The organism is Clostridium sp., from assembly GCF_047718555.1.
GTDB lineage: Bacteria > Bacillota > Clostridia > Clostridiales > Clostridiaceae > Clostridium_I.
The window spans coordinates 1-57,666 of sequence record NZ_JBDNRK010000025.1 but is presented as its reverse complement, the minus strand read 5'-3'; the positions used below and the strand labels follow the sequence as shown (position 1 = coordinate 57,666).

The window sequence follows — 57,666 nt, the reverse complement described above, 5'->3', positions numbered from 1 at the left end:
CATGCATTTGCAGTTCTAAAATTCAGATGGGGTAAAAGAATCCCCACCTGAATTTTAGAACTTGCTTCAATATGTCTATCTTAAGAGGAGCATATCAAAATGAAATTTACGTTGTTTTTACTTCACATTTCAAAAAATATATTGTGAAGGAAAGTATAAAAAGAACTGAGATAATGCTTTTAAATACGTCTGATCTAACCTATGTTTCGTAAAACTATCCTACGTAAAATCTAACAACTATCATATTGAGGTATTTTTAAAATTTAAAAAACTATACAAAAAATCTCAATAATAGTATATAATATGTATACGAACATACATTCTTGCTAAATTGAGGTGGAAAATATGAAAAAGACTTTGGAGGAGTTAAGAGAAGAATTACAAATAATGCTGGATTCTAATGAATGTAACTATGAAGAGATATTACGCATCAGCCAAGAATTAGACAAGCTTATCATTGATTATTATAATTCAAAATTATCACACTAGATACATTTAAATGTACCTAGTGTTTTATTATATGGGTGATAATTAAAATTTATAATAGATTTAATTCAAAATTATTTAATTAAAATAATGGAGCTTAAGTATTAACAGGCTATCCATATAATATATAATGAAGGAATATACTATACATATATAATATATTCCTTCTCTTATTTTTCAATAATATAACTAACTTTTTAGCTAAAAGTAACTACTTGTTTTTAGCAGGAGAACCATTATGAAAGGTTGTTTTTGTGACATTCATATCCATAGTCTTTTCAGTGATGTTATTTATGGCTTTATTTTGTTTCACATTTTTAGTCTTTTTATTTCTATTCATTTTTTTATTCCTCCTATTCATAAAAATATAGCAACTTAACAACTATATTTTTAACAAATATAATAAAAAATATTTGCAAAATCAAAAGAAGAATATAAACTAAAAATAGGAGATAATTGTATTGAAAAAAGTTTTTTAAGTAAAAATATTTTAAATATCAAAAGTATAGATATCTTCTCATTGTTGGCATATATAAAAGCAATTAGCAGATGCGTTGAATTTTATAATTATTTAGTATATAATTAAGAAGTTATATGGTGTTTTTTGACAACATATTACATAAATCAACGGTATTATATATACATATAATAATATTATTATTCAAATTTCTATAAGGAGTGGGAAAAATTGGGAAAGATAGTAACGTTTGGAGAGATAATGCTTAGACTTTCACCAGCAGGTTATGATAGATTTGCTCAGGCTAAGCAGTTCAATGCATTTTATGGAGGAAGTGAGGCAAATGCAGCAGTTTCACTTGCTAATTTTGGTAAAGAGGTAAGTTATGTAACTAAGCTGCCAAAAAATGATATAGCACAATGTGCAGTAAATGAATTGAGAAAATATGGAGTCGATACAAAGGATATAGTAAGAGGCGGAGAAAGAATGGGCCTCTATTTTTGTGAAAATGGAGAATCTCAAAGACCTGCAAAGCTTGTTTATGACAGAAAAAATTCTGCAATAGCAAAAGCTAAAAGAGAAGATTTTGATTGGGATAAAATATTTGAAGGAGCAGATTGGTTCCATTTTTCAGGAATAACTCCAGCACTTTCAGAAGAATGTGCAGAAATCACATTGGAAGCAGTAAAAGCAGCTAAGAAAAAGGGAATGACAGTAAGCGTAGATTTAAATTACAGAGAAAATCTATGGGATGCAGATAAATTCAGTAAGGCAATAAGAGAACTTTTACAATACTGTGATGTAACTCTTGGAAGTATGGAAGAAGCAGAAATGGCAATAGGCGAAGGTGAAGGCGAAGACTGCAATGAGATACTTAAAAAACTTGTAGAAAAATTTGACCTTAAGTATGCTACAATAATATTGAGAAACAGATTTACAGCAGAAGATGTAGATTGGACAGCAGTACTTTATGATGGAAAAGAGTTTTATAATTCAAAGAAATATGATATACATGTTGCAGACAATATAGGTGGAGGAGACGCTTTTGCAGCATCACTTATATATGCAATATCATCAAATCTTTCAAATCAAGAAATTATAGAATATGCTGCAGCAGGATCATGCTTAAAATACAGCATGAATGGTGATGCTAACCTTTCATCAGTATCTGAAGTTGAGACACTTATGAATGGCGATGGTTCAGGAAAAGTAAGCAGATAAGCAAGTTGTCAAGTACACCATAAAACAGGATGTTCGCTTATAAAACTGCAAATGTTAATATTGTGTAAGCAATAAAAAACTTAATAATAAGACCTGCATTTGCAGGTCTTATTATTCTTTAAAAATATGACTCAACAGAAGCTTCATCACGGAAAAACTTTTCTACACATTCTTCAAGGGTATCAGCTACTGGATTTCTAAACATAGAACTGAAATATTGAGCTTCTATTGTGCTTATTTTATCTAATAACTCTAAATTTTGAGTGAATATTCCTTGGCAGAGGTTTAAATTTTTGTCCTTAGTTTTTCGTCTAAGAGCCTTAGAGTATTTGCATAAAAAACTTATATATTTGTCCAACTTTGTTTTATAACATCTGTTTATAAAATACTTAAGAAAAGAATGAGGAAGTAGATTTAAAATTGCTAATTGGTTATCTAAAAGTTCAGATATTAAAATTAGTATGTTTTTATCTACAAAAGTTATATCCCTGTAGTAATTAATATGTTTTGTATATATATTTTTTTTCCATATGTAATTTACTGTATAATAAATTATGCTGCTGATTAAAATAAAAATTGAAGGTATAATTATAAAAGATAATTTAAAGTTTAAAAGAATAATATGAAAATTCCATGTAATAATGGAAGTGACAATTAATATAGCTTGGATAAATAGAAAGTATAGATACGTGGGTCTTGTTATGCCATAAACATTAAGTTTAGATTCATTTAAGATTTTTTTTATATTTCTTTCAATATATACATTTTCTTCAAGTATTTTTTCTATGCTTCGGAATTTTTCTTGTGTTTCTTTTCTTGCCTTTGTTTTACTTTCGTATTGTAAATTTTCTTTTTCCATTTCATCTTCTTCGGTTTCTAAAAAAATTTTTTCAATAAGATTATCGGAACTTAGCATATTATTATCCATAGAATATATCAACTCCTTTATATGTAAAATAATACTTTAATTTACATAAAATGTAAAGTATGATTTTATACAATTTATTTTAAAATAGGATTGAGATACATTTATGTTTTGAATTGAGAAAGGATAATTATTTATCTATAATTTTACTAAAGAAGGGAGATACTACTCCTAGAAAAAAATATATATTAAGAGGAGAGATTTAAGTGGAAAATTTAATGTTTTGTTATCAGTGTGAACAAACATTTGGAGGAAAAGGTTGTACAAAGAGTGGAGTTTGTGGAAAAGTACCAGAAATTGCAAATCTGCAAGATTTGTTAATATATCAGTTGAAGGGAATTTCTTGTTATGCAAAGCCTCTAATTGAACAGGGAAAAATTATTGATAAAGAAATAGTAAAATTTGTAGAAAATAGTCTATTCACAACATTGACAAATGTAAACTTTGATGCAGAGGTTCATGTAAGAAGATTAAAGGAATCACAAAAGATAAAGGAAAGCTTAAGAAATGAAGCGCCTGAAGGAGAATATCCAGATGCTGCTACATATAATCTAAGTGATACTAAAGAAGCTATGTTAAAGGATTCAGTAAAAGCAGGAATTATGTATGACCAAGATCTTGATGCTGATATTCGATCCTTAAGATCAACTATATTATATGGATTAAAAGGTATAAGTGCTTACGGACATCAGGCAAGGTTTATTGGTTATAATAGTGATCAAGTAGACCAATTTTATTTTTTAGGACTGGAATCTACCACAAATGACAACTTAGCTCTTGAAGATATGATACGTATGGCTATGAGAACTGGAGAGATGAGCGTAGAAGTAATGAAAACTCTAGATGCAGCAAATACCACTAGATACAAAAATCCTTCACCTCATAAGGTAAATGTTAATATTAAAAAAGGTCCATTTATTATAGTATCCGGACATGATTTAAGAGATTTAGAAATGCTGCTTGAGCAAACCGAAGGTAAGGGGATTAACATTTATACTCATGGTGAAATGCTTCCGTCACATGGATATCCAGAATTAAAAAAATATAAACATTTAGTAGGTAATTTTGGTTCTGCTTGGCAAAATCAGCAGAAAGAATTTGATGGAATATCAGGCTGTATTTTAATGACAACTAATTGTTTGATGAGACCAAGAGAAACATATAAAGATAGAATATTTACTACTAGTGTTGTAGGTTGGGATGGAGTAAAATATATCGGAGTTTCTGAAGATGGAACTAAGGATTTTAGTGAAATAATAAATAAAGCATTAGAACTAGGTGGATTTAAAGAAGATGAAGAAGAAAAGGAAATACTAGTAGGCTTTGGACATAATGCAACATTATCACATGCTGAAGCTATAGTTAATGCAGTTAAAGAGGGGAAAATAAGACATTTCTTCTTAATAGGTGGTTGTGATGGAGCAAGACCAGGAAGAAGCTATTATACTGAGTTTGCAAAAATGGTTCCAGAAGATTGTGTAATTCTTACTTTGGCCTGTGGTAAATACAGATTTAATAAATTAGACTTTGGAACAGTAGCAGGACTACCCAGATTATTAGATGTAGGTCAATGTAATGATGCCTATTCAGCAGTTAGAATAGCCACAGCGCTGGCAGATGCCTTTGAAACAGATGTAAATTCGCTGCCGCTGACCATTGTACTTTCTTGGTATGAACAAAAGGCCGTAGCTGATTTATTAGCATTATTATCACTGGGTATAAAAGGAATGTTCTTAGGACCAAGTTTACCAGCTTTCCTATCACCTAATGTATTACAATATCTAGTGGATACCTTTAATATAAAACCAATAAGTTCACCAGAGGATGATTTAAATACTGCACTATTGCAAGTAAAATGTTAGTTATGTAGAATAAGTAAGGTTAAAAACCAGCTCTTAAAATAGAAAAATGATTAAATAACTTGAAAAATGCTATTATCGGCCATCAAATAATTGAATGCAAAAATTGATTGATTTATCGTTCTAAGGAAAGAGCAGTAATTAAATACTGATTCTTTCCTTCTTTTTTTTGTTGAAAGGTTTTTTTGAATTAACTAGATAGATACTTACGAGAATAAAACACAGACCTACTAAAAGATTGACAGTAGTAGACTCATGTAAAAATAGGATACTGATAATATTTGCAATAAGCGGAATGAGAAATGTATAAGATCCTACTTTACTCACTTCTCCTGAACCAATAAGTATAAAAAAAGCCAGCCATCCTAAAGCAATCACAAATATCGAAATAAATAGCAAATTTGAAACAAAAGGTATATTCCAGACGATATTAGACCAACTTTCAATGACAGAACCTGATCCTAGTAAGAAAAGACCACCAATTGTAAGTTGAAGTGACACCATCCATATTGAATCTACCAGTTGGCTTGTTTTCTTCATATATACCGTACCGAAACACCAACTCAATGCAGTACATAAAGCAATCAATATTCCAAGGGTGGAAGTATGATTAGTTAAACTAACAGAACTTATAATTGCGATACCAGAAAAACCAAGAATCAAACCAATAATTTTTAATTTGAACATGGACTCTCCAAGCCATAACCAGGAACAAATACCAAGAAGTACAGGTTGAAGAAAAACAATAGCTGAAAATATTCCGGCAGGGATGTAAAGTAGACCAAAAGTCATAAGGGCATAATATAATATAATATTTAATACTGAAGAAATTAGATAAATATGCCAAGTTCTCTTTATATTTAACTTTTTGTAGCGTGGAAGAGCAAATATAAGCAATATAAGACCACCTATGAAGGTTCTTATACCTGCAAATAGTAATGGTGGAGCATATAATAGGCCAAGTTTGGTTAGTGGCCAGTTCAACCCCCACATAAATACCAGATATGCAAGGAAAATGAAAGTTTGCAGTTTGGAAAGTTGTCTCATTTTGGTCACTCCTTATTTTAAATTTATTATTATGTTATAATATTTTTACATATAAATAAAATGAATATTTTTTATAAGGAGCATAACAAAAAGGATATGACAATTACACAACTTACGGTATTTTTAAAAATTGCTGAAACGGGAAGTTTCACAAAAGCAGGTGAAGAACTTTATATGAGCCAACCGGCTGTTAGTCGGGCAATATTAAGTCTTGAATCAGAATTAGATATTACTTTAATTATTCGAGACCGAAAAAATGGAATTATTTTTACAGATGTAGGTAAACGCATGCTCATACATATTCGAGAGATTTTGAAAGGATTAGAACAGATGAAACAAGAAGCTGCGGCTGAAAAAGGCCTTGAAGTAGGAACAATTCGCATTGGAACATTCCCTACTGCATCTGCTTATTTTTTACCCAAAATTATTAGTACTATTCAGCATAAATATCCTAATTTAGAATTCAATCTTTATGAGGGGACTATTAACGAAGTAAAAGAATGGTTAGTATCGAGAACTATAGATGTAGGAATTATTTCCTCACCAAATGAAGATCTAGAAATAATTTCTTTATATAAAGATAAGATGGTTGCCATAATGCGAGATGATCATCCATTACAAGGGAAAGAATACATTCGTATAAATGATTTGGATAACGAACCTATTATAATGTGTAAAGGCGGAAATGAATTACCAATTATTGATATATTTAATAAGACGGCAACGAATCTTCAAGTTAAATTTGTGGTCCATAGCACAAGCGCATTGCTGAATATGGTAAAAGAAGGATTAGGTTTAGCTATTTTGTCAGAATTGTCATTGACCACTTTGCCACCTAATATTGAAATTCGTGAGTTGGATCCACCGATTTTAAGAGATATTAATTTGGCTGTTCATTCATTAAAACAAGGTTCACTTGCGGTGCAATTATTTATCCAGACTGCACGAGAATTGTTTAATTGATTTTTTATATCAAATCTTGAAAAATATTTAAGCTAGACAGGAAGCTAGTATGAATAATGATATTATTAAATTTAGACCATAACGAAATAAAAATTTATAATAAAAAATTAAATGTTGATTTAAAAGTTTTTATTGCCACAAAAGAGTTGAGTAGTTTTATAAAATAATTTAGACAAGTTCATCATAAAACATGTCTAAATAGAAAAATTAAAAATATATTTATTAATATAAAAATAGTATAATAAAGTCCTTATTTAATAGATGAGGACTTATTTGACACTTGACTATAAATAAATGTAATATAAAATTAATTAGATTTAGTAAAAGAATAACATCTGTATAGTAATTTCTATACAAGATATCAAAATAGCAAAAGAATAATTTAAGAAATATAATAAATAAAGGGAGTGGGTACATTGAAGGCGAGAATAACTAAAATAAAAGGAATTTATCAGAAAGGAAAATCTTTCAATAATATAGGCACTTATTTTATGACATATAAGGGCAAGAAATATTATAGTGGAGATGTAATAACTATATATGATAAATATGAAATTCCTTATGATACTATAATTGTTGAAGAAAATGGCAAATGCTACATATATGGATTTTTTTATGCTAGTATTGGTGGACGTATAGATAAAAATGAAATATCTGATTTAATTTTATATAGAAGTTACAAAGATTTAAAAGATGGCGAAATTATTTTTGATTTTAGGATAGAAATTAAAGATATAGATAATATAGATATATGTAAAATAGAGCAAAAAGAAATCAATGGGAGATTAAGTGCAGAAGTTAAATTAAGATTGATAGAAATGGATTTGTATCCTTTATTAGACAGAATAAAAGATACAAATTTAACAAAGGAACAAAGAGAAGCCATTGATAAAAAGCTACATGAGTTAGGAAAAGAATTCATAATTCTATATGACATAGTAAAAGAACACAAGTATATAGAGAAGAATGGTTTAAATAGCTATTGATTTCATATAGTAGTGTGAACTACTACAACTTATAGAATTCAGAGCTTAATGCTTCAAGAAGTTTGCAATTTATATTAATGTGCTATAATCTTTCGAATATAAAGAGGATTATAGCACATTGCTTTAAAAAATTGAATTTGTGGCAGTTGCAAGTAACTATAATAGACAAAATATATACTAAATTTAATAATAAGTAATAGAATATGAATAATTAATTTCTCCAAATATGCCACATAGCATTATTTGTGCCTCTTGCAAATACGTCAGTTCTGTTACGTCCCCAGGATACTGCTGCAGGGTCAGAGGTTATATTGCCGCCAAGACTTCTCCAGCTGCTCCAGCGAGAACCATCCCAGGACATGGTTATTAATTGATTATTTATTCCTCTGGCAAATACTTCAAGTCTATTGGAGGCTCTAGAGGAAACAGCAGGGGCTGAAGTTATATTGCCACCCAGATCCTGCCAGCTGCTCCAGCGAGAACCGTTCCACCATAAATGAAATAGACGGTTGTTTCGTCCTCTTGCAAATACATCAATTCTATTATTACCCCAAGAAACAGCAGCAGGAGCCGAGGTCAGGTTTCCGCCAAGACTTTCCCAGTCACTCCATCTGGAGCCATTCCACCATTTATGCCAAAGAGCATTGTCAGTGCCCCGTACAAAAGTATCTATTCTGTTAGGTGCCCAGGAAGAAGCAGCAGGAGCTGAGGATAATATTCCACCAAGACTTTCCCAATCACTCCATCTGGAACCGTTCCACCATTTATGCCACATAGCATTATCTGTGCCTCTTACAAATACATCAATTCTGTTATTTCCCCAGGAGACAGCCCCGGGAGCTGAAGTTAATATTCCGCCAAGACTCTCCCAGTCACTCCATCTGGAACCATTCCACCATTTATGCCACATAGCATTGTCGGTTCCCTGTACAAAAGTATCCAATCTATTAGGTGCCCAGGAAGAAACTGCAGGCCCAGAGTATAATACTCCACCAAGATCTTCCCACTGGCTCCATCTGTCAAGGACAGAAGGAGGAACAAATCTGTTTCCAAGACAAGCTTTTATTACATCTTCAAAAGTATTATCTACTATATTTTCAGGTACACCTGCTGATAAAACTGAAAATACAATAGGATAGTTTTGTCTTTTGAAATCTATATATAGCATGTGACTTTTTTGCTCTATATCTCCGCTATATTTTGATGAATTATCTAAAGCATAGGGGATAGCTTCTCTGAAAAAATTGTTAACCATTTTGGTACTTATTCTAAATCTTCTAAAGTTTGAAAACAGATTAGGTTCATTATCGTAAATTAATTTCAATATTATATCTGTCTCTGTGTCAGAAGATCTGCTGTCCTTGGAAAAATCATCTTCTTCAAATTCGTCAAAATCTTCAAATTCATCATAATGCTGAAATCTATTAAAGTTTTCTATTTTTTCATTTAAGAATGGGTAAGTATTCTGAGGCATGTGATAGGGATGATAAAAAAAATTATTATTATACATTGGAAACCCCCTTGTATTTTTTACGGTTTCAAAAATATGATCAATTACATTCTATGATTAAATTTAAATTATGTTACAAAAACAAATGGAAATAAATATTAAGATTAATTTAAGAAATACCTTATTCTAATAGAAGAATATTTGACATATTTTTCTAAAGGTTTTTATATTATTTTGTAGAATTATATTTTTAGAAAGGTGGTGCGCATTATGAAATTGAATAATGATTGTATAAGAGATATACTTTTATATGTTGAAAAAAATACAACTTATGAATATCCTTTTGCATCTGCTGAAGATTTGATATCACGCTTAACGCAATATGATAAGGATACAATAAATTATCACATTAGAAAAGCTCATCAAGGTGGTTTGATTGATGCAATAAATTATAGAGATGGAGTACCTTTAGATATATCTTTTTTGTCATGGAAAGGTCATGAATACATAGATACAATTCGCGATGATAAAGTATGGGAAAAACTAAAGGATTCAACTAAGAATATAGCTTCTGTATCCTTACCACTGTTAGTTAAGCTAGCAGAAGATGTAATTAAATCTTTTTTAGCTGAGTAATGATAAATTTTAAAGCTTTTTAAATTTAGTGAAAGTTTATACTTCTACTAAGTTTATTATAGGAATTAAAACTTGTAGCATAATTTCTGGTTAGCTCATAAAATATATACAAAGCTTGTGATTTAAAGGAGCTGTTATGTATAATAATTACTATTACAGGGAGAGCATGCTACATCCCAAAATTATTGCCTATGTACGAGGAGATATAAATGGTGATAGAATACCAGATGGTGTGTATTTAACAGGTGTAAAGACCGCAGATAGTCCATTTATTCAAAATATTACTCTTGTAATACAGGATGGAAAAACAGGTGAATTTACTAATATACAACTTATACAAAATTCAGGATATAATCCTACCTTGTTTTTGGGCGATTTTACTGGGAATGCTGTAAATGATATCTTAATAGGTATTAATTCTGGTGGTAGTGGTGGAATAATGTATTACTACATTTATTCATTCATTAACAACATACCTAGATTATTATTTAACGTTGATGTATATAATGAAGAATACCAATACACCGTTACCTATAAAGATAACTATAAGGTGGAAGTTGTCAGCGAGAAAAATAATAAGAAATATATTATAGATATATCCAATAGGGGATCAGATTATTTAAATGAAATATATAACCAGAATGGCAAACTAAAAAGTCCTATTAGTGGATTTGTGAATCCACTGAGTGGTTTGTATCCTGTTGATTTTGACGCAAATGGAGTATATGAGTTGTTGGCTTATCAAAAAATAGCAGGAAGATATAATGCAGATTCTTTAGGGTATGTCTTAAATACTTTAAAATGGGAAAACAATATGTTTGTTTTAGATAATCAAAATGTAGCTATTTGGGGATCATGATATTTAAATAAAATCTAGATAGAAATGTATGAGTAAAATATTTGAACAGAAGGTAAAACTTAATTACCTTCTGTTCATTATTCCAGAAGCCGCCATCCGTGTTTCTTCCTGTTCAGTTAAATCGTCAAAAGTTCTGAATACAAATCCATTTTCTTTTAAATAACTTATTATATTAGGAAGAGATTCTACTGTGGAGTGTTTATAGTAGGTATCGTGCATTAATATTACAGCCGTTTTTTTATTTTTGCATTGATATTCAATAGTGTTTTGAATTTTTATTGCAGGAACTTCCTTGCTATCGGCATCACTGGAGCATACATTCCAATCTACATAGTTTATATTTTTATTATTTAAGGTAGTTTTTATAGAATCTAAAACAGATTTTTCTGATGTGAGATTATTAGAACCTCCAGGCATTCTTACATAAGAAATAGGAGCTTTATGGATTAGTTTCTCAATAGAATTCTTACATATCTCATAATCTTCTAAATAAGATTGTAAATCATTATATATTTTTTTATAATTATGTGAATAAGTATGGATTCCGATAGCCATACCATGATTGTCTAATTCCTTCAATAAGGAAGGATTTTCGTCAACTTTGTTGCCAACTACAAAAAATGTAGCTCTTACATTGTTATCATCTAGTATTTTTAGGATTTTTCTTGTGTTATTAGGAGAAGGGCCATCGTCAAAAGTTAAAAAGACTTCTCTATTGTATAGTATATTTCTATGATTTTTAATGGTTGCATTACTTAATAAATTTAATTCACAGCTGTATGCATTAGTCCTATTAATTGTACATAGGAATAGTAAAATTAATAATGTAATTTTCGGGATATTATGTAGTCTCTTCATGGTTATCACCTTCTTTAGTTTAAAAATATTTCATTGGTCTTTAAATATAGGGTAACCTTAATTGAGGAAAGTATTATGGTAATTTATTGGAGTATATGTAATATATAATCTATTTTAGTACACAAACAAAGTTCTAAGTATCAGTATTTTTGACACTTAGAACTCGTTGTCCTTTAGGGTAGATCGTTATCAAGGGACCTATCCACTCTTTACTACCACTTTGAATAAGTGTAGGAGTATTAGAAAAATATTTGTTGATTTTATGATTTACATAAAAAATGATTAAGTTAATTTAACTTAATCATTTTTTAGATTTCTTCATTTTAAAGTTTCTATAGGTTGCCATCTGCATTGATTTTATTAGGAACAAATCTATTTTGAATAAATTTCATGAAAATATCCATAATTAGTCCGAGAAAGGCGATGACAACAGCTGTTGCAAATATCCTTTTTATATCATAGGTTTGCTGATAACTTAATAGTAACCAACCCAATCCTGAACTGGCACCCATCATTTCTGCTGCAATAAGCATATAAAATGAGTATCCTGCACTAATTCTGAGACCTACAAAAATTGATGGTAAAATTGATGGCAGTACTACTTTATGGAATAGCTTCCACCTTCCAAGGCCAAAGGATCTGGCTTCCTTTAATATTAGAGAATCCATATTTCTAATTCCGTAAACCGTATTGAACATTATGGGCCATATACATGTCCAGGCAATTATTACTACTTTAGTGCTTTCCCCAATACCTAAAATTAAAAGAAAGATGTGGAATAATAAGAAAGGGTTAAATTGAGAAAAAATTTCTATCACAGGTTCTGCTACTAAATCTATTTTAGAAAACCATCCTCCAAGTAAAAAACCTAATGGTATACCAATTACAATGGAAACAACGAATCCAAGTAAAGCTCTTTGTACACTTATACCCATATTTAATATTAAGTTTTGTGAATGAAACATATCCCATAACGTTGCCATAATACTAGAAAAGGAAGGAATAAATTGATTATCAAATATTCCTATGCTGCTGCAAATTTGCCATATTGAAATAAATATAAATATAATTAAAAATTTATAAATAGTGTCACCTTTTTTATTTGACATAAAGTTTGCCTCCTTAAAGGATATTATTTTGACATATTCATATCCATATGATCAGAACTGTTTTGTGTACTGTTTCCCATATTCATATGATCAGAACTGTTTCCAGTAGAATTATCCATATTCATACCTTTCATATCCATATGTCCTTCTGCATTGCTGTTACTGTATCTGTTACTGAATTCTGTAGTATTTGAATAGTTAACTTGGTAGGTTCCTACAGTTATAAGTAGAATTATAAATGCAGTCAATATTGTAAGTTGTACCTTATTAAACTTTTTATTTTCTTTTTTCCACTTAATAAAGCTAAAACCATGTTCTCTTTCTTTCCAGAAGAATAATTTATTTTGTAAATATATTAAAAATCTATTTAGTGCTACGCCAAGAGCTACAATAAACAGCCCGGATAAATATAATCTTGGAATTTGATTATTCATTGAAGAGTTATGAAAGAGCCACCCTAAACCTGCATTAGAACTTATCATTTCTGCAGCAATAAGCATAAAAAATGACATTTCTGCACCAACTCTAAGTCCTGCAAAAATTGAAGGCTCTGCTGATGGTAATATTACTTTTTTGAATAGCTGCCAGTTAGATACATTCATGGAACGAGCGGCTTTTATTAAAAGCTTGTCAGCACTTTTGGCTCCTAATATAGTATTATATAAAAGAGGCCATATACATACCCAGGCGACTACAGCTAGTTTTGTGGCTTCACCCATTCCGAAAAATAATATAAATACCGGCAGTAATGAAAAGGGATTTACTTGACCAAGTATTCTGAAAAGTGGATCAAAAAGGTCGGCGGTATCATTAAACCAACCTCCAAGTAAAAGTCCTATAGGTATGGAAATAACTGATGCTATTATAAGACCCAATATGACTCTCCATAAACTTACCATAATATTAGTAAACAAAGCATTATTAAACCATAATATATATATTTGTCCTACAACTGTTGAAAAAGATGGAATAAATTGAGGATTGAATACTCCAATTCTAGGCAGAATTTCCCAAAGAACTAAAAGTAATGCTACTCCACTATATCTCCAAATATAATAACTATAATTTCGTTTTGATTTACTCATAATAATCACCTTATTTCTTTACAATTTTGTTTATAAACTATATTTAGCTGAAATTTACTTTTTTCTATTATCGTGAAGGAGCTGCCATATTCTATTTTGCTTTTCATTAAATTCTTTAGAAGCCCTTATATCCACAGTATTTCTAGGCCTTTTTAGATTTATTTCAATAATTTCTTCAATTTTACCTGGGTTGCCAGACATTACTACTACTCTGTCTGCTAGAAATATTGCTTCTTCTATACTGTGAGTTATAAATACAATAGTTTTATTGGTTTTTTCCCATATAGCTAGAAGCTCTTCCTGGAGTAATTCTCTGGTTTGTGCATCTACAGCTGCAAAGGGTTCATCCATAAGTAATACTTCTGGGTCATAGGCAAGGGCTCTGGCAATGGCTACTCTTTGCTTCATACCACCTGATAATTCATGAGGATATCTATTTTCAAACTTATCTAGACCCACAAGCTTAATAAATTTATTGCTTATTTCTCTCCTTTCAGCTTTAGAAATACCTTTTATATCCAACCCAAATTCAATATTTTGTCGTACATTTAGCCATGGAAATAGTGCATACCCCTGTAAAATAATTCCTCTGTCAAGATCCGGCCCGGTAATTAATTTTCCATCAATATGTATTTCACCAGAAGTAGGCTTAGAAAGTCCAGCTAAAATATCCAAAAAAGTAGATTTACCACAGCCGCTGGGACCCACTATAGTTATAAATTCACCTTTTTTTATCTGTAAATTAAAATCTTCTAATACTAAAAATTTTTCTTCACTTTTACCTTCTTCAGGAATTACAGTATAAGATTTTCTTATATTTTTAATTGTAACTTTATAGTCATTAACAGAGACTTTATCTAAAATTTTAACTGCTTCACTCATTTAATTTTCCCCCTGATATAATATTAGTTGCTATTGAATTATTTTAACTGATAATCTAATAATTTTATGGATAGCTGGTTAATCTTTTACAATACTTTATTTTTAATATTTTCATACATATAATCTCCCTTCTATAAAACAACACTGTAGATAGCCTTATTAATATTCAGCATACAAAAATTACTGATTTCAATTATGGTTTTGAAACTTTTAAATACGACGAAAAGACTAGATATCTAAAAAGTAATAGATACCTAGTCTCCAGTTTTCTGGTCAACTATGAGTAATTTATAATTTTAAATTTAAGAGTAATCCAATATAATTAGTATGTTAATATATTGTACTGTGATTGTCAATATAGTTTATAATTTATTAATATTTTCTATATACTTTCTCCATATTATATAAATTTCATTTGGAATATAGATAATAAAGCTTACGTATTTAGAATTTATAATTTTCAAAGATAAAAAACTAAAGACAATATCCCTTAAGATCTAAGAACACAGTCTCTAGTTTGTCTAGTGAACTTTGTGTTTATATTGAGATAAAATTTTTGAAAAGTTTGCTCAATTATTGTGCCAATTATATCAAACAAAATATAGGTTAGCAATATAAAGATTAGGAGAATTCTGTACATTAGGCTAATTTGAAACTCAATAAAAGGTAAAATAAATTGCAAATATAGAAACCAATAAATTTTAGAAAAATTATAATTCATTAGTAAATCTACTTGACAAAAATAAATGAAGCTTTTAATATAAAAGCAAACAAATTGGATTACTCAGATATTTTGATTTATAGAAAATATATGTGTGTAAATGATTATAAGTATTATTTATAAAACCTAACTTAATATTATAAAAATAGGGGGATAAGTTCGCAATGTTTAATAAAATTATACAATACAATTTTAAAATGCATAAAATAAGAATAATAAGAGTTATTTTACAACTTTTATTTTTATTCTTATTGCCAGGTTTCTTTGCATTAGTATTTAGTGAGATTAGAAATACATATATATCTATTATCAAAGGTAATTTCAACTTTGTGCAGATATATCCTAGTTTAATTGAACTTATAACAATTCTTATTTTAACCGTAATTGTAGGTAGGTTTTTCTGCAGCTTTATTTGTGCTTTTGGAACCTTAAATGATCTGATTCATGGAATTGGAAAAAACATATTCAAGATAAATTTTAAATTAGATGAAAAGATAGATTATTTTTTAAAATACATAAAATATATAGTTTTAATAGCATTAATAATTTTCTCATGGACAATGGGTAGTAATATTTTTAAAAATGCAGATCCCTGGAACGCTTTTGCCAGATTGATTAGTTTTCAACAAATTACAGGTAATTTAATTTTGGAATTTATAATTTTAGTAATTATTGCAATAGGAGCTATATTTATTGAAAGATTTTTCTGCAGATATTTATGTCCTTTAGGGGCTGTATTAAAATTAATTTCTAAAGTAAGTCCTTTTAAAATCAATAAACCCAATGAAAAATGTGGAAACTGTAGATTGTGTACAAATAATTGTTCTATGGGATTATCACTGTATAAATATAATAGTGTTCATAATGGTGAATGTATAAATTGTTTAAAATGTATAGAGACTTGTCCTAGAAGAAATGTAAAAACAAATATATTTAATAAAGATATTAATTCAACATTGGCTAGTTCAGTTGCTATAGCAAGTTTTGCTGTAATATATTCTACTAATAACTATGTTGGAGCAGCAGTAAATAAAAATAATTTAGCCATAGAAGCAAGTGCAAATATAGTGCAAAGTAAAAAGGTATCAAATAAAATCAAATATAAAGACGGGGTATATACGGGAAATTCTTCTATGTATATTAAGCCCAATGTACAAGTTTCAGTAACCATTAAACAAGGAGAAATTGTAGATATAAAGGCAGAGCAGACAGAGGGTACACCTGGATATTATGAAAAAGTTGTAAATATAATACCAAAGGAGATAATAAAAGCCCAATCAACACAAGTAGATGTGGTATCTGGAGCTAGTTCTAGCTCTCAGGGAATTATTGTTGGTGCACAGGAAGCTTTAGAAAAAGCTAAAGTTAAATAATATTAATATATTTGTTTTTATAGGATTTAAATGTCTATAGAGAAATTTTAATAGAAGAATTATGGCTTTTTTAATTTAGTATTTTTATGAAAATTTTCCCAACATATTATATGGAAATTTATATTATAAATTCTAGTTTAGGTATGGATTTTATTGACAATATGCTAGTGTGGTATTATAATAATTTCAAAATACTACTAAACATATTTGAAATATGGAATTTGCGTAAAAATATTATGAGGAAGTGTGCATGCCTTGGAAAATAATATGCAGTTATCAAGTGAATTAGGAAAAAATAAAAAGCATCGCAAGCCCTGGATAAAATCCCAACAGGGATGGACCTGGATTATTACAATACTATGGATGTTAATAGCCAATTTGTGGCCGCCCTTTGGACTTTATGGCTTTGTATGCATGCTTACTCCAATTATCATTGCTCTATCTGGAAGAGGAAAGATGAGTTGTGCCCGTATATGTCCAAGAGGTTCCTTTATTGGGAAATTTACAGCACGCATTTCTAGACAGCACAGTATGCCTGTATGGATGCATAAAAAAACATTTCGTTTTGCTTTATGGGGAATTATGATGGGAAGCTTTATACTGCTTATGATTTGGGCTGTACCTAAGGGCATTGATACTCTTGAGAAAACTATTCTTTATTTTATGGAGGCAGCTACTTTTATAGCATTTTTAACTGGAATAATATTCAAGCCACGCAGTTGGTGTACAATATGTCCAATGGGCTTTACTTCAGGTAATATATGTGAGTTGCTAAATAAAAATTATAAAAACTGTTAAAGTATTTCAATATAATTAATTATAATTTCTTATAAGGGGGTATAAATATGAGTGCAAAAGATATTGTTATTAAAACTTTAAGTGAAGCTGAAAGTCCATTAAAAACTGGTGACATCGTTAGTTTAGCTAATGTTGATAAAAAGGAGATTGAAAAGGCAATTAAGGAGTTAAAAGCTGAAGGGAAGATAGTGTCACCCAAAAGATGTTATTACACAGTAAATCGATAGAAAATTTATGGTATGATATAAAAATTCATTATTTTATTTAAAAATGTTTATACAAAATAAGAAGTTCTAAAATTTAGTGGAGCTTCTTATTTTTATATATTTACTATATAAGTTGCAATTAAAATTGTTCATTTAATACATAACATTTAGATATCAGCTGCTTAAATACTTTATTATTAATATAATTTATTGCAACATATATGTAAGGCTTTTATCAATGTAATTTTACAAAAATAGACTTAAATTTAAGTTTTCATATAAAAATGTGTAAATGACTTATTAAGGAAGTTAAAAAAATTTTTATGATATAATTAATATAGTATAAAATTTAACTTGAGTATAAATGGGAGGGGTGGGAAATTTTATGAATTCAATTTTTAAAAGAAGAAGTATAAGAAAGTATACATCGGAAAAAGTATCAGAGGATACAGTAAAGGAGTTATTAAAAGCAGGAATGTCAGCACCTTCTGCTGCTAATGAACAGCCATGGGAATTTATTGTCATAAGAGATAGAGATATATTAAAGCAAATTATTGATGTACATGGATATGCAGCAATGCTTAAAGAAGCAGATGTGGCAATTGCAGTTTGTGGAAATATCAATAGAGATAAAGTCGGCGGATTTTGGGTACAGGATTGTTCTGCAGCTACAGAAAACATTCTAATTGAGGCTCAGGAATTGGGACTTGGAGCAGTTTGGCTTGGTGTTTATCCTTTAGAAGAGAGAGCAAATCCAATAAAAAAAATTTTAAAACTTCCTGAATCAATTATACCATTATCAATAATATCTATAGGCTATCCAGCAGAGCATAAAGCTGAATCCAATTATTATGACGAATCAAGAATTCATTATAATAATTGGTAAAGAAAAATATGTGATGTAATTTTAGTGTAACCTATATATTAAACGTGTCATAATAATATATTAAATAAATATCAAGAGTAGCGGGACAATATTAAGTTCCATCGCACTTTTAAATATGAGGGAAGAAGTGAATTGGTATGGTTATTACATATGAAGTAAATGATAATCTGTATGTGAATGTAACAAATAAATGCTCAAATGCCTGTGATTTTTGTGTAAGAAATCTTAAAGCTGCCTTTCAAAATGATTTATGGCTTGAAAGGGAGCCAACCTCTGAAGAAATAGTAAAGGATATATTTTCAAGAGATTTGAGTAAATATAAACAGTTAGTATTTTGTGGATTTGGAGAACCCCTTGAAAGAGTTGATACAGTAATTGAAGTGTGTAGAAGAGTTAAAGAAAAAAGCAGTATAGGTATAAGAATAAATACTAATGGACAGGCAAACAAAATTCACAACTATGATGTTACATCAAAATTTAAAGATCTTGTAGATAGTGTGTCTATAAGTTTAAATGCCAGAAATGCTAAAGAGTACGATGAGATATGTCATAGTATATTTGGTGAAGAAGCCTTTGATGCCATTTTAGACTTTACAAAGAAATGTAAAAAAGTTGTGAAAAACGTACAGCTTTCTATAGTGGACTGCATACCAAGAGAACATATTGATGAATGCAAAAAAATTGCAGATAATTTGGGGGTAAAACTAAAAATAAGAAAAGAAGTTAAGGCATGTGAAAATAAATAAATGTACTAAGTATTTTTGGTAGTATAATATATAGTAAACCTTTGGTGAATTTTAAATTATGTAGATAAGCGCATGTTATATATTGCAAATAATGAAATTTATTGTATAAAATATAGGCAAAAGTTAATCATAGTAATAGAGTTACTTGATAAATTAAGTTGTACTTGACCTGTTATTCAATTATTATATAAGTATTAATTAAAAATACTTATGTTGAAATTTTTAATAATGGAGGTATAAAAACATGGCTTTTAAAAGAGTAAAAGTTAAATTAAAAGAAAACGTAACTAGAAAAGATTTTTGGAGAGCCACCTATAATACTGACTCAAACTTAGGTATAAGACTGGTTCAGAATTTTGATAACATGAAAAAAAATTATTTAGAGGGTAAATTATCACAAAGAGGATCTCTTGAGGTAGCTATACCTGTATCTTATTATAACAGAGAACGAGAAACTATAGATGATGATGTTATTGAATATGGTTATATTAAAGAAATGAAAAATATTTGGGAAATTGTAGAATAAGTTTATTTAAATATTTATTAAATTAACAGTCTATAATTCTATAAAAAACCTATTTGATTGGATAATATGCAATTGAATAGTTTTTTTAAGTTTAACTATTTGCTTATGGGAATTCTGTTTATCCGATGACTACCATCCGTAATACTCCCATCTTCTATCAAAGTGGGAGATAACGGATGCTACGTCCCTGGATAACGATTTCTAAGTTTCAGATGGAGAAAAAAACTCCATCTGAAACAAAGAACTCTGTTTATCAAAGCAAGTTAAAGATAATTGACCTTAGCTGAGAAATGGAGTATTATTTAAATGCATGTGATAATCATTATTATGTAATACTATATTATCAGGAGGATCAATATATGAGTGAAATTGCAAAAAAATTAAATCAATGTAGAAAGCCTACAGGTGAAATTGGAAAATTCGTAGTAGAAGGAATGAATGAAAGTCATTTTGAATTAACAAACTGGGGACTTGATAAAATAAATATAAGAGAAAATAGTACTATACTGGATATAGGTTGCGGTGGAGGAAGAACTATAAACAGGTTAATTTCTCTGGCACCTAAAGGAAAAGTTTTTGGAATTGACTATTCAATGGATTGTGTAAAATGGGCCAGTGAGTATAATAAAGATTTTATAGGCAAGGGAAAAGTAGAAATTTTTCATGGATCTGTAGATAAACTTCCCTTTGAAAATGAAGAATTTGATATAGTATCTGCCGTAGAAACTATTTATTTTTGGCCAGATGTTGTGAATAATCTTATTGAAATAAAGAGAGTTTTAAAGCCATCAGGGAAAATTCTTGTAATAAATGAAATATACAATGATGAAAAATTTAAAGAAAGAAATGAGGAATATGTTAAGATTGGTGGTCTTAAAATATATACTCCTGAAGAATTTGAAGAACTATTTAAAAAAGCAGGCTATAGTAATATAAAAATAGAAGTAAAAGAAGAAAAAAACTGGATATGCGGGACAGCAGAAAAATAACTATTTTCTCAAAAATGTGCAGCATATAGGTTTAAAAATAGAATTATCTGTCAATAATTCCTCTATAGGAGGGATTAATATGAACAGAAATAGAAAAATTGCTATAGGAATTTTAGTATTATTAATTACTTTTACGGCCTCATTTTGTTACGGATATAGAAGTGTCTTAAAGGGTAATATAGCTTATTTATATAAAAGATATTTGAAAATAGGAAAAGCTGATAACAATTCTAATGTACAGACTGTAAATGTACAAAATAGTATTAAAAAAGATCCTGCTTCAGATAATACAATAATAAAAAAGGATTTGCCAGTTATATATGTAGACAGAAAGCATAATGAATTAAATGGAAAAGATGAAGTTAGTGAAGATACTCTAAAGACTTCCAATACTAGCAATGAGGACATGGCTGGTAAAGCGGTTAAGGATGTTTATAGTAGTTTTCAGGCAAAAGGATTTAAAATTGAAACTAAAGATAATGAAATTGTATGTGTAAAACTTCATTCACCAGGTAAATTTGTACCAAAGCTTAATGGAAATTCTTTTGAAATCTATATAGTTAATGATCAAGGTGAATTACAGCTTCAGGAAACAGGCGGAAACATCAATCATAAAGGTGAAGATGAGGTAATATTTAATAAAGATTCACAAGAATATAATACTATAGAAGAAGCTAGAGATAGCCTTTCAGACTTTACGTCCTAAGTCTGGAGGCTTTTTTAAGTAAAAAGATTTTGATTCGTAATTTCTCACAATTATGAATTAAAAGGTTTTTTATATGAACTTGAATTAACATAATTTAAATGGTAAAGTATAAAGTAGATTTTAAAGATAATGAGGGATTAATTTTGTATACGTACATAAAGGGTATTTTTATTGGTATAGATAAAGATTTTGTTATTGTAGAAAATAATGGCATTGGATATAAAATATATGTTTCTGGAAGTACTATGGCTGCTATGCCTAAAACGGGAGAAGAAGTGCTGCTGTATTTAGAGCAAATAGTAAGGGAAGATTTTTTAGGACTCTATGGATTTCTTACTGAGGAAGAGAGAGGTATGTTTAACAGACTGCTTACTATAAATGGAGTAGGGGCCAAAGCATGCCTGTCTCTTTTATCTATATCTACAGTTAATAATTTAAAATATGCTATATTGACTGGAGATGAAAAGGTCATAACAAAGGCGCCTGGAATAGGTAAAAAAATAGCTCAGAGAATAATTCTTGAATTAAAGGATAGAATTGAAGCGGATCAATTTGTAACAAAGATTACTGGAGAGGATATTTCAGAGGATATTTTTAAACAGGATAAGAAAATGGCTGAGGTTATGGGTGCATTAATATCTCTAGGATACTCAGAAAAAGAAGCGGAGAAGGCAATTGAAGCTTCAGATAAAAATGAAAGTTTGGAAATCATAATAAAGAAATGTCTAAAATTTTTAATGAATTAAGGGGGAAAATATGGAGGAAAGGATAGTAACTTCTGTAAATTTAGGTGAAGATGACGATATAGAGTATAGCTTAAGACCTCAGAGACTAAAAGAATACATAGGTCAGAATAAAGTTAAGGAAAAACTCAATATATTTGTGAAGGCAGCTAAAAAGAGAAGAGAAGCTTTAGATCATGTTCTATTTTATGGACCTCCTGGACTTGGTAAAACTACTCTTGCAAATATCATTGCCAGAGAAATGGGAGGAAATCTAAAGATAACCTCAGGGCCAGCTATAGAAAGAGCTGGGGATTTGGCAGCTATACTTACCAGTTTGTCTGAATTTGATGTACTATTTATTGACGAAATTCACAGATTAAATAGAAGTGTAGAGGAAATATTGTATCCTGCTATGGAGGACTATGCTTTAGATATAATTATAGGTAAGGGAGCAGCAGCAAAGTCTATAAGATTAGACCTCCCAAAATTCACATTAATTGGAGCTACTACTAGAGTTGGTCTTTTGACATCGCCACTTAGAGATAGATTTGGAGTAATGTGTCCTATGGAATTTTATGAAGATGAAGAACTTAAAGAGATACTTATAAGATCTTCGTCTATATTGAAAATAGACATAGAAGAAGCAGCGGCTCTTGAGATAGCAAGACGTTCTAGAGGTACTCCAAGAATTGCCAATAGACTTTTAAAGAGAGTTAGAGATTATTCAGAGGTTATGGGTAATGGAATTATTGATATTCAATCCTCAGAAAAAGCTTTAGAACTTTTGGAAGTTGATAAAGAGGGCTTTGACAGAATAGATAATAAAATTCTAGAAGCTATAGTGGATAATTTTAATGGTGGCCCAGTGGGACTTGAAACTTTAGCTTATTTTATAGGGGAAGAATTGGATACCTTAGATGATGTATATGAGCCCTATTTACTTCAAAAGGGATTTATTATGAGGACTCCAAGAGGAAGAGTTGCTACGGATAGAACCTACAAACATTTAAATCGAAATAGAAATTCACATAATAAAAATTATAAACAATATTCTGTGTTTAAAGAAGTTGAAAATAAAGATAAATTTTAATATACAGTTAATTTTTTAAAGAGGGTGGAGTTTTTGCAGCTTAAGGATTTTGATTTTTATTTACCAGAGGAACTAATAGCACAACATCCAGCAGAAAAAAGAGATGAGTGCAGATTGATGGTGCTGAGTAAAGATAAAGGACATATTGAACATAAGGTTTTTAAAGATATAATTGACTATTTAAATCCTGGAGATTGTTTAGTATTAAATGATACCAGAGTCATTCCGGCTAGACTTATAGGAAATAAAGAAGGCAGTGGTGGGAAAATAGAACTATTGCTTTTAAAGAGAATAAATAAAGACAGCTGGGAGACTCTTGTAAAGCCCGGTAAAAAAGCCAAGGTAGGAGCGAGATTTGAATTTGGAGATGGCCTTCTTACAGCAGAAGTAAAATCAGTAGCTGAAGAGGGAAATAGAATAATAGAATTTCAGTATGAAGGTATATTTGAAGAAATATTGGATAAATTAGGGCAAATGCCTCTGCCTCCTTATATAACTGAGAAGCTGGAAGACAAAGAGCAGTATCAGACTGTGTATTCAAAAAATGAAGGTTCTGCTGCAGCACCTACTGCTGGATTGCATTTTACCAATGAACTTTTGGATAAGATAAGGGAAAAAGGAATAAAAACAGTATTTTTAACATTGCACGTAGGACTTGGAACCTTTAGACCTGTAAAGGTTGATAATATAGAACAACACCATATGCATTCAGAATTTTATATTCTTTCAAAGGAAAGTGCAGATATAATAAATGACGTAAAACATAAGGGAGGGAGAGTTATATCTGTAGGTACTACTTCTACAAGAACTCTTGAAACTATTGGAGATGAAAATGGAAGAGTAAAGGAATCAACAGGATGGACAGATATATTTATATATCCTGGATATAAATATAAAGTGGTTGATGGTCTTATAACTAATTTTCACCTTCCAGAGTCAACTCTTATAATGCTGGTTAGTGCACTATCTAATAGAGAAATAATAATGAATGTCTATGAAACAGCAGTAAAGGAAAGATATAGATTTTTCAGTTTTGGAGATGCTATGTTTATAAGATAACTATGCTTATGAATGAATCTTATATTGATTAAATTGAGCTGAAATAGGTTGTGTAAGGAGACGGAACATAATGTACAAATTGCTAAAAAGAGCCGGTAAAGCTAGAAGAGGGGAGTTTACTACTCCTCATGGAGTTATACAAACACCTGTATTTATGAATGTGGGTACACTAGCGGCCATTAAAGGTGCAGTATCAACTATGGATTTAAAGGAAATAAAATGTCAGGTAGAACTTTCTAATACATATCATTTAAGTTTAAGACCGGGAGATAAAGTAGTCGGCCAGTTAGGTGGACTGCATAAATTTATGAATTGGGATAGACCTATATTAACGGATTCAGGCGGATTTCAGGTTTTCTCCCTATCAAATATAAGAAAAATAAAGGAAGAGGGAGTATATTTTAATTCTCATATAGATGGAAGAAAGATCTTTATGGGTCCTGAGGAAAGTATGCAGATTCAAAGCAATTTGGCTTCTACCATAGCTATGGCTTTTGATGAGTGTATTCCAAATCCTTCACCAAGAAGTTATGTGGAAGCTTCTGTAGAGAGAACTACAAGGTGGCTTCAGCGATGTAAAGATGAAATGAGTAGACTTAATTCTCTTCAGGATACTATAAATAAAAAACAAATGCTCTTTGGAATAAACCAGGGTGGAGTTTATGAGGATATAAGAATTGAGCATGCAAAAACTATTTCAAAATTTGATTTAGATGGTTATGCTATTGGTGGTCTTGCAGTAGGTGAAACTCATGAGGAAATGTATAGAATTATTGATGCTGTAGTTCCACATTTGCCACAGCATAAGCCTATTTATTTAATGGGAGTGGGCCTGCCAAGTAATATTTTAGAAGCTGTATCAAGAGGGGTAGATTTTTTTGATTGTGTTCTTCCTGCTAGAAATGGAAGGCATGGACATGTATTCACTAAACATGGTAAAATAAATTTGTTTAATGCAAAATATGAATTGGATGAGTCACCAATAGATGAAGGATGTCAATGCCCTACTTGCAGGAACTATTCACGAGCATATATAAGGCATTTATTTAAGGCTAAAGAAATGCTGGCATTAAGGCTTTGTGTTCTTCACAATCTTTATTTCTATAATACCCTTATGGAGGAAATAAGAGCTTCTATTGATGGAGACTATTTTGAGGAATTAAAAAAAGAAAAATTAAGTATGTGGGACGGAAGAGCCTAGAAAGGAGGATTTTATTAATGAGTCAAAATTACGTTATTATAATTTACATGGCGATAGTGCTTGGATTATTTTATATGATGATATTCTTGCCTGAAAGGAAAAGAAAGAAAAAATTTAGTGATCTTATGAGCAATATAAAGGTCAATGATGAAGTAGTAACAACAGGTGGGATTATGGGTAAGATCGTTAATATGCAAAATGATTATGTTATTATTCAGTCTGGTCCTGATAAAGCGAGAATAAAAGTTTTAAAGAGCGCTGTAAACGGTGTTGTTAGTGCGCAGTTAAAAGAAACAGAAACAAATAAATAGTAATAAAACACCTCTTGTCTACATAAATAGTATTAGATAGGAGGTGTTTTTATGGAGAAGAGAAGAAAAGGGCTATATGTTAATGTTATAGAAGGAGTACTTATGGGCTTTTTTATGACTCTTGCTATATTACTTATATATGCAGTAGTAGTCCATTTTGTGCAGATTAATGAAAATATTACTTCTTTACTTATTATCATTGCAACTCTTTTAAGTGTAGTATATGGTTCTGTTTATGCTTCTAGAAAAACAGGTAAAAAAGGCTGGTTAAACGGACTTATGGTGGCATTAATTTATTTTTTAATATTTTATTTAGTAGCCATTGTTGCCCAGAGCAGAGATGCAATGTTAACAGTAAAAGATTTATCTAGATTAGGATTATGCATATTTGTGGGTATATTGGCAGGAATGCTGGGAATTAATATAGATTGACTTTATTTAAAATACTTATTGTGTTATAATTGAGCAAGTAATTTATTGAATGGAGGAATTTTCATGAAACACATAAAAAGTATAAACAAATCAAATATAAAAGAGAGCTTAAAAAAGCCTGGCTGTAAAGAGTGTGCAAATTCATGCCAATCAGCATGTAAAACTTCATGCACTGTGGCAAATTTAGCTTGTGAAAAATAATTAATTTAATCCAAGCAGTAACATTTTAGGCATCGTAAATAAATAGCTGGTTTTTCTACTGGTATATTTATTTTCAGATGCCTTAATTACTGTTTTAAATTTATTTTTAGGGAGGAAAATGTTTTGTCATTAATTCATAAATTTGTTCAGGGTAATGACTATTATGTTATAGATATAAATACAGGAAGTGTACATGAAATAGATAAATTGGTTTATGATTTATTAGACGAGAATGGTCTAAAACCAAAGGAGGAGCTTATAGATAAATTTTCAAGTGTTTATTCTACAGAAGAAATATCTGAGGCTTATGATGAAATAGAGGAACTTATTCAGGAAGAGGTTCTATATTCAAAAGATCTGTATGAAGATATTGCAAGAAATTCAACAAAGGGAAAGTCCTACATTAAGGCTCTTTGTCTAAATATAGCCCATGATTGTAATTTGAAATGTAAATATTGTTTTGCAGAAGAGGGTGAATATAAGGGCTGCAGAATGTTAATGACACCTGAAGTTGGTAAAAAAGCTATTGATTTTGTCATAGAACATTCAGGACCAAGAAGTAATATTGAGGTGGATTTATTTGGTGGAGAACCACTTTTAGCCTTTGATACAGTTAAGGAAATAGTAGAGTATGCAAAGCAGCAGGAAAAAATACATAATAAGAATATAAGATTTACTATGACAACTAATGCAACTTTACTAAATGATGAAATAATGAAATATGCCGATGAAAATATGGGAAATATAGTTTTAAGTATAGATGGAAGAAAAGAAGTAAATGATAGTGTTAGAGTAAGAGCAGATGGCAGCGGATGCTATGATGTAATTTTGCCTAAAATAAAAAAGATGGTAGCTATGAGAGATAAAACTAAGCAGTACTATGCAAGAGGAACCTTTACTAGAAACAATACAGATTTTTTTGAAGATGTAAAGCATATGGCGGATTTAGGATTTAAAGAAATTTCCATTGAACCTGTGGTGCTGCCAGAGGACAATCCTCTTTCCATACGGGAAGAAGATTTAGAAACTATATTTAAGCAATATGACAAATTGTATGAAGAAATGCTTAAGAGGCATAAAGAGGGAAATGAATTTAAGTTTTATCATTTTAATATAAATTTACAGGGAGGTCCCTGCGTATACAAGAGAATATCGGGTTGTGGAGCAGGGCATGAATATGTGGCAATAACTCCAGATGGGGACGTATATCCCTGTCATCAGTTTGTAGGCAATGGGGATTTTAAATTAGGTACTATATTTGATAAGGATTTAAATGAAGAAATTCCTCAAGAGTTTAAAGAGGCTCATATATACAATAAACCTAAGTGTATAGATTGCTGGGCTAGATTTTATTGCAGCGGCGGCTGCCAGGCAAATAATTATAACTTTAATAAAGATATCCATATACCTTATGAAATAGGCTGTAAGATGCAGAAAAAGAGAATAGAATGTTCTATAGCATTAAAGGCAAAGACTATGGAATAATTAATATAAAAATAAATAGCAATATTAAAATGTTATGAATATTTTACATTGCATAATAAAAAAGCTTCAGTTAAAGTAATATGACGTAGAGAAGTATATTGATTCTATATTCATTTAATATGGAGCTTAATATAGTAAATTACCTAATATTGACTAATTATATATACACAACTATAATTAAATGGATAGCTAAAAATATTGTCAACAAAGGAGGATAAAAATGAAGAAAAGAAGTACAGTTTATTTTGTACTGAGTATAGTAGTAATTGCAGTTTTAGCCTATTTAGGCGCTTTTGGATATGTGGGAAGTACATATGAAATAAAACCTTTTAGTAAGACTATAAACAGAGGTCTTGACCTTCAGGGTGGAGTATCTGTAGTAGAACAGATTACAGATAAAAATGTATCAAATGCTACTATGCAGAGAACTATTCAGTTACTTTCATTGAGAGTAAATAAAATGGGGGTAAGTGAAACCAATGTAGCTAAAGAGGGCGCTGACAAGATAAGAATTGATGTTCCAGGAAAAATTACTCCGGATGAAGTATTGAATACAATAGGAAAAACTGGTCAGCTTAAATTTGTAGGTCCCGATAATTCAACTATCTTAACAGGTAACGATGTGAAAAGTGCCAGTGTAGGTACAGATCCACAGACCAACAAACCGCTGATAAACCTCCAGTTAAATGATAGCGGTACTAAAAAATTTGCAGATGCCACTCAAAAATATTTAGGCCAGGCAATTTCCATATATATGGATGATCAACAGATTACAAGTCCTACAGTGGATACAGTTATAACCGATGGTAAAGCCCAAATTAGTGGTAATTATACAATTGATACTGCAAAGCAGCAGGCGGATATTATAAGTGCAGGAGCTCTTCCTGTTACACTAAAAGCAGTTCAGGTTCAAACTGTAAGTGCTACTCTTGGTTCTACTGCACTTCCTATGAGTGCTAGGGCGGGCCTGGTAGGTATAGCAATAGTTTTGGCACTTATGTTTATATGGTTTAGACGCCCGGGAATTATGGCGGATATTGCATTGATATTATATGTATTTTTAGTGTTGCTTGTATTTTCAGGTATAGGTGCCACTCTTACTTTATCAGGTATAGCAGGATTTCTCTTAACAGTTGGTATGGCTGTAGATGCCAATGTACTGATTTTTGCTAGAATAAAAGAAGAACTTAAGGCTGGAAAGTCAATAAAATCTGCTACTAAGGCTGGATTTCAAAATGCCATGTCCTCCATAGTTGATTCCAATATAAATACAATAATTGCTGGATTGGTATTGTATTTCATAGGTTTAGGTCCTGTAAAGGGATTTGCATTGACACTTATAATTGGAGTACTTGTAAGCTTATTTACAGCACTGTTTGTAACAAAACATCTGCTGAATTGGTCTATAGATATGGGATTAATAAGTAAGCCTAAACATTTTGGAGTAAAGAGGGGGTAAACATATGCTTAAAGTTGTTGAAAAGAGAAAAATTTGGTTTACCATTTCCATAATTATAATAGTAATTGGCATAGGCTTTATGTGCTATAGAGGACTTAATTTCGGTATAGATTTTAGGGGTGGTACTCTTATGCAGATAAACATTAATAAGGATTTTAACAAACAAGATGCAGATAAGATTATAGAGAAGTATGTTAAGACCAATGAATTTGAGAGTACAAAGGCCAATAATAAAGAGCTTGATATAAGAATTAATAGTGAAGCGATCTCTGATGAAAATACTACAAAATTATTTAATGATATTAAAGATAAATATAAATTAAAGGATTCAGATTTGATAAGCAGGGAAAGGATAGGAGCTACTATTGGAAACGACCTTGTAAAAAATGCTGTGACTGCCTTATCAATATCCATAATTTTAATGTTATTTTTTATAGCATACAGATTTGAATTAAAATTTGGTATAGCAGCTATAATAGCACTTTTGCATGATGTATTGATTACATTAAGTGTTTATGCTATAGGAAATCTGCAAATTAACACACCTTTTATAGCCGCAATTTTAACTATAATAGGATATTCCATAGCCGATACTATAGTTATATTTGACAGAATAAGGGAAAATCAAAAGAAGCTGCGAGGCAGAGAACTTATAGAAATTGCAGACACAAGTATTTCTCAGACCGTGGGAAGATCTATATGCACTGTAACTACTACAGTGGTTACAATAACTTGCTTACATATATTTGTTCCAGGTGTAAGGGAATTTACTATTCCTATACTAGTTGGTATAATCTCAGGATGTTATTCTTCCATATTTATAGCTAGTCCAATATGGTACTTATTTAAAAAGAGATCATCTCATAAAAAAATAATAGATAAAAAAGAGCTTATTAAATAGACTAAATAATTGACTTAAATCGAAGTGACTGCTTAGGCACTTCGATTTTTCTCTGAAAAATGTTTGTATTATATGGGATTATAATATATAATATACTATGTTTTCTACAAAGCTGGAGGAATAAATTATGGAGATAATTGAAGAGAATATTCACTATTTAAAACAGCTAAAATTTCATAATCCCTTTTTTATGGACGGTATGCAAAAAGCTATAGATAAAGTTGTTAAGGCAGTAAATAATAGAGAGAAGATAATAATTTATGGCTACAGCGATGTAGACAGTATATATGGTATATCCATACTGTTTTTATTGTTAAAATATCTTAATGCTGATGTGGAATATTTCATACCAGATGATATGGATGAGGAATATAGAATAAGCAGTGAATCCTTAAAGGACTACATAAGATATCTTGGAGCAGATTTACTTATAACTGTAGGCTGTGGAAGTAATTCTAAACAGGAAATTATATTGGCCAAGGAACTTGGTATTGATGTTATTGTCACTGATTACCATGAGATCTATGAGGATTGTAAACAGGCAATACTTATAAATCCAAATAAAAAATTTTGCAAATATCCTTTTAAGTATTTATCTGCAGCAGGAATTGCATTTAAATTTTGTGAAGCAATTTCTATGTATTATAAAATAAAAGGTGTATATAAATATATAGATTTAGCTATGCTTGGTACTATTTCTAGTAAATTTCCTATAAAAGAAGAAAATAGAACCATAGTTGATGTGGGCTTAGAACATCTTGCTGATACTAATAATTATGGAATAAGAGCACTTATGAAAATTAATAGATTTAAGGAATTTAATGAGGATATGGCAGTAAAATTGGTTGAGTCAGTTATTTCTACAAAAAGCGTAGTTGGGAGAATTGACAATGCTAGAATTGCAGTAGAACTCTTTACTACTCATGATAGCTATAGAGCATTGCAGATTGCCAAGTACTTAAATAAAGAGGTCTTAAAAAAATAAGTAAATAGGTCTACCTGATTTATGGTCGTTGCCTGAACTTATATGTCTAAAATATAGTATTATATATCCAGATAATAATTTCCAAAATTCGGTAAAGATGAAGGGGATTTTATTTAGGTATAAAGCTTTTTGTATATTGATTTAGGAGGAATAAAAATGAATTTGGAAAGTAAAATTAGAATTATTGAGGATTTCCCCAAAAAAGGTATAAGTTTTAAGGATATAACAACTTTACTTGAAGATAAAGCAGCTTTTAAATATACAATAGACTCTTTTTCTGAGTTATTAAAGGATAAAAATATAGACATAGTTGTAGGACCAGAAGCAAGGGGGTTTATGTTTGGAACTCCACTGGCTTATGCACTGGGAGCTGGTTTTGTACCAGCAAGGAAAAAGGGAAAATTACCTTGTGATACTTTAAGTATTGAATATGGTCTTGAATATGGAAAAGATGTTATTGAAATACATAAGGATGCTATTAAGCCGGGGCAAAAAGTTGCAATAATAGATGATTTACTTGCCACTGGGGGCACTATAGAGGCAGTAACAAAACTTGTTGAAGAAATGGGTGGCGAAGTGGTTTCTATAAATTTTCTCATAGAGCTTACTGGACTTAATGGAAGAGAAAAGTTAGAAAAATATGATATCAATTCATTGGTTACATATGAGTTTTAGTTTTGACAAATTAAGGCATATGAAAATAAATAATAGATCAAAGATGTGACGTATATTTTAAATTAAACAAGGAAACAGGTTCTGATGATAGTGGGCTATCAGAGGGTTCTGTTGACGCAGTAGAATTTAAAATATACTAGCAGACTGGCCTATTTATTTTTTGAATATGCCTTAGCTATTGCAACATAATTTTAAATTGCAAAAATAGACATTATAATATATAATATTAGTAAAAATAATTGGGCTGGTTGCTAAACCAGCCTTTGATTTTAGGGAGAGAAAGCAGAATGCTGAGCAAGTTGATGGAAACAATAGATAAATACTGTTATAATGTTGATAAAGATTTTATTAATAAAGCCTATAATTTTGCTATGGATGCCCATAAAAAACAAAAAAGGGAATCTGGAGAGCCTTACATTATACATCCTGAGGAAGTTGCCTGCATTCTAGCAGAAATGGGTATGGATCAAAATACTATAGCAGCTGGTCTTCTTCATGATGTCATAGAAGATACAGAATATACCTATGAAGATGTTGCAAGAGAATTTAATTCTGAAGTGGCAAATTTAGTTGAGGGCGTAACAAAGCTTGGAAAAATAAGTTATAAAACTAAAGAAGAACAACAGGCTGATAATGTAAGAAAAATGCTGCTTGCAATGGCCAAGGACATAAGGGTTATATTGATAAAATTATCTGATAGATTACACAACATGAGAACATTACGTTATATGTCAGTGCAGAAGCAAAAGGAAAAAGCTAAAGAAACCTTAGACATATTTGCTCCCCTTGCTCACAGGCTTGGTATTTCAAAAATAAAATGGGAATTAGAGGATTTAGCTTTTAGATATATAAAACCAAATGAGTATTATGAACTGGTAGATGATATAGCAGAAAAAAGAGTAGAGAGAGAAGAATATATTAAAGGAATAATTGCTGAACTTCATAAAAATTTGGAAGATGCTAATATAATAGCTGATATAGATGGAAGGCCTAAACATTTTTATAGTATATATAGGAAAATGGTAAATAAAAATAAAACTTTAGATCAGATATTTGATTTAACGGCTATAAGAATTTTAGTTAAAGATATAAGGGAGTGTTATACAGTTCTTGGAATTGTGCACACAATGTATAAACCTATACCAGGAAGATTTAAAGATTATATTGCCATGCCAAAGCCTAATATGTATCAATCGCTGCATTCAACGGTTATAGGACCACAGGGAAAGTCCTTTGAAATACAAATAAGAACTCATGAAATGCATAAAACTGCAGAATATGGTATTGCAGCTCACTGGAAGTATAAAGAAGGAATAACTGAAGGAGCTGATGGCAAAGAGATAGAACCTGTAAAGGCAGATTTTGACACTAAGCTTACATGGGTAAGAGAAATGCTGGATTGGCAAAAGGAAACTACAAATCCAGAAGAATTTATGGAGAATTTTAAAATAGATTTATTTGAAGATGAGGCTTTTGTATTTACACCTAAGGGTAAGGTAATCAACCTTCCATCTGAAGCTACACCTGTAGATTTTGCTTACAAAATACATACAGATATAGGAAACAGATGTATAGGTGCTAAGGTAAATGGTAAAATAGTACCTTTAGATTACAAACTGAAAACAGGTGAAATAGTAGAAGTTTTAACTTCAGGAATAACAAAAGGTCCCAACATACAATGGCTCAATAGCGTTAAAAGTAATCAGGCAAAAATTAAAATAAAAGCTTGGTTTAAGAAGGCTAAGAGGGAAGAAAACATAAATAGAGGAAAAGAAATACTAGAGAAGGAAGCAAAAAAACAAGGCTATAATTTTGCTGAATTTATAAAGGAGATTGGTTTAGAACAAATTTTAAAGAAGAACAATGTCAATAGTATAGAGGACCTTTATGTCTCTGTGGCTATTGGAACCACATCGCCATCCTTGCTGGTATCAAAACTTAAGGAAAACATGCAGGGGAAAAGCCCCTCTGCTGCTGATGAATCAGCTTTAAAGGATATAAAAGAACACATAAACAAAGAAGCCAGGAAAGAAAAGGCAAAAAAGAGTTACAATCCTGGAGTTACAGTAAAAGGGGAAACCGATATACTTGTTAGATTTTCTAAATGTTGCAATCCTGTGCCAGGAGACGATATAATTGGATATATAACCAAAGGAAGAGGGGTATCTATCCATAGAAAAGATTGTGAAAATGCCCACAATTTGATAAGGCAGGATGGAAGCAGGATAGTAGAGGTTGCTTGGGGAAATGGAAATGAGGCTTATGTTACGGAAATTCAGATAAAGGCAGATGATAGGCCAAGACTTTTGACAGATATAATGGAGATACTAAATTCTATGGATACAAGTATTCAATCTATGAGTGCAAAAGCAGTAAAAGGTGATATAGCCTTTATTACTTTTAAAATTAAAATAGTTGATATAAGCCATCTAGACATACTTATGAGAAACATAAAAAAACTAAGAGGTGTTATGGAAGTATATAGAACAAAAAATTAGGAGGTTAAGTATGAAAATTAATATTATACCTGCAGGCATTTATGATGCCAATTGTTATGTTTTAGTTGATGAGGATATTAATGAAGCAGCGGTAATTGATCCCGGTGGAGATGCGCAGATGCTTATAAATAATATAAAGGCTTCGCAAGCTGAGGTTAAAATGATTTTATTAACGCACGGACATGCAGACCATACAGGAGCAGTAAGTGAACTTAGAAATGAATTTGGATGCAGTGTTTATATAAATGAAAAGGATGCAGAATTAATAAATAAAAATGTTCCTGTTTATGGAAGCCAAGATGAAAATGGAGATAAATTCATTGGTGAAGGTGATCTGCTCAAATTTGGAAATCATGAAATTAAATGTGTGGAAACTCCAGGTCATACACCCGGAGGAATGTGCTTTCTCATAGACAATTTAGTTTTTACTGGTGACACTCTTTTTAACAGATCCATTGGAAGAACAGATTTTCAAGGTGGAGATTATAACACAATAATAAATAGTATAAAAAATAAGTTAATGATATTACCTGATGATACTGTAGTTTATCCTGGACATGGACCAAAATCAAGTATAGGTTTTGAAAAAAATAACAATCCCTTTCTATAAAGCCGGATGCTAGTGGAGAAAATATGACTAAAATAAAGATCCATAATGAAAAGTTTAAATATGAAATATATAACATATTTCATTTGTTTTATGATGAAATAAAATTTGTAAATGATGATGAATATGATTACCAAGTTATAATTAAAGAGGATAATATACAAATTTTATATAATAATATATGTGAAAACTACATTTTTGAAGAAAAGTTGACGGAAAAAGAAAATGTGAAAAAAATTTTGTACAAATATTTAAATAAAATTACAAATGTGGAAATTCCCTGGGGAACCCTTGTTGGTATTAGACCAACTAAAATAGCATTAAGGCTTATGAAAGATGGAAAAAACCATGAGGAAATAAGGGGATATTTTAGAGAACACAGTTTAACAAGAGCAGATAAAGCAGAGCTTTGCATAGGTGTAGCAAAGGCTGAAGAGTCTATTGTCAATAAGGATACCAATTCCATAAGTGTATATATAGGTATGCCCTTTTGTACTACAAGATGTCTTTACTGCAGCTTTATATCGGATACTATACAAAACTGTGAGGATGTAATAGAGTCTTATTTAAGGGCAATGTACTATGAAATAGAGAATATGTCTGTCTATATTAAGAAAAAGGGTCTTTCCATAGAATGTGTGTATTTTGGAGGTGGAACTCCTACGTCTATAACAAATGAACAATTTGAAGAAACAATGGTTAAGATATATAATAGTTTTATAAAGGATAATAATGTAAAGGAATTTACAGTGGAGTGTGGAAGACCTGATAGTATTACAGTGGAAAAGCTTAGCACTTTAAAAAAATATGGAGTTAATAGAATAAGTATAAACCCTCAAACTATGAATGACACTACCCTTAAGCTTATAGGCAGAGGACATAACTCTAAGGATGTAATTGATAAATTTAGGCTTGCCAGAAGTTTGGGCTTTGATAACATAAACGTAGACATAATTGTAGGCCTTCCAGGAGAAGGATTAAAAGAAATTAAATATACCTGCAGTGAAATTTTACAGTTAAGTCCAGATAGCTTAACTGTTCATGGTATGTCCTTAAAAAGAGGATCAAAGCTGCATCAAAATATATTGAATAAAATTCATATGAAGGTAGCTATGCAAGATGAGCTTAACAAAATGTATGATGAAACAGTAAAGCTTTCTAAGGCTTTAAACCTTAAACCATACTACATGTATAGACAAAAGAATATGGTGGGAAACATGGAGAATGTGGGCTATTCAAGCTTAGATAAGGAATGTATATATAATATAGAAATGATTGAGGAAAGGCAGACTATTATAGCCATAGGAGCTAATGCAGTTTCTAAAATTATATTTTTAGAGGAAAATAGATTGGAGAGATTCCCAAATGTTAAAGATGTAAGGGAATATACCAAAAGAATAGAAGAAAAAGTTGAAAGTAAAATAAAATTTCTAAATGAATTATACTGATTAGGAGGATGCAAAATGGCAATTCAAGCACCAAAGGGTACAAAAGATATGCTGCCACAGAATGCATATAAATGGCACTACATAGAGGATAAATTAAGACATATTGCAGCAACTTATGCCTGTAGAGAAATAAGAACCCCTGCTTTTGAGAGTACTGAATTATTTGAGAGAGGTGTAGGTGATACTACAGATGTAGTTCAAAAGGAGATGTATACCTTTGAAGATAAGGGTGGGAGAAGTGTAACTCTTAAACCGGAAGGAACCTCACCAGCGGTAAGAGCTTTTGTGGAGAATTCACTTTTTAATGAAGCTCAGCCAACTAAATTATATTATTTTACCCCTGTTTTCAGATATGAAAATGTTCAAAAGGGAAGACTAAGAGAACACCATCAGTTCGGTATAGAGATCTTTGGATCAAAGGAAGCTTCTTTGGATGCAGAGATTATAAGTCTTGCCATGAGAGCTTTCAGAGAATTTGGAATAAAGGGTCTTAAATTAAACATAAACAATATAGGCTGTCCAAAGTGTAGAAAGACCTATAATGATGCTTTAAAAGCATATTTAAAGGAAAATTATGATGATCTATGTGATGTATGTAAATCAAGATTTGAAAAGAATCCAATGAGAATATTGGATTGTAAAAATAAAGATTGTAAAAAAATTGTAGAAGGTGCACCTGTTATACTAGATTACATATGTGATGATTGCAGAGAACACTTTGATAAATTACAAAGCTATCTTACAGCTCTTGGCATAGAATTTAAGATAGATCCACTTATAGTAAGAGGACTTGATTACTATACTAAAACTGTATTTGAAATTATAAATAAGGATATTACTGTTTGCGGTGGAGGAAGATATGATGGATTAATTCAGGAAATAGGTGGGCCAGAAATGCCAGCGGTAGGTTTTGGAATGGGTATTGAAAGACTTATACTCACCTTAGAGGAAGAGGGAATAAAAATTCCAAAGCCTAATTATATAGATTTATATATCGCATCAATGGATAAAGCTAGTAAGATAGAGGCATTAAAAATTGTAAATGCCTTAAGAGAAAAAGGCATAAAATGTGAGTGCAATCACATGTCAAGGAATGTAAAGGGACAGATGAAATATTCCAATAAAATTGAGGCTGCTTATACTATTGTACTGGGAGAGTCGGAGCTTAATGAAAAAAAAGCAAAACTTAAGAGGATGAATGATGGGGAGCAGATGGATGTAGATATAACTGATTTAGAGGATATTGTATTAAAGATGAAATAGACTAAGTTTCATTAATTTTTTAGGAGGAAATAATATGGGAGAAGCATTAAAAGGTCTTAAAAGAACTGTTATGTGCGGTGAGCTTAGAGAAAGTAATGTGGAAAATACCGTTACAGCTATGGGCTGGGTTCAGAGAAAAAGAAACCTTGGAGGACTGGTTTTTATAGATTTAAGGGATAGAACAGGGTTACTTCAGGTAGTATTTGGTGAAGAAATAAACAAGGATGCCTTTACAAAAGCGGATATTGTAAGATCTGAATATTGTATAGCTGTTACTGGTAAGATAGTTAAAAGAGAAGCACCAAATGAAAATATGCCTACAGGTATGGTGGAATTATTAGGAGAAAATATAAAGATTTTATCTGAAAGTGAAACTCCACCAATATACATAAAAGAAAATCTAGATGCAGGAGAGAATATAAGGCTTAAACATAGATATCTTGATCTAAGAAGACCGGATATGCAGAGCATATTCAAGATAAGGCATAAAACTGCAAAGATTATAAGAGATTTTCTAGATGAAAAAGAGTTTTTAGAAGTTGAAACTCCAATGCTTACTAAAAGTACTCCTGAGGGTGCAAGAGACTATCTTGTACCAAGTAGAAATTTTAATGGGAAGTTTTATGCATTACCTCAATCACCACAGCTTTTTAAACAGCTTTTGATGGTTTCTGGCTTTGATAAATATTTCCAAATTGTAAAATGCTTTAGAGACGAGGATTTAAGAGCAAATAGGCAGCCGGAGTTTACACAGGTAGATATGGAGCTTTCTTTCGTAGAGGACGAGGATATAATAGCACTAAATGAAGAACTTTTAAAAAGAGTATTTAAAGAAGTAGCTGGAGTAGAAATTAAAACCCCTATAGAGAGAATGCCATATAAAATAGCCATGGAGAAATATGGCAGTGATAAACCGGACCTAAGATTTGGAATGGAAATAAGTGATTTAAGTGAAGTGGTTAAAGATACTGAATTTAAAGTATTTAAGGATGCTCTGGAGAATGGCGGAAGTGTAAGGGCTATAAAGGCTGAAGGCTGCGGCGTTATGGGGAGAAAACAAATAGATAAGCTGGGGGAATTTGTTAAAACCTTTAAGGCAAAGGGTCTTGCCTGGATAGCTGTTAAGGAAAATGAAATAAAATCTCCAATAGCTAAATTTCTTACAGAAGAGCAGCTAAAGGCCATAATAACTGCAGTGGATGCTAATACTAATGATTTAGTATTAATAGTTGCTGACAAAAATAGCGTAGTATTTCAAGCTCTTGGTGAATTGAGATTACACCTCGCAAAGGAGCTGGAACTGTTAAAGGATAATAAAGAGTTCAGATTTGTTTGGATTACTGAATTCCCTCTTCTATCCTATAATGAGGAGGAAAATAGATTCCAAGCAGAGCATCATCCTTTTACAATGCCTATGGATGAAGATATTCAGTATCTTGAAAGTGATCCAGGAAGAGTAAGAGCTAAAGCCTATGATATAGTTTTAAATGGAGAAGAACTAGGCGGAGGAAGTATAAGAATACATGAAACAGATCTTCAGGAAAAAATGTTTAAAGTACTTGGATTTACAAAGGAAAGTGCCTGGGAGCGATTTGGTTTCCTACTGGAGGCCTTTAAATATGGTCCACCACCACATGGCGGATTGGCTTATGGCTTTGATAGAATGATAATGTTCCTTGCAGGTACAGAAAATATAAAGGATGTTATAGCTTTCCCTAAGAATCAAAATGCTGCCTGTGTTATGACAGAAGCACCTAATGTAGTAGACGAAAAGCAGCTTCAGGAATTAGGTATAAGTATAGCAAAAGAGGAAGAATAAGAATAATATAGGATATGGTAAACAACTGGTGAATATCTGTTTATTTACCATGTTTAACATAAAAATTACCATTTTAAAAATCGAGTTACTGTAGTATAATAGATTTATAGAAAGAACAATTGAATAAAACTCCTACTGTGTACGAGAATTGGATTTATGTTGACCCAACACTTTTTTTCGGGGAACCAAACTCTTTCTGTGAAATGATGCTTATTTACATAAATAAGAACAAGAAGCAGGAAGGCGGTGCCCACCTGCTGAGAGCGGGTTATCTTTTAAGTTCATGAAACGGCACAGCAGGAGTTTTCTGTTATATAACAGAAAAACTGAGGCTGTCTCACAATCCATATATACGCATTATGGATTGTGAGACAGCTTTTTAACTATTACACTATTAAAAATAATTATTAGAATGTGATTTTTAATAATTAAATAAGACCGTTCTTAAAAGAAATAAATATTCATTTAAGATAGTTACTTTACAATGAGTTGTGGGATTATTTCAGAATTTCATATTAAACTATAGGCTTTTTCTTCAGAAACAGAAGCTTTGATAAAGAGGATACCATAGCAATGGCTATAGCTATGGAACCGGCGGCACCTAGAGTTTGAATACCATAAATAGTAGCCTTTGTTGTATTACCAAGGATAGTTTCATACATAGTGTAGTACATTCCATTACCGGGTACCAGAGGTATAATACCACATATTATAAAAGTTGTTACTGGAGCCTTACGCAGCCTTGCCATTATTTCAGAATAAATAGATGCGGATATGGCACCTAAAAATAAGGATAATATATTTGAATTATATAAATTGTGCACTATTAAATATACAAACCAGGAAATACCACCGCCCATACCTGCTATAAAAACATTTTTTCCCTTTATATTATAGATTATTGCAAAGCATAAAGATGTAATAAAAGAGTAAAGGGCATACATAATCATATATTTATACCTCCTGAAAACTCAAACCAAATTTTAAAAACCATACCAGTACCCACAGCTATAGCTACAGCTATAAAAAAGGCTTCAATTGCTCGAGCAGTGCCAGAAATTAAATCTCCATTCATAGCATCTCTAATGGCATTGGTTATTGCAAGACCAGGTACTAAGAGCATTATGTCACCAATTATAACTTTATCATAATGGGCTGAAAGGCCAAGTTTGTAAGAAATAATTGCAAAAAGTGCAGCTCCTGCACCTCCTACTATGTTTGTAAAAAAATAATCTACTTTAAATTTGGATATGAAATTTGTAGAATATTTTATGATCCCAGCTATAATAAAAGCCGCCCAAAAATCTTTAAAATTACCACCAAACAGTATAGTAAAAAATGCACCAATAAAGCAAGCTGCCAATAAGGTAATTCTACTGGAATAAGAAGGACTATTTTTTATTGAAATAAGTTTTATTTCTACATCTTCAATAGTTAATTGTTTTCTCTCTATAATTCGTGAAAGATCATTAATCTTAGATATTTTATCTATGTTAAAAGTTCGGTTTATTATTCTCTTTATAACTGAAATATTTATATTTTCAGCATTCTTACCTGAAATTATTATGGCTGTAGGGGTGGCATAAGCATCTAGGGAAGTTACTCCAAGAGCTTTTGATATTCTTATCATTGTTTCTTCAACTCTATAGGTTTCAGCTCCATTTTCAAGCATTATTTTACCAGCTTCTGCAGCTAAGTCTAATATTTTATTTGTCTCCATTTGCATCTCCTTAATAGTATTTAGCCATATTCAAATAAATAACTAGTCAGTATGCTGGTCTATTTTGAATCTTACTACTTATTTTCACAGGCCTTATAAATTTACAAGCATATTATAGCACAAATAAATAGTTCAAATTACTGTTGTTTTATTTCAATTTACATTATATAATCATAATTATAGTGAAAATTATATAAGCTGCAATTAAAATATTACATTTCATTAATATGTACATAAAATAATTATTAAATTAAAATAACGTTTTACTGTATGGATATTTAATGCAACCTATATAGAAATAATATTATCATTTATTAATAAAAGGGAGTGTAAACATTGGATTTTCAAAACGTTAAGGAAAATGACCAGAAGGTATATGAAATAATAGCAAAAGAACATGAAAGACAAGAAAATAATATTGAACTTATAGCTTCAGAAAACTTTACCAGTGAAGCAGTTATGGAAGCTATGGGATCATATCTTACAAATAAATATGCAGAGGGTTATCCTGGAAAAAGATATTATGGTGGTTGTCATATAGTTGATCAGGTAGAAGATTTAGCACGAGATAGAATGAAAGAATTATTTGGCGGAGAGCATGTAAATGTACAGGCACATTCTGGTTCACAGGCGAATATGGCAGTATATTTCTCAGTATTAAAGCCAGGAGATACTATACTTGGTATGGATTTAAGTCATGGTGGACATTTAACTCATGGAAGTCCGGTTAGCTTTTCAGGAAAATTATTTAATGTAGTAAGTTATGGAGTAAATAAGGACACTGAAACTATAGATTATGAAGAACTTAGAAAGAAAGCAATTGAGCATAAGCCTAAAATGATAGTAGCTGGTGCCAGTGCCTATTCAAGAGTAATAGATTTTAAGAAATTCAGAGAGATCAGTGATGAAGTGGGTGCATATCTAATGGTAGATATGGCTCATATAGCAGGGCTTGTAGCTGGAGGAGTGCATCCATCACCAGTACCTTATGCAGATTTCGTAACTACCACAACTCATAAGACACTAAGAGGACCTAGAGGTGGAGCTATTATCTGTAAAGAAAAATACGCAAAGGATTTAGACAAGACAATATTTCCTGGAATGCAGGGTGGTCCATTAATGCATATAATTGCTGGAAAGGCAGTATGCTTTGGAGAAGCTTTAAAGCCTGAATTTAAGGATTATTCTAATCAAATAGTAAAGAATGCAAAGGTACTTGCAGAGGAGCTTACAAAATACGGTTTCAGATTGGTTTCTGGCGGTACAGATAATCATCTTATACTCATAGATTTAACTAACAAAGATATAACTGGTAAGGATGCAGAAAAGCTTTTAGATTCTGTGAGAATTACAGCTAATAAAAACACAATTCCATTTGAGACAAAGAGTCCTTTTATTACAAGTGGTATAAGAATAGGAACAGCAGCTGTAACTACTAGGGGTTTTAAAGAAGAAGAAATTAAGAAAGTTGCTGAGTTTATCAATGAAGCTATTGAAAAAAGAGATCAGGATTTAACTGAACTAAAAGAAAAAGTAACAGCTTTATGTAATAAGTTTCCTATATATAAATAAGATATAACTAATATGTGTTATTAGAGAAAAAGCACTGAATTCTAACGTATTTGCCATAGAATTCAGTGCTTTTTTAGTATTCTATAAAGTTAATGGTTTTTTATTATACTAAAATGAGAATAATAAAAATAATGTGATAAAATATAATTATGCTTTTTTTAATTAGTAATATAAGAAGATTGTCAAATAACTTGAAAGTTTCTGTTCATTAAACAGTGAAAGATTTCACTTGTTAATGTGCAAAAATTATCATTATATATTTAAATTTAAAAGGAGTCTGTGAATTTATGAGTTTAAGATTTATATATGGAAGAGCAGGAAGTGGTAAAAGTAATTTCTGCATAGAGGATATAAAGAAAAAAGTAGAAGAAGATGTAGAATATCCACTTATATATCTAGTGCCAGAGCAGTTTTCTTTTCAATCAGAAAAGAATATTTTAAATGCCATTGGAGAAAAATCAAATTTAAAGGTTAGAGTTATCAGCTTTAAAAGAATGGCTTTTAGGGTAATGAATGAAGTTGGTGGAATTACTCATAAGCACATGGATTCCGCTGGTAAATGTATGCTTATTTCTCATATAGTAGATAAAATATTGGAGGAGTTAACTGTATTTAGAGGAGCCGCGGCTCAGCAGGGATTCATAAATACCATATCGGATTCCATAAGTGAATTTAAAAGATATTCAGTTACTCCAGAATTACTTTTAAAAACTGCTGAGGATATGGATAAAAATATAAATCTTAAAGATAAACTTTTGGATTTAAGTAAAATATATGGAGAATTTGAGACTTTACTACATAAAAATTATATAGATGCTGATGATGACTTAACTTTGCTTGCAGAAAAATTAGAAGAATCAAAAATTTTTAATAATGCTGAAATATGGATTGATGAGTTCTCCAGCTTCACCCCTCAGCAGTATAAAATAATTGAAAAGCTTTTAAGAAAGACAAAGAGAATAAACGTAGCATTAACCAGTGATTATGCAGATGGTAAAAATTATGGTACGGATATTTTTGAATTCACTAAGGGAACGGAAGATAAATTTTTAGAGATAGCAAGGAATAACAATGTTAAATTAGATAAACCCAGAGTACTTACCGAAAAGCCCTTTTATAGATTTAAGGACAGTGATGAAATGGCATTTTTAGAAAAAAATCTATTTGCTTTTCCATATGAAAAATTTAAAAGCAAAACTTCAGATATAAAGCTTTTTAGAGCACAGAATACATATTCAGAAATAGAGGGTGCAGCCAGAGACATTATAAGAATGTGCAGAGATGAAGGCTATAGATATAAGGATATAGCTGTTATAACAAGAAATCTGGAAAATTATGAAACTATAATAGCTTCAATTTTTGAAGAACATGAGATACCTTATTTTATAGATGAAAAGAGAAATATTGAAGGAAATCTGATAGTTGTACTTATAACCTCTGTAATAGAAATTCTCACTAAAAACTGGTCCTATGAGGCTGTATTCAGATATTTAAAAACCACACTGACAAATGTGACAATTGAAGAAGTAGATATTCTTGAAAATTATGTTCTGGCCGCTGGAATAAAGGGAAAGAAAAAATGGCTGGAGGAAGAAGTTTGGAATTATAGGCCGGATTCACTATTTGGAAGAGATGAAATATCTATTCAGGAAGAGGAATTTTTAAATAAAGTCAACTCTATAAGAAGTATTGTTATAGAGCCTATAAAAAAGCTTTATAAAAACACTAGAGGAAAGAGAAATGGAGAAGAAATTTGCAGAACTGTATTTGAATTTTTAACGGAAATAGGGGCTCCGGAAAAAGTGGAAACATTAATTGAAGAGTTTAAGGAAAATAAAAGACAGACTCTTGCCAATGAATACAGTCAAATATGGAATATAATAATAGACTTATTAGATCAAACCGTTGAAGTAATGGGAGCTACACCTCTTACTCTTGAAGAATTTGTTAAAATTATGTCCATTGGCTTTAGGGAGCATAAAATGGGATTAATTCCTCCTGCGGTGGATCAAGTTCTGGTTGGCAGCGTAGAGAGGCTAAAAAGTCATGATATTTGTATTCTCTATTTAGTTGGAGTGAATGATGGAGTATTTCCATCGGTGAATAATGAAGAGGGAATACTAAGCGATAGGGAGAGAGAAATATTAAAGGAGAGAGGAGTAGAACTGGCAAAAAATACAAGATTAGCTGCCTTTGAAGAGCAGTTTTTAGTATATACTACTCTAACAATTCCAGGAAAATATCTCAGTATAAGCTATCCTATGGCAGATTATGAAGGCAAAAGCTTAAGACCTTCCATAATAGTTTCCAGATTAAAAAGCATATATCCAAATATAACAGAGGAAAGTGATTTGATTTTTGAAGAAAAGGACGAAGATAGACTAAAACTTATAGATGCAAAGCTTCCAGCATTTAATCAGCTCATTTATGTGCTTAGAAAGAGGTTAGACGAAAATGATGATGCTATGCTTTGGAGAGATGTCTATAAGTGGTTTAGCGGCTATGAATACTGGAGAGAAAAGTGTAGAAGAGCCTTCAGTGGAGCTGCTTATACAAATCAGACACAGATGATAAATAGTGAAAAGGCTAAAAAACTCTATGGAGATAATATGCATATCAATGTATCCAGAATGGAGAAATATGCCCAGTGTCCTTTTGCTTACTATGTACAATATGGATTAAATGCCAAAGAGAGAAAGGTATTTAAGCTCAGCTATCCTGATATAGGAACCTTTATGCATAAGATAATAGATGAATTTAGTGAAAAGGTAAAAGAAGAACAGCTTTCCTGGGATGAGCTTGATAAAAATTGGTGTGAAGAAAATATAAGCAGTATAGTGGAGAAGAATGTTAAAAAGAGCAATAGCTTTATTTTAAATAGTTCTCCAAGGTATGAATATCTTACAGAAAGGCTTAAAAGAGTGCTTACTAAAACAGCTCTTGTAATAACGAATCATATAAAGAGAAGTGGATTTAAACCTGTAGGTTATGAAATAGATTTTAGTGAACAGGGGAGTTATCCTCCAATAATTGTACAATTACCTTCTGGTGAAAAGATAAAGCTAATAGGACGAATAGATAGAATTGATATGTTGGTTAAAGAAGGGGAAACCTATATAAGAATAATAGATTATAAGTCAGGTAATAAGCTTTTCAGACTTTCTGATGTGTATTATGGACTACAAGTGCAGCTTTTACTCTATCTTGATGCTATACTTACAGAAGAGGGAAAAGATCTCGATAAAAAGCCTATTCCAGGGGCTATATTGTATTTTAAAATAGATGATCCTCTGGTAAAAAGCAATAGAGACTTAAGTGATGATGAACTTAAAAAGGAAATAATGAAAAGATTTAAAATGAAGGGCTTATTAATAGATGATCCGGAAATAATTAAAGAGATGGATAGAGAAATGGAAGGTAATTCACTGATTATTCCTGCAAGAATAAATAAAGATGGTTCCTTAGGAAAATCTCAGGCAGCTTCAAGGCATCAATTTGAACTTTTGAGAAGTCATGTAAAGAATGTAATAGCTAAAAATTGTGAAAGCATGTTAAGAGGAGATATAAGTATTAAACCTTGTAAAAATAAGGACTCTGTACCTTGCGATTTTTGTATGTATTCCTCCATATGTGCCTTTGATCCATCTATAGAGGATAACGGTTATAGATACATATACGATAAAAGTGATGAGGAAGTTTGGAGCCTGATTAGTAAGGAGCATGATAAGGAAGGTGAAAACAATGGGCAATAACTGGACTGAGGAGCAGCGGGAGGCTATTGAAACCAGGGGATGTAATTTGTTAGTAGCGGCAGCAGCAGGTGCGGGAAAAACGGCGGTTCTTGTAGAGAGAATAATAAGAATGATTACAGATAAAGAGAAAGCCGTGGATATAGATAGATTATTAGTTGTTACATTTACTAATGCGGCAGCTGCAGAAATGAGGGAGAGAATTGGCAGTGCCATATCAAGGGAGCTTTTTAAGGACCCCGAATCAAAGCTTTTACAAAGACAACTGGTACTGCTGAATAAGGCAAGAATAACTACAATTCACTCCTTTTGTCTTGATGTAATAAGAAATTATTTTCACATTATAGATTTGGATCCTAAATTCAGAATAGCCGATGAGACAGAGGCTGTGTTATTGAAAAATGAGACTATAGAGGAACTTTTTGATAAAAAATATGAGGAATCTGACAATGAGGAATTTTTAAATCTGGTAGAATGTTATTGCTCTAACAGAGATGATTCAGCTCTTATAGAAATGGTGCTTTCTCTTTATAATTTTGCAAAAAGTAGTCCCTGGCCAAAGCAATGGCTTCAGAATATGAGTGAAGCTTTCAATATAGGGGAAGACTTTGACTTTGGCAGTTCAATTTGGGCGAAGTCAATTTTATCTAATGTAATAATTGAGCTTACAGGTATTAATAAAGTAATAGAAAAAGCTTTGACAATTATTAATAATGAGGATACTCTGGAACCTTATTCTAAGTCTTATGAAGAAGATCTGGCAATGATAAATGATTTAGTCATAGAGAGTAAAAGTTCATGGAACAGCTTTATAGAGTGCTTAAGCTCTGTAAAATTTCCAGCATTAAAGAGATGTGGTAAAGACGTAGATAGAGATAAAAAAGATCAAGTACAAAAAATAAGAGATAAATATAAAAAGCAAATAAAAGATATGCAGGAAGAGATATTAAGTTCTAATGGAGATACTATGGATGATCATATTAGGGAACTATATCCGATTATGAAATGCCTTGGAGAACTGGTTATAGAATTTGATAGAGAATACATTAAGAAAAAGCGAAGCAGAGGTATAATAGATTTTAATGATTTTGAACATCTTACATTGCAGATCCTTACAGATAAAAATGAAAATGAAGAAATAATCCCTTCAAAAGCAGCGCTGGAGCTTAGGGAAAAATATGAAGAGATTCTAATAGATGAGTATCAGGACAGTAATTTGGTACAGGAGGTTATATTAAATTCTATATCAAGGAATGACAGTGAAAATCCAAATCTATTTATGGTAGGAGATGTAAAGCAAAGTATATACAGATTTAGGCAGGCAAAGCCTGAGCTTTTTCTTGATAAATATATCAATTATTCCAGTGAAGCGGGGGCAAAAAATAGAAAAATATTATTATTTAAAAATTTCAGAAGCAGGAAAGTAGTAGTGGATGGAGCTAACTATATCTTTAAAGCTATAATGTCTAAAAATATAGGAGAACTCAATTATGATGAAAGGGAAGAATTAAAGGCAGGAGCAGAGTTTAGTGAGGTGAATGAGGATGAATTTACTGGACTTGGAGTGAATGAACTTCATATAATTGAAAAAAGCAAAGTTCAAGACAGCAATAATTCAGAACCTGATACCCTAGATGATGAGGAAGAAGAAAATATTGATAATATAAGACTTGAAGCTAGAATGGTAGCTTCGAGAATAAAAGAATTAATAGATAAAAAAGATAAGCCCTATGCTGTTTTTGATAAAAATATTGATAACTATAGAAGTATTCAGTATAAGGACATAGTAATACTGCTTCGTGCAACAGCAGGTTGGTCTTCTACTTTTACAGAGGAGTTAAAGGCTTTTGACATACCTGTATTTGCAGATACAGGTACCGGATATTTTGAAACTACGGAAATAAAGACAGTAATTGCATTATTGCAAATAATAGATAATCCTCTGCAGGATATAGCAATGCTTTCGGTACTACGTTCTCCTATAGTTTCTTTTACTGATGAAGATCTTATAGATATAAGGTCACTGGATAGAAGTAGCTCCTTTTATGAATTGATGAAGCAGGTAGAACATAGATATTATGAACTATGTACTGAAAATAATGAAAGTATTTATGCTAAAAATGACGAAGGCAGCCTAGAGAGTTTTAAATATCATAGGGAAAAGTCAAATAGAAATACTGAGGAATTTAAGTATGGTGATGAGGACATATATGCAGAATATGATGATAGTACTAAATATGTTAACGTAGAATACATAAAAGTAGATGAAGAAAATAGTATAAGCAAAAACCTAGCAAGAAAATGTTATGATTTTGTAAGGTCGCTTAAAGAATTTAGAACTCTGGCACTGCATATGCCAATAGATGAGTTTATATGGTATTTATACACTGAAACAGGCTATTATAGTTATGCTGGAGCTATGCCAGGAGGAGTTCAAAGACAGGCAAATTTAAGAATACTGTTTCAAAGGGCAAAAGCCTATGAAAATACAAGCTACAAGGGGCTATTTAATTTTATAAACTTCATAAACAAATTGAAAATAAGCAGCAAAGACATGGGAAGTGCTAAAATATTAGGTGAGAATGAAAATGTAGTGCGAATAATGAGTATTCATAAAAGTAAGGGATTGGAATTCCCTGTAGTTATTTTAGCAGCTTGCGGTAAGAATTTTAACTTGAGAGATATGACAAAAACTGTATTATTTCATCATGACCTTGGTATAGGACCGGATTATGTTAATTTTAAGAGGCGAATATCATATCCAACTATATTTAAAAATGCCATTAAGAAAAAAGTAAAGCTGGAAAGTCTTTCTGAGGAAATGAGAATACTCTATGTAGCATTAACGAGAGCTAAGGAAAAACTTATAATAACAGGTGCTGTAAGGGATGTTGAAGCTGCAAGTAAAAACTGGTCAGAGGATATAGATAGCAATGAAGAAAAGATATCAGAGAATGTAATACTTAGGGGAATGAGTTACCTGGATTGGATATGCCCTGCTGTTATTAAGCATGAAGCTGGAGAAGCTTTAAGGGAAAAAGCTGATATATCTATAGAAGATAATTTCAAACTTAGTCATGAGTCTCAATGGAAAATAAAGCTTTGGACTAGAAATGAGATTGTAAAGGAGAATATAGTATTATCTGAAAAGGAAGCTTTCAATGAAGAATATATTAGTAATGAAGTTAAGCCTGAACATGAAAATAAAAAACTCAGTAAAATAGAAGTACTTAAAAGTATTCTCTCTGAAATAGAAAATAAAGTGCCAAGAACACCTTATTATGAAGAAATAGACAGAAGACTCAGTTGGAAATATAAATATGATCTGGCTAAAGGGTTACCTTCCAGTGTGTCCGTTACTGAATTAAAAAGACAACAAAGCTCTGAGGATGAATATTCCAGAAATATATTTCCGCCAGTATTAAAGAAAAGACCAGCATTTCTGGAAGAAAGAAAAGGGCTTACACCTGCAGAAAAGGGAACTGCCATGCATGCAGTAATGCAGAGACTTGATTTTAGTTTACCTTTAACAGAGGAAAGTATAAAATCACAAATAGAAAAGATGATTTTTAAGGAGCTTATAACTGAAAAGCAAGCTGAAGCTGTAGATATAAAGAAGATAGAAAGATTTTTTCAAGGTGAACTTGGTAAAAGAATGCTTTCATCATTACATATAGAAAGAGAAATCCCTTTTGTAATCAGACTTAAGGCTTGTGATGTCTATGTAGAATTGTGTGAAGAAGATTATAAAGATGAAAGTATGATGCTTCAGGGCGCTATAGATTGCTATTTTGAAGAAAAAGATGGTCTTGTTCTTGTGGATTATAAAACAGATTATGTAACAGATAAAAATGTGGAAACTGTAGTAGATAAGTATAGAAATCAGTTAAAATATTATTCTCAGGCACTTACCAAGATTACAGGGAAGAAAGTGAAGGAACAGTATTTGTATTTGTTCTATGATGGAAGAGTTATAAAAATTTGATATTGCAATTTACCACAGGGGTGCAATTTTTTCCGATTTTAATTTTCAACTTGCGTGTTCTTAAACTACGAATTTAAGCTTAAACAAAAAGGAAAGGAAGTAATGAATATGATTAATGGTACAGAAAAACTTTTTTATAAGGATCCATATCTTTGCGAAGCAGAATGTGAGGTAGAAGATGTAATAGAGAAGGATGGCAAATATGAAGTGGTACTAAGTAGTACTCCATTTTACCCCGAAGGTGGTGGTCAGCCTTCTGACATAGGTTATATGGATAACATAAAGGTTGAATATGTATATGAAAAGGAAGATATTATATATCATGTCATGCCTGAAAAACCATCAAATAAAATAGTACATTGTCAGGCCGATTTTGATAGAAGAGTGGATCACAATCAGCAGCATTCAGGAGAGCATCTCATGTCTGCAGCTTTCTTTAAATTATATCATGCTGCCAATGCAGGTTTTCACCTTGGAGAGGACTACGTAACTATGGACATTAAAATTAAAGATATGACAGAGGATATGATAAAGGAAGCAGAAAGAGAAGCAAATTATTATGTTTTCAGAAATGAACAAGTAAAAACTTATTTTTTAACCAAGGCAGATGCAGAAAAATTGCCTTTAAGAAAAGCAATTACGGCTGAAGGGACAATAAGAATGGTACAGATGGGAGAAAATCTGGATTATAGTGCCTGCTGCGGTACTCAGGTTAGAAGAACAGGAGAAGTAAGAATCATTAAGGTTGTAAAATGGGAAAAAAATAAAGGGATGACCAGAATATATATAAAATGCGGTTTAAGAGCTTTTAAAGATTATGTCACTAAAAATGATTACGTTACAGAAATTGCCAGAGGATTTTCAGTGGAGGATGCTGAGATTGTAAACAAGGTAAAAAGTCAGACAGAAGAAATAGGTAATTTAAAAAAGAAAATTTCAAATTTATATAATTCAATAGCGGAAAATGAGGCTCAGGTATTAATATCAAAGACTGACTCAAAGATTATAGCCGCTGAATATAAAGAAGAAGGTTTTGATTTTCTAGACAAGCTTTATGAACATTTAAAAAATGAAGAATATATTCTTATTTTAAGTTCCTTAAAGGATAATAAATTTTTATTTGCACATAATGGTTCCTTTGATGTGGAGTGCGGAAAATTATTTAAGGAGAAGTTAAAAGAGTTCAATGGAAGAGGTGGCGGAAATGCTAAGAGGGCTCAAGCCAATTTTCCTGATTCAAATTCCATGAGAAGCTTTACTGAATATTTGAGAGAAAATGTTATATAATATTAATAAATATTTTTCACTCTATTCCATTTATATTAATGTGTTAAACATCTTCTACATATAGATAATTGGATGATTATGTAAATTGAATTAAAACATTTATTGAAAACCATAGGATTTAGGTAAGACGTCTGTCTTATCTAAATCCTTTTTCAAGTTATATATAATATGAATAATTTTGGAAAAAAAGATATAAGAAGAAGGATTCTAATAGATAATGTAGAATAATTTATTAAAAAGGGGGAGAGTTTAATGGAAAACAATGAAAAAATATTAAATAATCTGCTTCAAAGAGTTGAATTAACAGAGGGTGCCATGGAGGAACTTGTGATAGTATTGCAGACTTTAAATAAGATATTCACTGAAAAGGGTATATATGATATAGATAAATTTCATGCTCTTATGGAGGAAGTTGCAAAAGATGAAAAGACTAATTTTACGTATAGGGATAATATAAATAAAGTTAAAGAAAGTTTTAAGGAAAGTGAAAAATAGCGATTTAAAATAATTTTAATGTGAACTAAAAAAGTAATTCCTCAATTGTAAATCGAATTGCAACCCTTCAACTCTATTTGAGTTATAAAATTTTTGATTAAATATATATGCCCAGGAGGTTGCATCCTGGCTTACAAAAGATTGGTGATGAGCCAGTCTTTTTTGTTGCGTTATTTTTATCAGACATTTATCCTTAAAACGTTGGTGGCAGAATGGAGGATATATGTCTAAATTTTTTACTTATGAAGAAAGACTTGAGTTACAGAAGCATCTGAAAGAAAGTCTTTCATTTAAAGAAATCAGTCGCAGATTAGATAAGAATCCAACTACGATTTCCAGAGAAGTACGTAAAAACAGCTCTGAAGTTGCTACAGGTTATCCTGGTTTCCCTTATAATACTTGCAAGAACCGTTTTAACTGTAGAAAGAAAAATATCTGTGTCAATGACTGCTCTAGAAAATCGGCGGCCTACTGTAAGCTGTGTGCTCAGTGCAATGGCAGATGCGATGATTTCATAGAAGAAATCTGTACTTCCAGATTTCGTGTCCCATATGTGTGTAATGGTTGTGAAAGCCTTGGTAAATGCACATTACTCAAAAATATTTATGATGCGGAACATGCCCATATCAAAGCTTCAGAAGTAATATCTGAAGCAAGAAGCGGTTTATGTGTTTCTGAAGATGAAATAGCAAGACTAAACGCTATTATTTCTCCACTGGTTCAAAACGGTCAATCAGTTCATCAAATATACGTTACGCATGAAGATGAACTTATGTGTAGTGAGAAAACTATTTACAACTACATAGACGCCTGCCTGTTTGATGTACGCAACATTGATCTTCCTCGCAAAGTTAAATTCCGTGAACGTTATAAAAAGCCGGAATTCAAGGTAGATAAAGGCTGTCGTATTGGACGTAATTACGAAGACTTCAATGTTTTTCTGAATAAGAATCCAGATATATCGGTGGTACAGATGGATTCTGTGATTGGAACCAAAGGTGGAAAATGTATTCTTACTATTCACTTTGTGGAAAGTAGCTTAATGCTGGCATTCCTGCGTGATGCAAATACCTCGCAATCCGTGATTGATATATTCAACATGCTTGAAAAAGATCTTGGTGAGGAACTTTTTCGAAAACTGTTTTCTATTATCCTCACAGATAACGGCAGCGAGTTTTCCAACCCAAAAGCAATCGAGTACCGTCATGAGCCACGGTTTGGTTTAAGAACCCATGTGTTTTACTGTGATGCGGGAAGTCCGTTTCAAAAAGGAGCGATTGAGGTAAACCATGAACTGATACGTAGAGTTCTTCCTAAAGGAACTAGTTTTAATAGCCTAACGCAAGAAGATATCAGTATGATGATGAACCATATCAACTCATACAAAAGAAAAAAGCTGAACAACCGTAGCCCATACGAAACGTTCAGCTTTTACCACGGAGAAGAAGTTTTAACAAAACTTAGATGTGCACCGGTTGCAGCCAGTGACATCATGTTAAAGCCAGTTCTTCTCAAAAAATAAAACGATAAAACTGCGCCGCCAGCAATTCATACAAAACCTAAACAGGGGTGGATTCTCCGATTACAAAAAAATTGAGGGGGAATCGACCTCCCTTTGGCTTGCAGTTTTCTATTATGATACAGCAGAAAAGTAGGAAAATCAAACTGCATTTTGGTTACAAAAACTGCATTTCATTTACAAAACTGGCTTTTCGAGTGCAAAAACTGCATTTCGTTTACAAATATTCAGTTGTTGATTACAAACATTGCATTTGGTTTTACAAAGTTGCATCTTGTTTTGCTATTGAGTCTAAAAAAGTAATTTAAGTATAGATAAACACTGATTAGGGCTTTAAAAGTAAGTCTTGATCGGTGTTTTTGAATAAAGTCGTTGATATATTACAATATAAACTTTCAGATGACACAGTATAAAAAATAAATTCTATAGTATTATAAGATAGTTTTTTTCAATAAGGATAAATGGATTTAGAAATTAATATAAAAATTTGTATTGAAAAAGCTAATACTATTAGTTATAATAAAACTAAGGATATTAGTATAAAAACTAATTAGATTAGTTTTTATTATATTTATTAAAAAAAGGTGAGGAGATGATATCATGCGAATTATTCATGAAAAAACAGTTTATCAATTGACATTTTTACCACATTTGTTTCCTGTTAATTGTTATTTTGTGGAGGAAGAAGATGGATTAACTTTGATTGATGCTGCATTACCTTATAGCTGGAAGAAAATAATAGAGGCTGCGGATAGTATCGGGAAAAAAATTACAAAGATTATTTTGACTCATGCACACGATGATCATGTAGGCTCTTTAGATGCACTGAAAAAAGCAATCCCGGATATTCCTATATATATTTCAAAGCGCGATGCTAAGTTGATGACTGGAGATTGCACATTAGAATTGAATGAACCGAATTTGCCGATACGTGGAGCAGTACCAAAAAAACTTAAGACACGAGCAAATATTTTACTCAAAGAGGGGGATAAAATTGGTTCACTGATTGCTATATCAGCACAAGGACATACTCCTGGGTCCATGGCGTTTTTAGATACGCGCAATAATTCCTTAATAGCTGGAGATGCATTTCAAACAAGAGGAGGTATAGCTGTAGCAGGACAACTTCGACTATGGTTTCCGTTTCCTGCAATGGCAACATGGAATAAGCAAGCAGCACTAGAGAGTGCACGAAAACTCAGAGGATATTTTCCTTCATTACTTGCTGTTGGTCACGGACCAATGCTAAAACAGCCAGTAACTGCTATGGATGGTGCCATTGCTAGAGCTGAACAAAATTTAGAAAATACAAAATAGTAGAGGAAGATGATAATATGTCTCCAAGAATGGGAGTTGATTTGTCTGCAATTTTGAAAGTTGCAGTAGAAATTGCAGATACAAAGGGCATGGGTGAAGTAACATTGGCTTTAGTAGCCCAAAAACTGCATATTCGCACTCCATCCTTATATAATCATATAAATGGATTGAAAGACTTGCGAAAAAAATTGGCAATTTATGGTATGGAACAATTTTATAACGCTTTGGCACATGCAACCATTGGGTTAGCAGAAGATGATGCAGTTCGTTCACTGGTTGGAGTGTATGTAGCATTTGCTCATACTCATCCGGGATTGTATGAAGCAACTCTTCTTGCCCCAGATCCAAGTGATATGGAAGTGCAGCGATCCGGAAGCAAAATTGTAGATATTGTTATCAGAGTGCTGAAAGCTTATGGGTTGGAAGGTGAAGCAGCACTGCATGCTACCCGTGGATTGCGAAGTATCTTACATGGATTTGTTTCATTAGAGCAAAAAGGTGGATTTGGACTTCCATTAGATATTGATGTAAGTCTAAATTTTATAATTGATACTTTTCTTACTGGGATTCATGCGTTGGAATATCAATGAATCTTACTAAGTGGGAGTTTGTATATTCCCACTGAGTTTAGATGAATTATCCAGGGACGTGCCGGTGTTATCTCCACCTTTAGAAGGTGGAGTGTTACAGCGGCTAGTCATCGGATAAATAAGGAAAATTTTTTTAAAGTTGATTTTTTAGGAAGGTGATTTAATATGATAATAAAATCTGCTAATTTGCTTATACGATTTTTATTAGAATTGTTTATGCTCGCAGCATTTGCTTACTGGGGTTTTAAAACAGGAAGAGTAACTGTGGTGAAATTTGGATTAGGCATTGGTATTCCGCTACTAGTAGCTATAGTTTGGGGGAGTTTCCTGTCACCTAAGGCACCTTTATATATATCAGAAGTAATTAAACTTGTATTGGAATTAATTATCTTTGGGCTAGCCGCATTTGCAATGAAGGCGGCTGGACATCCTGCTATAGCTGGAGCACTGGTACTTGCTTTTGTAATCAATCGCATTCTGATGTATCTGTGGAACCAATAATAACAGTAAAGTGACAAAAAGATAAATGAAAATTTAATAACTATTGTAATTCTATGAATGTTAAAATAAAAAAACCATATTAATTTATCTGAAATTATAGTGGAGGAAATATGGAAAATGAAAAAATAAGTAAAAATTGCAATGTATTTATTTATAATGAACTAAAAGATTATACTACTAATGTGTTCTTAATCGAAAAGAAGTCAAAGATATTTTTAATTGATACCTTTTGTGGTTCCAATAGTATGGAACCTATAAAAAGAATGCTGAAAGATAAATACAATGATAAAGAAACTATTATTGTAAATACACATTTTCATTGGGATCATGTATGGGGAAATTCTAGTTTTAAGAAAAATACAATAATTAGTCATGAACTCTGTAGAGATTTATTGAATAAGCAATGGGATGAACAATTAAATAAAAATAAAAAATATATATTTGGAAATGTTGAAAAATTATTACCTAATCTCACTTTCAAGGAGAGTATTAATTTCCATAAAGAAGGAATAGAAATATTTTATAGTCCAGGGCATACTGTGGATAGCATTTCAATATTTGACCATGATGAAAAAATATTGTATGTTGGCGATAATTTGGAAAAGCCAATTATATATGTAGAACATAAGGATATTGACACGTATATACAAACTCTTAATACATATTTAGGTTATAAATTTACAAAGATTATGGCTGGTCATACATTAAATTTAACTGAGAAAGATATCTATGAGACAATAAAATATTTAAATGATCTAAAAAACGGAAATAAATTTGAATTTGAGTCGAAATACATGAGGAAAGTCCACCAACAAAATTATAGATTTATTCATGAATAGTATAATTATTCAAAAACAAATATAAATTTAAGCCATATTATAAAGTAATTGGTATAATTTTCACTAAATCAATTCATAATATATAAGGTGCCATTATATGTATCTATTATCAATGAATCTTACTCAGTGGGAGTTTGTATTCCCACTGAGTTTAGATGA

General features: G+C 31.3%; 52 protein-coding genes and 1 other RNA gene. 43 read left to right on the top strand and 10 right to left on the bottom strand.

Annotation, left to right across the window (positions count from 1 at the left end; translation table 11 throughout):
- The first annotated feature begins 345 nt into the window (after positions 1 to 345).
- Positions 346 to 489, top strand: coding sequence for a Spo0E family sporulation regulatory protein-aspartic acid phosphatase (locus ABF633_RS11695; RefSeq protein ID WP_415523928.1), 144 nt, complete (start codon positions 346 to 348; stop codon positions 487 to 489).
- Between the two features lie 208 nt (positions 490 to 697).
- Here ABF633_RS11695 and ABF633_RS11690 read toward each other — a convergent pair whose 3' ends face one another.
- Positions 698 to 826 carry a hypothetical protein gene (locus tag ABF633_RS11690; protein ID WP_415523926.1) on the bottom strand — a complete coding sequence of 43 codons (129 nt, stop codon included), beginning with the start codon at positions 824 to 826 and terminating at the stop codon, positions 698 to 700.
- A 348-nt stretch (positions 827 to 1,174) separates the two neighbouring features.
- Between ABF633_RS11690 and ABF633_RS11685 the strand changes: the two genes are divergently transcribed.
- Complete coding sequence (locus ABF633_RS11685) at positions 1,175 to 2,164, top strand: PfkB family carbohydrate kinase (protein WP_415523925.1); 990 nt, start codon at positions 1,175 to 1,177, stop codon at positions 2,162 to 2,164.
- Between the two features lie 118 nt (positions 2,165 to 2,282).
- Here ABF633_RS11685 and ABF633_RS11680 read toward each other — a convergent pair whose 3' ends face one another.
- A complete protein-coding gene (locus ABF633_RS11680) occupies positions 2,283 to 3,092 on the bottom strand; it encodes a hypothetical protein (protein WP_415523924.1) in 810 nt (269 codons plus the stop codon).
- A gap of 203 nt (positions 3,093 to 3,295) precedes the next feature.
- Between ABF633_RS11680 and hcp the strand changes: the two genes are divergently transcribed.
- The gene (hcp, locus tag ABF633_RS11675; RefSeq protein WP_415523923.1) at positions 3,296 to 4,951 is read left to right on the top strand and encodes a hydroxylamine reductase; all 1,656 of its coding nucleotides are present in this window, start codon (positions 3,296 to 3,298) and stop codon (positions 4,949 to 4,951) included.
- Between the two features lie 138 nt (positions 4,952 to 5,089).
- Here the strand turns inward: hcp and ABF633_RS11670 are convergent, their stop codons facing one another.
- Complete coding sequence (locus ABF633_RS11670; RefSeq protein WP_415523922.1) at positions 5,090 to 5,995, bottom strand: DMT family transporter; 906 nt, start codon at positions 5,993 to 5,995, stop codon at positions 5,090 to 5,092.
- A gap of 96 nt (positions 5,996 to 6,091) precedes the next feature.
- Here ABF633_RS11670 and ABF633_RS11665 point away from each other — a divergent pair, with 96 nt between their 5' ends.
- Together ABF633_RS11665 and ABF633_RS11660 are read left to right on the top strand one after the other, a co-directional pair.
- Complete coding sequence (locus tag ABF633_RS11665; RefSeq protein WP_415523920.1) at positions 6,092 to 6,958, top strand: LysR family transcriptional regulator; 867 nt, start codon at positions 6,092 to 6,094, stop codon at positions 6,956 to 6,958.
- A gap of 416 nt (positions 6,959 to 7,374) precedes the next feature.
- A complete protein-coding gene (locus ABF633_RS11660; protein WP_415523919.1) occupies positions 7,375 to 7,944 on the top strand; it encodes a hypothetical protein in 570 nt (189 codons plus the stop codon).
- Positions 7,945 to 8,155: 211 nt separating this feature from the next.
- On the opposite strand, the gene ABF633_RS11655 is transcribed toward ABF633_RS11660, so the two are convergent.
- The gene (locus ABF633_RS11655; protein ID WP_415523918.1) at positions 8,156 to 9,454 is read right to left on the bottom strand and encodes a sialidase; all 1,299 of its coding nucleotides are present in this window, start codon (positions 9,452 to 9,454) and stop codon (positions 8,156 to 8,158) included.
- Between the two features lie 210 nt (positions 9,455 to 9,664).
- Between ABF633_RS11655 and ABF633_RS11650 the strand changes: the two genes are divergently transcribed.
- Together ABF633_RS11650 and ABF633_RS11645 are read left to right on the top strand one after the other, a co-directional pair.
- A complete protein-coding gene (locus ABF633_RS11650) occupies positions 9,665 to 10,030 on the top strand; it encodes a DUF2513 domain-containing protein (RefSeq protein WP_415523917.1) in 366 nt (121 codons plus the stop codon).
- A gap of 136 nt (positions 10,031 to 10,166) precedes the next feature.
- Positions 10,167 to 10,889 carry a VCBS repeat-containing protein gene (locus ABF633_RS11645; RefSeq protein WP_415523916.1) on the top strand — a complete coding sequence of 241 codons (723 nt, stop codon included), beginning with the start codon at positions 10,167 to 10,169 and terminating at the stop codon, positions 10,887 to 10,889.
- Between the two features lie 63 nt (positions 10,890 to 10,952).
- Here the strand turns inward: ABF633_RS11645 and ABF633_RS11640 are convergent, their stop codons facing one another.
- The 4 genes from ABF633_RS11640 to ABF633_RS11625 form a co-directional block, all read right to left on the bottom strand.
- Positions 10,953 to 11,747 carry a polysaccharide deacetylase family protein gene (locus ABF633_RS11640; protein WP_415523914.1) on the bottom strand — a complete coding sequence of 265 codons (795 nt, stop codon included), beginning with the start codon at positions 11,745 to 11,747 and terminating at the stop codon, positions 10,953 to 10,955.
- A gap of 332 nt (positions 11,748 to 12,079) precedes the next feature.
- Entirely contained in the window at positions 12,080 to 12,856 is a 777-nt protein-coding gene (locus ABF633_RS11635; protein WP_415523913.1) for an ABC transporter permease, read from the bottom strand.
- Positions 12,857 to 12,879: 23 nt separating this feature from the next.
- On the bottom strand, positions 12,880 to 13,941 hold the full coding sequence (locus ABF633_RS11630) for an ABC transporter permease (protein WP_415523911.1): 1,062 nt from the start codon (positions 13,939 to 13,941) through the stop codon (positions 12,880 to 12,882).
- Positions 13,942 to 13,995: 54 nt separating this feature from the next.
- Positions 13,996 to 14,823, bottom strand: a complete 828-nt coding sequence (locus ABF633_RS11625; protein ID WP_415523910.1) for an ABC transporter ATP-binding protein — start codon at positions 14,821 to 14,823, stop codon at positions 13,996 to 13,998.
- 885 nt (positions 14,824 to 15,708) lie between these two features.
- Between ABF633_RS11625 and ABF633_RS11620 the strand changes: the two genes are divergently transcribed.
- From ABF633_RS11620 to ssrS, 26 genes are all read left to right on the top strand, one after another.
- Entirely contained in the window at positions 15,709 to 16,917 is a 1,209-nt protein-coding gene (locus tag ABF633_RS11620; RefSeq protein WP_415523909.1) for a 4Fe-4S binding protein, read from the top strand.
- A 267-nt stretch (positions 16,918 to 17,184) separates the two neighbouring features.
- Positions 17,185 to 17,715 (top strand): 4Fe-4S ferredoxin, encoded by a 531-nt coding sequence (locus ABF633_RS11615; protein WP_415523908.1) that lies wholly within the window; start codon positions 17,185 to 17,187, stop codon positions 17,713 to 17,715.
- Between the two features lie 47 nt (positions 17,716 to 17,762).
- Positions 17,763 to 17,942 (top strand): MarR family transcriptional regulator, encoded by a 180-nt coding sequence (locus ABF633_RS11610; protein WP_415523907.1) that lies wholly within the window; start codon positions 17,763 to 17,765, stop codon positions 17,940 to 17,942.
- A gap of 364 nt (positions 17,943 to 18,306) precedes the next feature.
- Complete coding sequence (locus ABF633_RS11605; RefSeq protein WP_415523906.1) at positions 18,307 to 18,807, top strand: nitroreductase family protein; 501 nt, start codon at positions 18,307 to 18,309, stop codon at positions 18,805 to 18,807.
- A 137-nt stretch (positions 18,808 to 18,944) separates the two neighbouring features.
- Positions 18,945 to 19,553 (top strand): TatD family nuclease-associated radical SAM protein, encoded by a 609-nt coding sequence (locus ABF633_RS11600; protein WP_415523905.1) that lies wholly within the window; start codon positions 18,945 to 18,947, stop codon positions 19,551 to 19,553.
- 244 nt (positions 19,554 to 19,797) lie between these two features.
- Positions 19,798 to 20,079 (top strand): hypothetical protein, encoded by a 282-nt coding sequence (locus tag ABF633_RS11595; protein WP_415523904.1) that lies wholly within the window; start codon positions 19,798 to 19,800, stop codon positions 20,077 to 20,079.
- 359 nt (positions 20,080 to 20,438) lie between these two features.
- Entirely contained in the window at positions 20,439 to 21,068 is a 630-nt protein-coding gene (locus ABF633_RS11590) for a class I SAM-dependent methyltransferase (protein WP_415523903.1), read from the top strand.
- Between the two features lie 79 nt (positions 21,069 to 21,147).
- Positions 21,148 to 21,774 (top strand): hypothetical protein, encoded by a 627-nt coding sequence (locus ABF633_RS11585; protein WP_415523902.1) that lies wholly within the window; start codon positions 21,148 to 21,150, stop codon positions 21,772 to 21,774.
- A 143-nt stretch (positions 21,775 to 21,917) separates the two neighbouring features.
- Positions 21,918 to 22,520, top strand: coding sequence for a Holliday junction branch migration protein RuvA (gene ruvA / locus ABF633_RS11580; protein ID WP_415523930.1), 603 nt, complete (start codon positions 21,918 to 21,920; stop codon positions 22,518 to 22,520).
- Positions 22,521 to 22,530: 10 nt separating this feature from the next.
- On the top strand, positions 22,531 to 23,589 hold the full coding sequence (gene ruvB, locus ABF633_RS11575) for a Holliday junction branch migration DNA helicase RuvB (RefSeq protein WP_415523901.1): 1,059 nt from the start codon (positions 22,531 to 22,533) through the stop codon (positions 23,587 to 23,589).
- Between the two features lie 33 nt (positions 23,590 to 23,622).
- Positions 23,623 to 24,648 (top strand): tRNA preQ1(34) S-adenosylmethionine ribosyltransferase-isomerase QueA, encoded by a 1,026-nt coding sequence (gene queA, locus ABF633_RS11570; protein ID WP_415523899.1) that lies wholly within the window; start codon positions 23,623 to 23,625, stop codon positions 24,646 to 24,648.
- Between the two features lie 70 nt (positions 24,649 to 24,718).
- The gene (gene tgt, locus ABF633_RS11565) at positions 24,719 to 25,849 is read left to right on the top strand and encodes a tRNA guanosine(34) transglycosylase Tgt (RefSeq protein ID WP_415523897.1); all 1,131 of its coding nucleotides are present in this window, start codon (positions 24,719 to 24,721) and stop codon (positions 25,847 to 25,849) included.
- Between the two features lie 17 nt (positions 25,850 to 25,866).
- Entirely contained in the window at positions 25,867 to 26,160 is a 294-nt protein-coding gene (gene yajC / locus ABF633_RS11560) for a preprotein translocase subunit YajC (protein ID WP_415523895.1), read from the top strand.
- Between the two features lie 51 nt (positions 26,161 to 26,211).
- Positions 26,212 to 26,592: a TIGR04086 family membrane protein gene (locus ABF633_RS11555; protein WP_415523893.1), complete on the top strand. Its 381-nt coding sequence runs from the start codon at positions 26,212 to 26,214 to the stop codon at positions 26,590 to 26,592.
- A 63-nt stretch (positions 26,593 to 26,655) separates the two neighbouring features.
- On the top strand, positions 26,656 to 26,793 hold the full coding sequence (gene scfA, locus ABF633_RS11550) for a six-cysteine ranthipeptide SCIFF (protein ID WP_010233516.1): 138 nt from the start codon (positions 26,656 to 26,658) through the stop codon (positions 26,791 to 26,793).
- Positions 26,794 to 26,916: 123 nt separating this feature from the next.
- The gene (scfB, locus tag ABF633_RS11545; RefSeq protein WP_415523891.1) at positions 26,917 to 28,278 is read left to right on the top strand and encodes a thioether cross-link-forming SCIFF peptide maturase; all 1,362 of its coding nucleotides are present in this window, start codon (positions 26,917 to 26,919) and stop codon (positions 28,276 to 28,278) included.
- 220 nt (positions 28,279 to 28,498) lie between these two features.
- Positions 28,499 to 29,737 carry a protein translocase subunit SecD gene (gene secD, locus ABF633_RS11540; protein ID WP_415523889.1) on the top strand — a complete coding sequence of 413 codons (1,239 nt, stop codon included), beginning with the start codon at positions 28,499 to 28,501 and terminating at the stop codon, positions 29,735 to 29,737.
- Between the two features lie 4 nt (positions 29,738 to 29,741).
- The gene (gene secF / locus ABF633_RS11535; protein ID WP_415523887.1) at positions 29,742 to 30,638 is read left to right on the top strand and encodes a protein translocase subunit SecF; all 897 of its coding nucleotides are present in this window, start codon (positions 29,742 to 29,744) and stop codon (positions 30,636 to 30,638) included.
- Between the two features lie 127 nt (positions 30,639 to 30,765).
- Entirely contained in the window at positions 30,766 to 31,623 is an 858-nt protein-coding gene (locus ABF633_RS11530; protein ID WP_415523885.1) for a DHH family phosphoesterase, read from the top strand.
- Positions 31,624 to 31,779: 156 nt separating this feature from the next.
- On the top strand, positions 31,780 to 32,298 hold the full coding sequence (locus ABF633_RS11525) for an adenine phosphoribosyltransferase (protein ID WP_415523883.1): 519 nt from the start codon (positions 31,780 to 31,782) through the stop codon (positions 32,296 to 32,298).
- A gap of 287 nt (positions 32,299 to 32,585) precedes the next feature.
- The gene (locus tag ABF633_RS11520; protein WP_415523881.1) at positions 32,586 to 34,796 is read left to right on the top strand and encodes a RelA/SpoT family protein; all 2,211 of its coding nucleotides are present in this window, start codon (positions 32,586 to 32,588) and stop codon (positions 34,794 to 34,796) included.
- 10 nt (positions 34,797 to 34,806) lie between these two features.
- Positions 34,807 to 35,406, top strand: coding sequence for an MBL fold metallo-hydrolase (locus ABF633_RS11515; protein WP_415523879.1), 600 nt, complete (start codon positions 34,807 to 34,809; stop codon positions 35,404 to 35,406).
- Between the two features lie 23 nt (positions 35,407 to 35,429).
- Positions 35,430 to 36,851: a coproporphyrinogen III oxidase gene (locus tag ABF633_RS11510; RefSeq protein WP_415523877.1), complete on the top strand. Its 1,422-nt coding sequence runs from the start codon at positions 35,430 to 35,432 to the stop codon at positions 36,849 to 36,851.
- A gap of 15 nt (positions 36,852 to 36,866) precedes the next feature.
- On the top strand, positions 36,867 to 38,114 hold the full coding sequence (gene hisS / locus ABF633_RS11505; RefSeq protein ID WP_415523875.1) for a histidine--tRNA ligase: 1,248 nt from the start codon (positions 36,867 to 36,869) through the stop codon (positions 38,112 to 38,114).
- A 34-nt stretch (positions 38,115 to 38,148) separates the two neighbouring features.
- Entirely contained in the window at positions 38,149 to 39,933 is a 1,785-nt protein-coding gene (gene aspS, locus ABF633_RS11500; RefSeq protein ID WP_415523873.1) for an aspartate--tRNA ligase, read from the top strand.
- A gap of 126 nt (positions 39,934 to 40,059) precedes the next feature.
- A non-coding RNA gene (ssrS, locus tag ABF633_RS11495) (6S RNA) lies at positions 40,060 to 40,240 on the top strand.
- Between the two features lie 208 nt (positions 40,241 to 40,448).
- On the opposite strand, the gene ABF633_RS11490 is transcribed toward ssrS, so the two are convergent.
- Both ABF633_RS11490 and ABF633_RS11485 read right to left on the bottom strand, forming a co-directional pair.
- On the bottom strand, positions 40,449 to 40,883 hold the full coding sequence (locus ABF633_RS11490) for a threonine/serine exporter family protein (protein ID WP_415523871.1): 435 nt from the start codon (positions 40,881 to 40,883) through the stop codon (positions 40,449 to 40,451).
- Positions 40,880 to 41,653, bottom strand: a complete 774-nt coding sequence (locus tag ABF633_RS11485) for a threonine/serine ThrE exporter family protein (protein ID WP_415523869.1) — start codon at positions 41,651 to 41,653, stop codon at positions 40,880 to 40,882. Before ABF633_RS11485 ends, ABF633_RS11490 begins: the two co-directional genes overlap by 4 nt.
- A 336-nt stretch (positions 41,654 to 41,989) precedes the next feature.
- On the opposite strand from ABF633_RS11485, the gene glyA reads away from it, so the two are divergent.
- The 10 genes from glyA to ABF633_RS11435 all read left to right on the top strand — a co-directional run bounded on the left by glyA (position 41,990) and on the right by ABF633_RS11435 (position 57,507).
- Positions 41,990 to 43,225: a serine hydroxymethyltransferase gene (glyA, locus tag ABF633_RS11480; RefSeq protein WP_415523867.1), complete on the top strand. Its 1,236-nt coding sequence runs from the start codon at positions 41,990 to 41,992 to the stop codon at positions 43,223 to 43,225.
- Positions 43,226 to 43,512: 287 nt separating this feature from the next.
- Positions 43,513 to 46,977 (top strand): helicase-exonuclease AddAB subunit AddB, encoded by a 3,465-nt coding sequence (gene addB, locus ABF633_RS11475; protein ID WP_415523865.1) that lies wholly within the window; start codon positions 43,513 to 43,515, stop codon positions 46,975 to 46,977.
- A complete protein-coding gene (gene addA / locus ABF633_RS11470) occupies positions 46,967 to 50,959 on the top strand; it encodes a helicase-exonuclease AddAB subunit AddA (protein ID WP_415523863.1) in 3,993 nt (1,330 codons plus the stop codon). Before addB ends, addA begins: the two co-directional genes overlap by 11 nt.
- 108 nt (positions 50,960 to 51,067) lie before the next feature.
- A complete protein-coding gene (locus ABF633_RS11465) occupies positions 51,068 to 52,246 on the top strand; it encodes an alanyl-tRNA editing protein (RefSeq protein WP_415523861.1) in 1,179 nt (392 codons plus the stop codon).
- Positions 52,247 to 52,498: 252 nt separating this feature from the next.
- Complete coding sequence (locus tag ABF633_RS11460) at positions 52,499 to 52,741, top strand: hypothetical protein (RefSeq protein WP_415523859.1); 243 nt, start codon at positions 52,499 to 52,501, stop codon at positions 52,739 to 52,741.
- Positions 52,742 to 52,964: 223 nt separating this feature from the next.
- Positions 52,965 to 54,263: an IS30 family transposase gene (locus ABF633_RS11455; protein WP_415523857.1), complete on the top strand. Its 1,299-nt coding sequence runs from the start codon at positions 52,965 to 52,967 to the stop codon at positions 54,261 to 54,263.
- Positions 54,264 to 54,860: 597 nt separating this feature from the next.
- A complete protein-coding gene (locus ABF633_RS11450; protein ID WP_415523855.1) occupies positions 54,861 to 55,577 on the top strand; it encodes an MBL fold metallo-hydrolase in 717 nt (238 codons plus the stop codon).
- 17 nt (positions 55,578 to 55,594) lie between these two features.
- Positions 55,595 to 56,167 carry a TetR/AcrR family transcriptional regulator gene (locus ABF633_RS11445; RefSeq protein ID WP_415523853.1) on the top strand — a complete coding sequence of 191 codons (573 nt, stop codon included), beginning with the start codon at positions 55,595 to 55,597 and terminating at the stop codon, positions 56,165 to 56,167.
- Between the two features lie 186 nt (positions 56,168 to 56,353).
- Complete coding sequence (locus ABF633_RS11440) at positions 56,354 to 56,668, top strand: YrdB family protein (protein ID WP_415523851.1); 315 nt, start codon at positions 56,354 to 56,356, stop codon at positions 56,666 to 56,668.
- A gap of 110 nt (positions 56,669 to 56,778) precedes the next feature.
- A complete protein-coding gene (locus tag ABF633_RS11435; protein WP_415523849.1) occupies positions 56,779 to 57,507 on the top strand; it encodes an MBL fold metallo-hydrolase in 729 nt (242 codons plus the stop codon).
- The last annotated feature ends 159 nt before the right edge of the window (positions 57,508 to 57,666 follow it).

Excerpts from the sequence above, each read along its gene's own strand:
- ABF633_RS11695 (WP_415523928.1), top strand. The coding sequence starts at position 346 with ATGAAAAAGACTTTGGAGGAGTTAAGAGAAGAATTACAAATAATGCTG.
- ABF633_RS11690 (WP_415523926.1), bottom strand. The coding sequence starts at position 826 with ATGAATAGAAATAAAAAGACTAAAAATGTGAAACAAAATAAAGCCATA.
- ABF633_RS11680 (WP_415523924.1), bottom strand. The coding sequence starts at position 3,092 with ATGGATAATAATATGCTAAGTTCCGATAATCTTATTGAAAAAATTTTT.
- ABF633_RS11670 (WP_415523922.1), bottom strand. The coding sequence starts at position 5,995 with ATGAGACAACTTTCCAAACTGCAAACTTTCATTTTCCTTGCATATCTG.
- ABF633_RS11665 (WP_415523920.1), top strand. The coding sequence starts at position 6,092 with ATGACAATTACACAACTTACGGTATTTTTAAAAATTGCTGAAACGGGA.
- ABF633_RS11655 (WP_415523918.1), bottom strand. The coding sequence starts at position 9,454 with ATGTATAATAATAATTTTTTTTATCATCCCTATCACATGCCTCAGAAT.
- ABF633_RS11650 (WP_415523917.1), top strand. The coding sequence starts at position 9,665 with ATGAAATTGAATAATGATTGTATAAGAGATATACTTTTATATGTTGAA.
- ABF633_RS11645 (WP_415523916.1), top strand. The coding sequence starts at position 10,167 with ATGTATAATAATTACTATTACAGGGAGAGCATGCTACATCCCAAAATT.
- ABF633_RS11640 (WP_415523914.1), bottom strand. The coding sequence starts at position 11,747 with ATGAAGAGACTACATAATATCCCGAAAATTACATTATTAATTTTACTA.
- ABF633_RS11635 (WP_415523913.1), bottom strand. The coding sequence starts at position 12,856 with ATGTCAAATAAAAAAGGTGACACTATTTATAAATTTTTAATTATATTT.
- ABF633_RS11630 (WP_415523911.1), bottom strand. The coding sequence starts at position 13,941 with ATGAGTAAATCAAAACGAAATTATAGTTATTATATTTGGAGATATAGT.
- ABF633_RS11625 (WP_415523910.1), bottom strand. The coding sequence starts at position 14,823 with ATGAGTGAAGCAGTTAAAATTTTAGATAAAGTCTCTGTTAATGACTAT.
- ABF633_RS11620 (WP_415523909.1), top strand. The coding sequence starts at position 15,709 with ATGTTTAATAAAATTATACAATACAATTTTAAAATGCATAAAATAAGA.
- ABF633_RS11615 (WP_415523908.1), top strand. The coding sequence starts at position 17,185 with ATGCAGTTATCAAGTGAATTAGGAAAAAATAAAAAGCATCGCAAGCCC.
- ABF633_RS11610 (WP_415523907.1), top strand. The coding sequence starts at position 17,763 with ATGAGTGCAAAAGATATTGTTATTAAAACTTTAAGTGAAGCTGAAAGT.
- ABF633_RS11605 (WP_415523906.1), top strand. The coding sequence starts at position 18,307 with ATGAATTCAATTTTTAAAAGAAGAAGTATAAGAAAGTATACATCGGAA.
- ABF633_RS11600 (WP_415523905.1), top strand. The coding sequence starts at position 18,945 with ATGGTTATTACATATGAAGTAAATGATAATCTGTATGTGAATGTAACA.
- ABF633_RS11595 (WP_415523904.1), top strand. The coding sequence starts at position 19,798 with ATGGCTTTTAAAAGAGTAAAAGTTAAATTAAAAGAAAACGTAACTAGA.
- ABF633_RS11590 (WP_415523903.1), top strand. The coding sequence starts at position 20,439 with ATGAGTGAAATTGCAAAAAAATTAAATCAATGTAGAAAGCCTACAGGT.
- ABF633_RS11585 (WP_415523902.1), top strand. The coding sequence starts at position 21,148 with ATGAACAGAAATAGAAAAATTGCTATAGGAATTTTAGTATTATTAATT.
- ruvB (WP_415523901.1), top strand. The coding sequence starts at position 22,531 with ATGGAGGAAAGGATAGTAACTTCTGTAAATTTAGGTGAAGATGACGAT.
- tgt (WP_415523897.1), top strand. The coding sequence starts at position 24,719 with ATGTACAAATTGCTAAAAAGAGCCGGTAAAGCTAGAAGAGGGGAGTTT.
- yajC (WP_415523895.1), top strand. The coding sequence starts at position 25,867 with ATGAGTCAAAATTACGTTATTATAATTTACATGGCGATAGTGCTTGGA.
- ABF633_RS11555 (WP_415523893.1), top strand. The coding sequence starts at position 26,212 with ATGGAGAAGAGAAGAAAAGGGCTATATGTTAATGTTATAGAAGGAGTA.
- scfA (WP_010233516.1), top strand. The coding sequence starts at position 26,656 with ATGAAACACATAAAAAGTATAAACAAATCAAATATAAAAGAGAGCTTA.
- secD (WP_415523889.1), top strand. The coding sequence starts at position 28,499 with ATGAAGAAAAGAAGTACAGTTTATTTTGTACTGAGTATAGTAGTAATT.
- secF (WP_415523887.1), top strand. The coding sequence starts at position 29,742 with ATGCTTAAAGTTGTTGAAAAGAGAAAAATTTGGTTTACCATTTCCATA.
- ABF633_RS11530 (WP_415523885.1), top strand. The coding sequence starts at position 30,766 with ATGGAGATAATTGAAGAGAATATTCACTATTTAAAACAGCTAAAATTT.
- ABF633_RS11525 (WP_415523883.1), top strand. The coding sequence starts at position 31,780 with ATGAATTTGGAAAGTAAAATTAGAATTATTGAGGATTTCCCCAAAAAA.
- ABF633_RS11520 (WP_415523881.1), top strand. The coding sequence starts at position 32,586 with ATGCTGAGCAAGTTGATGGAAACAATAGATAAATACTGTTATAATGTT.
- ABF633_RS11515 (WP_415523879.1), top strand. The coding sequence starts at position 34,807 with ATGAAAATTAATATTATACCTGCAGGCATTTATGATGCCAATTGTTAT.
- ABF633_RS11510 (WP_415523877.1), top strand. The coding sequence starts at position 35,430 with ATGACTAAAATAAAGATCCATAATGAAAAGTTTAAATATGAAATATAT.
- hisS (WP_415523875.1), top strand. The coding sequence starts at position 36,867 with ATGGCAATTCAAGCACCAAAGGGTACAAAAGATATGCTGCCACAGAAT.
- aspS (WP_415523873.1), top strand. The coding sequence starts at position 38,149 with ATGGGAGAAGCATTAAAAGGTCTTAAAAGAACTGTTATGTGCGGTGAG.
- ABF633_RS11490 (WP_415523871.1), bottom strand. The coding sequence starts at position 40,883 with ATGATTATGTATGCCCTTTACTCTTTTATTACATCTTTATGCTTTGCA.
- ABF633_RS11485 (WP_415523869.1), bottom strand. The coding sequence starts at position 41,653 with ATGGAGACAAATAAAATATTAGACTTAGCTGCAGAAGCTGGTAAAATA.
- addB (WP_415523865.1), top strand. The coding sequence starts at position 43,513 with ATGAGTTTAAGATTTATATATGGAAGAGCAGGAAGTGGTAAAAGTAAT.
- addA (WP_415523863.1), top strand. The coding sequence starts at position 46,967 with ATGGGCAATAACTGGACTGAGGAGCAGCGGGAGGCTATTGAAACCAGG.
- ABF633_RS11465 (WP_415523861.1), top strand. The coding sequence starts at position 51,068 with ATGATTAATGGTACAGAAAAACTTTTTTATAAGGATCCATATCTTTGC.
- ABF633_RS11460 (WP_415523859.1), top strand. The coding sequence starts at position 52,499 with ATGGAAAACAATGAAAAAATATTAAATAATCTGCTTCAAAGAGTTGAA.
- ABF633_RS11455 (WP_415523857.1), top strand. The coding sequence starts at position 52,965 with ATGTCTAAATTTTTTACTTATGAAGAAAGACTTGAGTTACAGAAGCAT.
- ABF633_RS11450 (WP_415523855.1), top strand. The coding sequence starts at position 54,861 with ATGCGAATTATTCATGAAAAAACAGTTTATCAATTGACATTTTTACCA.
- ABF633_RS11445 (WP_415523853.1), top strand. The coding sequence starts at position 55,595 with ATGTCTCCAAGAATGGGAGTTGATTTGTCTGCAATTTTGAAAGTTGCA.
- ABF633_RS11435 (WP_415523849.1), top strand. The coding sequence starts at position 56,779 with ATGGAAAATGAAAAAATAAGTAAAAATTGCAATGTATTTATTTATAAT.